This window comes from Streptomyces sp. (genome assembly GCF_035644915.1).
Taxonomy (GTDB): Bacteria; Actinomycetota; Actinomycetes; order Streptomycetales; family Streptomycetaceae; genus Streptomyces.
Genome location: NZ_DASQNP010000085.1, coordinates 1 through 57,030, shown reverse-complemented (window position 1 = coordinate 57,030; position 57,030 = coordinate 1). Strand labels below are relative to the sequence as shown.

Below are 57,030 nucleotides of genomic sequence, written 5' to 3'. Positions count from 1 at the left end.
CCAGCGCCTGCCAGCCGCGCAGGCGGGTGCGCCAGGGGCAGACGCAGACGACCCCGTCCACCTCGGCCACGAAGGCGTCCGCGCTCTCGCGCACCGGCACCACGACGGGCGGCACCGGGACCAGGTCGGCCAGCGCCCGGCGCAGTTCGTCCTGGGCGCTGGGCAGGTGCTCGCGCCGGGCGTAGCGGGCCCAGTGCGAGCGCTCCGGCTCGGGGAAGGCGGCCAGCGGTTCGTAGACCCGCAGGTAGGACGCGTACGGGACGACCACCGGAGTAGTGAAGGCCACGGGTTTCTTCCTCCCGGAGCGATTGGCCGAGGGGCGTGCGACGGCAGTTCAATACCCCGATCGTGGCACCGCAACTGCATCCCTGTACTCCCGGGGGCCATCAGGCCATACTCTCGTGCCATCCGGCCCGCCCGTTTCCTCCCGCCACAAGCCGGGGGAGGCTGGGAGGGCATCCTTCCGCGACATACAGGAGTCACCACCGTGACTGACGTACGTCCCGCCGTCAGCGTCGACGGACCGGTCGAGAGCAAGGTCCTGCACACCCTGTTCCACTCCGAGCAGGGAGGTCACGAGCAGGTCGTGCTGTGCCAGGACCGCGAGAGCGGCCTGAAGGCCGTCATCGCCATCCACTCCACCGCACTGGGCCCCGCCCTGGGCGGCACCCGATTCCACGCGTACGCCTCCGAGAAGGACCCCGAGGAGGCCGCCGTCCTGGACGCGCTCAACCTCGCCCGGGGCATGTCGTACAAGAACGCCCTCGCCGGGCTGGAGCACGGCGGCGGCAAGGCAGTGATCATCGGCGATCCCGAGCAGCTCAAGAGCGAGGCGCTGCTGGAGGCCTACGGGCGCTTCGTCGCCTCGCTGGGCGGTCGCTACGTCACCGCGTGCGACGTGGGCACCTACGTCCAGGACATGGACGTCGTCGCGCGCACCTGCCGCTGGGTCACCGGCCGCTCCCCCGAGAACGGCGGCGCGGGCGACTCCTCGGTGCTCACCGCCTTCGGCGTCTACCAGGGCATGCGCGCCAGCGCCAAGCACCTGTGGGGCGAGCCCACGCTGCGCGGCCGCAAGGTGGGCATCGCCGGCGTCGGCAAGGTCGGCCACCACCTGGTGGAGCACCTGCTCGACGACGGGGCCGAGGTCGTGATCACGGACGTGCGGAGCGAGGCGGTGGAGCGCGTCCGCGCCGCGCACCCGGAGGTCACCGCGGTGCCCGACACCGACGCGCTGATCCGGACCGAGGGCCTCGACGTGTACGCGCCCTGCGCGCTCGGCGGCGCCCTCAACGACGAGACCGTCCCCGTCCTCACCGCGAAGGTCGTCTGCGGCGCCGCCAACAACCAGCTCGCCCACCCGGGCGTCGAGAAGGACCTCTCCGACCGGGGCATCCTCTACGCGCCGGACTACGTGGTGAACTCCGGCGGCGTGATCCAGGTGGCGGAGGAGCTCCACGGCTTCGACTTCGCACGCGCGAAGGCAAAGGCGGAGAAGATCTACGACACCACGCTGTCGATCTTCGAGCGCGCCGTGACCGACGGGGTGCCGCCGGCGGTGGCGGCGGACCGCATCGCCGAGCAGCGGATGGCCGACGCCCGACGGGCGGACAGGGGCGACAAGAGCGGCAAGGCCGACCGGGCCGACGCGGCGGACAGGTCCTGACAGAGCCTGACGGGCCCGACAGGACCTGACAGGCCGCACGGGAGCCGACGGCGCCCGATGAACCGGGACGGGCCGGACAGGCCCCGACAGGTCCGGAGGACACCGGCAGACGCCGGCGGACCCGGCAGGTGCGACAGCTCCCGACAGTCCCGGACAGCCCCTGACAGTTCCCGGCGGGGTTCCCTGACCCAGCGTCTCACGTCCGGTCACTCACCGTGACGGGTGGTGAGGGAGACATCCCTCACCACCCCTGGGCGGGTGACCGGACGGACAGAAGGTAAAATCGTCACTGACCAGCAGAGAAATGGTCACCAGGCGGGGTGGGCACCTGCCGTGTCGCGCGGGCGGCGTACCGTACGGCCACGGAAGCAGGTACCGTTGAAGCTCCACGGACGGTCTCTCGATCGCATCGAGGGTCCGCTCCGCATCGTGAACGCGTGTCAAGACTCTGGGGCCGTTGAGCCCCGTCGTTGAGGGGGTCGAGCCATGGGGCGCGGCCGGGCCAAGGCCAAGCAGACAAAGGTCGCCCGCCAGCTGAAGTACAACAGCGGTGGGACTGATCTTGCACGCCTGGCTGAGGAGCTGGGCGCATCGACGTCGAGTCAGCCGCCGAACGGCGAACGGTTCGAGGACGATGAGCTGGACGACCCGTACGCACGGTACGCGGATCTGTACAACGACGACGACGAGGACACGGAGGACGACGAGCAGTCGGCCGGCCCCCGCCAGTCCTCCTCTCCGTCGAACCACCGACGCCGCGCCTGACGCCGTCGTCCACTGAACACAGCGGTCTCATTCCGGGATCTCATACCGATCACCACCCGGTCCGGTCACAGCCGGACCGGGTTTTGGTGCTCTCTTCGGTCCTCTCGGTCCTCCCGCCCGTTCAGCCGGCGTAGTCACCCGTCAGCGTCACCGCCGCGGCGCGGTCGCCGCGCTCGGTGATCTCGCCGGCGACCCAGGCGTCCACACCGCGCTCCTCCAGGGTGGCCAGGGTCGTCGCGACCGACTCCGGCGGGACGACGGCGACCATGCCGACGCCCATGTTGAGGGTCCTCTCCAGCTCCGCCCGCTCGACCCGTCCGAGGGCGCCGACGGTGCCGAAGACCGCGCCCGGGGTCCAGGTGGAGCGGTCCACGGTGGCGTGGAGTTCCCCGGGGACGACCCGGGCGAGGTTGGCCGCGAGCCCACCGCCGGTGATGTGCGAGAAGGCGTGCACCTCGGTGGCGCGGATCAGCGCCAGGCAGTCCAGCGCGTAGATCTTGGTGGGCTCCAGCAGCTCCTCGCCCAGCGTGCGGCCGAACTCCTCGACGTGCCGGTCCAGCGCCCAGCCGGCCCGGTCGAAGAACACGTGCCGCACCAGCGAGTACCCGTTGGAGTGAAGACCGCTGGACCTCATCGCGACGACCACGTCGCCCGCGCGGACGCGGTCCGCGCCCAGGACCTCACCGGCCTCGACGACGCCCGTGCCCGCGCCCGCCACGTCGTACTCGTCGGGACCCAGCAGGCCCGGGTGCTCGGCCGTCTCGCCGCCGACCAGTGCGCAGCCCGCCAGCACGCACCCCTCGGCGATGCCCTTGACGATCGCCGCGACCCGCTCGGGGCGCACCTTGCCCACGCAGATGTAGTCGGTCATGAACAGCGGCTCGGCGCCGCAGACCACCAGGTCGTCCACGACCATGGCCACCAGGTCGTGGCCGATCGTGTCGTGGACGTCCATCTTCTGCGCGACGGCGACCTTGGTGCCCACGCCGTCGGTGGCGGAGGCCAGCAGCGGACGCTCGTAGCGCTTGAGGGCGGAGGCGTCGAAGAGTCCGGCGAAACCGCCGAGGGCGCCGACGCTCTCGGGCCGCCGGGTCTTCTTCACCCACTCCTTCATCAGCTCGACGGCGCGGTCGCCCGCCTCGATGTCCACTCCGGCGGCGGCGTAGCTCGCGCCCGTGCCGGCCGCGTCTGGGTTGGTGGAGGTCATGGTCTTCCTCTGTGACGGACGGTGACTCACGCGGCTCGTCGCGGAGTCGGGTGCGGAGTCAGGGCCTGCGCAGCGCGTCGGCCGCGCCGGCGCCTCCCAGCAGGGTCCGGACCCCGTCGGGGTCCGCACTGGCGGTCTCGGCCGTCTCGGCCTCCAGCAGGTGCTTGCCCAGCAGCCCCGGGTCCGGCAGCTCCATCGGGTACTCCCCGTCGAAGCAGGCCCGGCAGAGGTTCGGCTTGGCGATGGTGGTGGCCTCGACCATCCCCTCCAGGGAGATGTACGCCAGGGAGTCCGCCCCCAGCGAGGTGCCGATCTCCTCGACCGACAGGCCGTTGGCGATCAGCTCGGCGCGGGTGGCGAAGTCGATGCCGAAGAAGCACGGCCACTTGATGGGCGGGGAACTGATCCGCACGTGGACCTCGGCCGCGCCCGCCTCGCGCAGCATCCGCACCAGGGCGCGCTGGGTGTTGCCGCGGACGATCGAGTCGTCGACGACCACCAGGCGCTTGCCGCGGATGACCTCCTTGAGCGGGTTGAGCTTGAGGCGGATGCCGAGCTGGCGGATGGTCTGCGAGGGCTGGATGAAGGTCCGGCCCACGTAGGAGTTCTTGACCAGCCCGCTGCCGTACGGGATGCCGCTGGCCTCGGCGTAGCCGATCGCGGCCGGGGTGCCGGACTCCGGGGTCGCTATGACCAGGTCCGCGTCCACCGGGGCCTCGGCGGCCAGCCGGCGCCCCATCTCCACCCGGGAGAGGTACACGTTGCGGCCCGCGATGTCGGTGTCGGGGCGCGCCAGGTAGACGTACTCGAAGACACAGCCCTTCGGCTTCGCTTCCGCGAAGCGCTGGGAGCGGAGCCCCTCCTCGTCGATGGCGACCAGCTCGCCCGGCTCGATCTCCCGGATGAAGGAGGCGCCGACGATGTCGAGCGCCGCGGTCTCGGAGGCCACCACCCAGCCGCGCTCCAGGCGGCCGAGCACCAGCGGGCGTATCCCCTGCGGGTCGCGGGCGGCGTAGAGGGTGCGCTCGTCCATGAAGACCAGGCTGAACGCGCCCTTGACCTTCGGCAGGACCTCCGGCGCGGCCCGCTCCACGGTGAGCGGCCTGCCCTGGTCGTCCGTCTGGCCCGCCAGCAGCGCGGTGATCAGGTCGGTGTCGTTGGTGGCGGCGACCTGGGTGGCCCGGCCGCCCGTGCTGGGCAGGGCGGCGACCAGCTCGGCCAGCTCGGCGGTGTTGACCAGGTTGCCGTTGTGGCCGAGCGCGATCGAGCCCTGCGCGGTGGCGCGGAAGGTGGGCTGGGCGTTCTCCCACACCGACGCGCCGGTCGTCGAGTAGCGCGCGTGGCCGACCGCGATGTGGCCCTTGAGGGAGCCGAGGGAGGTCTCGTCGAAGACCTGGGAGACCAGACCCATGTCCTTGAAGACGAGGATCTGGGAGCCGTTGCTCACCGCGATGCCCGCGGACTCCTGTCCCCGGTGCTGCAGCGCGTACAGCCCGAAATAGGTGAGCTTGGCGACCTCTTCGCCCGGAGCCCAGACACCGAAGACGCCGCAGGCGTCCTGGGGGCCCTTCTCACCGGGGAGCAGGTCGTGGTTGAGTCGTCCGTCACCACGTGGCACGCCTTTGAGTCTAGGACAGGTCCCGCGGTGGTCAGAACTCGGGAGCGCGCCGCGCGATCGCCCCGTTCGGGGCCATCAGCCCAGTACAGGGAGGTGGTCACGCAGATCCGCGCGCTCACCGCTCGCTGTGAGATGCGCCGCATCGAGCTCTTTCTCCCATGTTGTCCGGCCGGTGGCCAGACGGATCCAGGTGAGCGGATCGGTCTCCACGACGTTGGGCGGGGTGCCGCGAGTGTGCCGGGGCCCCTCGACGCACTGGACGACCGCGAAGGGCGGAATCCTCACCTCCACCGCGCCGCCGGGCGCCTTGGCGGCCAGGGCGTCGGCCAGCAGCCGCACGGTGGCGGCCAGGGCCTGGCGGGCCGGCGGGACGCGGACGCCGGTGGCGCGGGTGAGGTCGTCGCTGTGCACGACCAGCTCCACCAGACGCGTCACCGTGAAGTCCAGGGCGCGCATGGCACCGAAGTCGTGCGGCAGCAGCACGTCGGCCCGGACGGCCTGCTCCAGCACCGGCTCCAGCTCCTCGACGGCGTCGTCGACGGCCGCCGCGGCGCTCCGGTACGCCTGGGCGTGCTTGCGGGTCGCCGCGTCCAGCTCCTCGGCGGCGCCGGCGGTGGACACCGCCCAGGTGTTCAGGTCCGTCTCCGGCGCGGTGGCCCGGGGCGGCGGCTCGGCGAGCAGCCGGGGCACCGCCTCGATCTGCCCGGCGATGTGGGCCACGAGGTGGTGCACGTCCCAGCCCGGCAGCCCGGAGGGCCGGGCCAACTGCTCGGGGGTGAGCTGGTGCACGGCGGTGCGCACGGACTCCACCTGCGCGATGAGCCCGGCCCGCACCAGGGCCGGGTCGTACGTCCTGGGCTTGCGCTTCACCGGAGGCATGGCGTCAGCGTAGAACGCGCATGACCGCGGCAGGCGGTTACCCGCCGGTCGGGTGACCGCGGGGTCACTCCTCCCGCCGGTAGTCCCCCTTCGCGGGCAGGGCGACGTCCGTGCAGCCGCGCCGCCCGGCGACGTCCTCGACGTAGGCGCGGAAGACCGGCTCCAGGTGGCGGGCCGCTCCGTGGGCGTACGGCCAGGAGACGGTGAGGGTGTGCACGGCCGGTCTCCCGCCGCACACGGAGGTGGCCCACAGGGTGTTCCCCTCGGGGTCGTACCCGCCCCGGCCGGCGACGGCCACCCGGTCGTCGTCGACGGGATCGGTCGAGACGCGCTCGGCGGCGTCCCCGAAGAAGCTCTCGGCGCTGATCCACCAGGTCCTGTCGTCCATGGAGGAGTTCTCCCGGAACCGTCGGTACGCCGGATCGTCCGCGTACCGCCGGTACACCGCGCCCCGGGCCTCCCCGGTGACGCTCAGCAGGCAGCGCTCCTCCCACACGCGGTCGCCGGTGCGGGCCTCCAGGACCCGGTCCGGCAGCCAGCCGGAGGCGTTCGCGGGCTTCTCGTCCAGCCTCGCCCGGCCGTACCAGGCGCAGGTGCCCTCGGCCTCGTCGGGGGCGACGGGCTCGGTGTTCAGCGCCGGTATGCCGTTCGGCGGCTCGGGGAGGCGGTCCGGGCAGCCCAGTTCGCCGGCGAGGTTGTTGGCGGTGACGACCGCGATGCCGGCCAGCCGGTCGCGGTCGCCTTGGGTGAGCTGGCCGTCCTCGGAGAACTCCGGCCGCACGGCCGCGTCCAGCTCGGCGGAGGCCCGTACCGCGGTGATCCTCCTGCCCCGGTGCTCGACGCCGGGGCAGGGCAGCCGGACGAAGACGCCGGTGTCGGTGACGTGCCCGGGCACGCCCCCGCCGATCGGCTGGTGCACCCGGGGGATGCCGACGTACGGGTTGCCGGGGTCGAGCGCGTCCTCGAAGCCGTCGTCGACCGGTTCGGACGTCCACCCGGTGGGCTCGGTGGCGATCCGCGCGGAGAAGAAGAAACCGCCCCCTCCCACGCGGCGCTTCCGGGCGGTCTCCTCACTGCGCAGGACGCAGTCCTGCGGCAGCGGGGCGTCGCCCAGCCGGATTCCGTCCGAGACGTTCCGGGCGGGGGTGATCTCGCCCCCGCTCCCGGAGAGGGCCAGCACCTCGCCCGCCGGGACCAGACCGCCGCACGCCTCGTCCACGGTGTGGCGGCGGTCCCACCACTCCCACAGCGTCCAGCCGCTCAGCCCGATGGCGAGGACGGCCACGGTGCACATCAGCCGGTTGAACACCCTCCGCCGTCGCTCGCGTCCCATTCCCCGCCCCCCCGGTGCCGTACGGTCCGTGCGCCCGGCAGCGAACCTACCAGCGCCCTGTGACACGGTGCCCCGCCCCCAGGCGGGGGCGGGGCACGGAAGGCGCGGGTGCGGCCGGGCGGGACGTCAGCCGAAGAGCGCCGGGATCGTGGCCTCGTGGACCTCGCGCAGCTCCGCCAGCGGGATGGTGAACTGCCCCTGGACCTCGATCGCGTCCCCGTCCACGACGCCGATGCGGGTGGCCGGGAGGCCCCGGGCGCCGCACATGTCGGTGAAGCGCAGCTCCTCGCTGCGCGGGACCGAGACGATGGCGCGGCCGGCGGACTCGGAGAAGAGGAAGACGAACGGCTCCAGCCCGTCGGGGACGATCAGCCGCGCGCCCTTCCCGCCCTTGAGGCAGGACTCGGTGAGCGCCTGGATCAGCCCGCCGTCGCTCAGGTCGTGCGCCGCGTCGATCATGCCGTCGCGGGAGGCGGCGATCAGGATCTCGGCGAGCAGCTTCTCCCGCTCCAGGTCCACCTTCGGCGGCAGCCCGCCCAGGTGGTCGTGGATCACCTGGGACCAGGCCGAGCCGCCCAGCTCCTCGCGGGTGTCGCCGAGGAGGTAGATGAGCTGGCCCTCCTCGGTGAACGCCATCGGCGTGCGGCGGGTGACGTCGTCGATCACGCCGAGCACGCCGACCACCGGGGTCGGGTGGATGGCCGTGTCGCCGGTCTGGTTGTACAGGGAGACGTTGCCGCCGGTCACCGGGGTGCCCAGCGCCTGGCAGGCGTCGGCCAGGCCGCGGCACGCCTCGGCGAACTGCCACATCGCGCCCGGGTCCTCCGGGGAGCCGAAGTTCAGGCAGTCGGTGACGGCCAGCGGCCTGGCGCCGGTGGTGGCGACGTTGCGGTACGACTCGGCCAGCGCGAGCTGCGCGCCGGCGTACGGGTCGAGCTTGGCGTAGCGGCCGTTGCCGTCCGTGGCGACGGCGACGCCCAGGCCCGTCTCCTCGTCGATGCGGATCATGCCGCTGTCCTCGGGCTGGGCGAGGACGGTGTTGCCCAGCACGTAGCGGTCGTACTGGTCGGTGATCCACGCCTTGGACGCCTGGTTCGGGGAGCCGACCAGCTTCAGGACCTGTTCGCGCAGCTCCGCGCCGTCCGACGGGCGGGGCAGCTTGTTCGCGTCGTCGGCCTGGAGGGCGTCCTGCCACTCGGGGCGGGCGTAGGGGCGCTGGTAGACCGGGCCCTCGTGGGCGACCGTGCGCGGGGGGACGTCGACGATCTGCTCGCCGTGCCAGTAGATCTCCAGCCGGTCGCCGTCGGTGACCTCGCCGATCACCGTGGCGATGACGTCCCACTTCTCGCAGATCTCCAGGAAGCGGTCCACCTTGTCGGGCTCGACGATGGCGCACATCCGCTCCTGCGACTCGCTCATGAGGATCTCCTCGGGCGAGAGCGTGGAGTCGCGCAGCGGCACGGTGTCCAGGTCGATGCGCATGCCGCCGGAGCCGGCGCTGGCCAGCTCGGAGGTGGCGCACGACAGGCCGGCGCCGCCGAGGTCCTGGATGCCGACGACCAGCTTCTCCCTGAAGATCTCCAGGGTGCACTCGATGAGCAGCTTCTCCTGGAAGGGGTCGCCGACCTGGACGGCCGGGCGCTTGGCGGGACCGGTCTCGTCGAAGGTCTCCGACGCCAGGACGGAGACGCCGCCGATGCCGTCGCCGCCGGTGCGGGCACCGTAGAGGATGACCTTGTTGCCCGCGCCCGAGGCCTTGGCCAGGTGGATGTCCTCGTGCCGCATCACGCCTACGCACAGGGCGTTGACCAGCGGGTTCCCCTGGTAGCAGGGGTCGAAGACGACCTCGCCGCCGATGTTGGGCAGGCCCAGGCAGTTGCCGTAGCCGCCGATGCCGGCGACGACGCCCGGCAGGACGCGCCGGGTGTCGGGGTGGTCGGCGGCGCCGAAGCGCAGCGGGTCCATCACGGCGACCGGGCGGGCGCCCATGGCGAGGATGTCGCGGACGATGCCGCCGATGCCGGTGGCCGCGCCCTGGTAGGGCTCGATGTACGACGGGTGGTTGTGCGACTCGACCTTGAAGGTGACGGCGTAGCCCTGGCCGACGTCCACCACGCCCGCGTTCTCGCCGATGCCCACCAGCAGGGCGTCGGTCTCGGGGGCCTTCTCGCCGAACTGCCTGAGGTGCACCTTGCTGGACTTGTACGAGCAGTGCTCGGACCACATCACGGAGTACATGGCCAGCTCGGCGCCGGTGGGACGGCGGCCGAGGATCTCCCGGATGCGGTCGTACTCGTCCTGCTTGAGGCCGAGCTCGGCCCAGGGCTGCTCGACGTCGGGGGTGTCGCTCGCGTGCTTGACGGTGTCGAGAGTCATGAGGAGGTGACCAGCTTCTTGAGGACCGAGGTGAAGAATCCCAGGCCGTCGGTGGTGGGCCCGGTCAGGGTCTCGACGGCGTGCTCGGGGTGCGGCATGAGGCCGACCACGTTCCCGGCCTCGTTGCAGATGCCGGCGATGTCGCGGCGGGAGCCGTTGGGGTTGACCTCCAGGTAGCGGAAGACCACCCGGCCCTCCGCCTCCAGCTCGTCGAGCGTGCGCTCGTCCGCGACGTAGCCGCCCTCGCCGTTCTTGAGCGGGACGGTGATCTCCTCGCCCTCGGCGTAGTCGGACGTCCAGGGGGTCCGCGCGTTCTCCACGCGCAGTTTCTGGTCGCGGCAGACGAAGTGGAGGTGGTCGTTGCGGGTGAGCGCGCCGGGCAGCAGGTGCGATTCGCACAGCACCTGGAATCCGTTGCAGATGCCGAGCACCGGCATGCCCGCCCGGGCCTGCTCGATGACCGTCTCCATCACCGGCGAGAAGCGGGCGATGGCGCCGCAGCGCAGGTAGTCGCCGTAGGAGAAGCCGCCGGGCAGCACGACGGCGTCCACCTGGTGGAGGTTCTTGTCGCGGTGCCAGAGGGCGACCGGTTCGCCGCCCGCGAGGCGGATGGCGCGCCGGGCGTCCACGTCGTCGAGGGAGCCGGGGAAGGTGACGACTCCGATGCGGGTCGTCATGCCGTGGTCACCTCTTCGCTCTCCTCGACGCGGACCGTGAAGTCCTCGATGACGGTGTTGGCGAGGAACGTCTCGGCCAACTGGTGAATGCGGGCGAGGACGGCGTCGTCGACCGGTCCCTCCACCTCGAGTTCGAAGCGCTTGCCCTGGCGGACGTCGGTGATGCCCTCGTAGCCCAGCCGGGGCAGCGCCCGCTGAACCGCCTGGCCCTGGGGGTCGAGGATCTCCGGCTTGAGCATGACGTCGACTACGACGCGAGCCACAGGTACTCCCGGTGGGTGTTGGTGCTGGAGGCTGCTGCTTCAGCGTACCGGGCGGAAAATTCTACTCGCGTAGATACGGGTTGGTTCGGTCACGGTCAGGTATCAGCGTCCCGAAAACCGCCGGGAAGTACTGCGAACGTGGGGGGCGAAAACGTAAAGTCCCGTTCGCAGCATGACACGCGGGCGGGAATTCAACCGCTTCGCCAGACAATGCCTGCCGCTGTACAAAGGAAAAGGCATTGAACCCGATCGACCGCAGCACCGGCATCACCGCACGTCAAACAGTGATTCCACGGTGTTCTGGACGGCGATCCTCCCGAAAGGACCGATATCCGTGGCGCAGCGCGTAGTGGTCACACTCTCCGACGACATCGACGGCGGGGAAGCATCGGAAACGGTCACCTTCGGCCTCGACGGCAAGTCGTACGAGATCGATCTCAACCGCGAGAACGCAAAGAAACTGCGGATGAGCCTCGCCCCCTATGTGCGGGCCGGCCGCAAGCGGTCGAGGTCGGGCAGGACGTACCAGCACACCTCCGTCGCGCCGGACCCGGCGGCGGTGCGGGCGTGGGCCCGGTCCAACGGCTTCGAGGTGCCGCCCCGCGGGCGCATCCCCAAGAAGGTCTACGACGCCTTCAACGAGGCCCACTGAGCCGCCCGTTGGGCCGACTTGCCATCCACCCCGGGTGATCGGCTAAAGTCTGGAGCACACCGCCCGGGGCGGCCGGAAACGGCCGGAGCCGGGGTGGTCACGCGGGTGTAGCTCAGTAGTAGAGCGCCCTCTTTCCAAGAGGGAGGCGCAGTGTGCGATTCCTGTCACCCGCTCCATTCGCTCAGCCGGTCCTCGCGGATCGGGTAGAGTGAAGAGGCGCCACTCGGTGAGAGCCGAGGGGTGGCACGCGGACGTAGCTCAGTTGGTAGAGCGCAACCTTGCCAAGGTTGAGGTCGCGAGTTCGAGCCTCGTCGTCCGCTCGCGAAGAAGGCCCCGATCCCAGCGGATCGGGGCCTTTCCCGTGTGTCCGGCGGGTGTGTCGGACGTCTCCCCCGAACGCCGCTCCGATCGACTGACATTTGTCATATGTGATCGTGACAGCCCGCACTGCCCGGACGCCCGCGCGGGCGGAACCGTGGAAGACATGAACACCGGGGAACAGGTCATCGAGGTGAGCGGGCTGCGGCGGCGCTACGGCCCGGCGAAGGGAGACGGCTTCGAGGCCGTGCGGGGCATCTCGTTCTCCGTGGCGCGCGGCGAGCTGTTCGCGCTGCTGGGGACGAACGGGGCGGGCAAGACCTCCACCGTCGAACTGCTGGAGGGTCTGGCCGAGCCCAGCGGCGGCCGGGTGCGCGTGCTCGGGCACGACCCGTACCGCGAGCGCGCCCGGGTACGGCCCCGGATCGGGGTGATGCTCCAGGAGGGCGGCTTCCCGTCCGACCTGACCGTCGCCGAGACCGCCAGGATGTGGGCCGGCTGCACCAGCAGGACGTGGGGGGCGTCCCCGTCCGCCGCGGGCCGGGGCGCCGTCGCGGAGGCGCTGGAGACGGTGGGGCTCACCGGACGCGCGAACGTACGCGTCAAGCAGCTCTCCGGCGGCGAGAGACGACGGCTGGACCTGGCGACGGCCCTGCTCGGCCGCCCCGAGGTGCTCTTCCTGGACGAGCCGACGACCGGGCTGGACGCCGAGGGCCGGCGGGAGACCTGGCGGCTGGTGCGGGAGCTGCGCGAGAGCGGCACGACCGTGGTGCTGACCACGCACTACCTGGAGGAGGCCGAGCAGTTGGCCGACCGGCTCGCGATCATGCGGGCGGGGCGGATCGTCGTCTCCGGCACCCCCGCCGAGGTCACCGCCACGCGCCCGTCCCGGATCCGCTTCGCCCTGCCCGAGGGGGTGCCTGCGGCGCGGCTCCCGCTGTCGCTGCGGGCCGCCGCCGAGGGCGGCCGGGTGGAGATACGCACCGGGCGGCTGCAGGAGACGCTGACCGAACTGCTGCTGTGGGCACGGCAGGAGGGCGTGGAGCTGGCGGGCCTGGACGCCCGATCGGCGTCCCTGGAGGAGACCTTCCTGGAGATCGCCCACGCGGGCGGCGGGGACGACGGGGACGGCACGGCCACCGGCCGGACCGCGGAGCCGACGGAGACGGGGACACGATGAGCACGACGGACACCGCCCCCACCACGGGCACGGCGACCACCTCGGCCACCTCGGTCACGGCCGCCGTGAAACGGATGCGGTCGCTCGGCCGGGCCGAGCTGACGCTGCTGACCCGCAACCGCACCGCGATGTTCACCGCCCTGCTGATGCCGTTCGCCATGGTGATGTTCATACGGTCCACGGTCAGGCAGGTCCCGCTGGAGGGCACCGGCCTGAACGCCACCGGCGTGGTGATGACGGGCGGGATCGCCATGGTGCTGATCTTCGTCATCTACGCCAACCTCATACCCACCTACGTCTCCCGCCGCGAGGAGCTGGTGCTCAAGCGACTGCGGACCGGGGAGGTGCGCGACGGGGAGATCCTGGTCGGCACCGCGCTGCCGGTGGTCACCGTGGCGCTGGCGCAGTGCGCGCTGCTGGTCGTGGCGGGGGCGACCCTGCTGGAGATGGCCCCGCCCGGACGGCCGGTCCTGCTGGTCCTGGGCGTGCTGCTGGGCATCGTCCTGATGGTGCTGATGTCCGCCGTGACCGCCGTCGTCACCAGGACCGCGGAGAGCGCGCAGATCACCGCCCTGCCGCTGATGATGGCCTCGCTCGTCGGCTCCGGGATCATAGCCCCGCTGGAGATCATGCCGGACCGGGTGGCCGACGTGCTGCGGGTGCTGCCGATGTCCCCGGTGACCGACCTGGTGCGGTACGGCTGGCTCGGCGGCGGCGAACCGGGCGAGGTGCTGCGGGCGGTGGGGATCGCGGTGGCCTGGGCGGTGGCGTCGGTGTTTGCTGTACGGCGGTGGTTCCGCTGGGAGCCGCGTCGTTGAGCGGGGGGTGACGGAACAGTGGTGGTGCAGATCAGCGCGCCGGGCTGGCTGGAGCGGGTACGACGGGCCAGCGGGCCGGTCCGCTTCCACCAGTACACCCGGTACACGGTCTACAGCTTCGCCCTCTTCGAGTGGCCGGCGCTGCTGGGCTGGACCGCCGCCCACCACGACCGGCTGGGCGGCTGGGCGGCGGTCGCGCTCGGAGTGCTGTTCACCGCCCACGTGGTCTGCCACCTGCTGCTGTCCCGGGCCGGGTTGCGGTACTACCTGGGGACGGCCGAGCGGCCGGGCCGGCTGACGGCGGGGTACCTCGCGCTCACGGTCGCCGGGATCGCCGCCGTCATCGTCCTGATCGGCGGTGGCGAACCGTCGCCCGAGGCGCTGCCGCCCATCGCCTGGCTGCTGATGTTCCTCGCCGGGCCGCTGTTCCTCGTCCTGTCCGTCGGGCGGGGTGTCGCCCTGATGGCGGGGCTGCTGGCGGTCTCGGCGCTCGTCTGCGGGGTCCTGGGGACGAGCCCGCCGGGCCTGCTGTTCATGACCGTCGCCACGGTCGCCGGGGTGGTGATCTTCGGTGTCTCCTACCGCTGTTCCGGTTGGACGATGCGGGTCGTCAGCGAGCTGGAGGCCGCCCGGGAGACCCAGGCCCGGCTGGCGGTGGCCGAGGAGCGGCTGCGGTTCGCCCGGGACCTGCACGACGTGCTGGGCCGCAACCTGTCGGTGATCGCCCTCAAGAGCGAGCTGGCCGTCCAGCTCGCGCAGCGCGGCTCGCCCTCGGCGGTGGACCAGATGACCGAGGTGCAGCGCATAGCGCGCGAGTCCCAGCGGGAGATGCGCGAGGTCGTACGCGGTTACCGGAGGGCCGACCTGCACACCGAACTGGTGGGCGCGCGCGGGGTGTTGCGGGCCGCCGGCATCGACTGCCGGATCGAGGACGACGGCAGCGCCGGACTGGCCGAGCCGTTGCAGTCGGCCCTGGGCTGGGTGGTCCGTGAGGGCACCACCAACGTGCTGCGGCACGCCGACGCCGGGTGGTGCGGAATCCGGCTGCGGGTCGGGCCGGGGGCGGGTCCGGCCGTGCTGGTGATGGAGAACGACGGGGCACGGCGGTCCGAAGCCGCCGGGGGCGGTTCGGGGCTGGCCGGGCTCCGCGAACGCCTGGCCGCGCTCGGCGGGACGCTGAGCGCGGAGTGCCGCGCCGGCGGCACCTTCCGGCTGACGGCCCGGGTGCCGACTCAGTCGGACGGTGGCGGCGGTGGTGGTGGCGGCGGTGGCGCCGGTGATGCGGACCGCGGGATCGGCGGTGGTGTCGGCGGTGATGCCGGCAGTGGTGTCGGCGGTGGGCCGGCCGTGAGGGCCGGACGAGTCGGAGGGGAAGGAGAGCGGTGACGGAGCACGACCGGGGGCCCGGGGGCGGCGAGCGTCCCGTACGGGTGCTGCTGGCCGACGACGAGCACCTGATCCGGGGCGCGTTGGCCGCCCTGCTGGCCCTGGAGGACGATCTGCTGGTGGTCGCGGAGGCCGCGTCCGGTCCCGAGGCCCTGGCGATGGCCCGGGCGCACCGGCCCGATGTGGCGGTGCTGGACCTCCAGATGCCGGGCCAGGACGGTGTGACGGTCGCCACGACGCTGCGGACCGAACTCCCCGGCTGCCGCACCATGATCGTGACCGGGCACAGCCGCCCCGGACACCTGAAGCGGGCGCTGGCGGCAGGGGTACGCGGCTTCGTGCCCAAGACGGTCTCGGCGCAGCGGCTGGCCGAGATCATCCGCACGGTGCACGCCGGAAACCGTTACGTCGACCCGGAGTTGGCGGCCGACGCGATAAGCGCCGGGGACTCCCCGCTGACCGCCCGCGAGGCCGAACTGCTGGAACTGGCCGCGGACGGGGCGCCGATCGCGGAGATCGCCGAACGGGCGGCGCTGGCACCGGGGACGGTCCGCAACTACCTCTCCTCGGCCGCCGCGAAGCTCTCGGCGGAGAACCGTCACGCGGCCGTGCGCATCGCCCGCGAGCGGGGTTGGCTATAGTGGTCAGCGCACCGCACGGAACGCACTCCGGAAGGGCGGGCCGTGCACGGCGCACGCGGACGTAGCTCAGTTGGTAGAGCGCAACCTTGCCAAGGTTGAGGTCGCGAGTTCGAGCCTCGTCGTCCGCTCGCGAAGAAGGCCCCGATCCCAACGGATCGGGGCCTTTCCCGTGGGCCCCCGTGCCCCCGTGGCGCCGTCAGCTCCAGCGGGTGCCCGTCAGCAGCTCGTACGCCTCGACGTACCGGGCGCGGGTGCGCTCCACCACCTCGGCCGGCAGCGGAGGCGGCGGCTGCTCGCCGTTGCGGTCCCAGTCGGCCTCCGGAGAGGTCAGCCAGTCCCGGACGATCTGCTTGTCGAACGAGGGCTGGGAGCGGCCCGGCTGCCACTGGTCGGCGGGCCAGAAGCGCGAGGAGTCGGGGGTGAGCACCTCGTCGGCGAGCACCAGCCGCTCCTCCCCCTCCTCGGTGGTCTCGTGGCCGAACTCGAACTTCGTGTCGGCCAGGATGATCCCGCGCTCCCGGGCGATGTCCCGGCCGCGGGAGTAGACGGCCAGGGTGAGCTGGCGCAGTTCGGCGGCGGTGTCGGCGCCGACCCGGCGGGCGACCTCCTCGTACGGGACGTTCTCGTCGTGCTCTCCGACCTCCGCCTTGGTGGCCGGGGTGAAGATCGGTGCGGGCAGCTCGGAGCCGTCCTCCAGCCCCTCGGGCAGGGCGAGGCCGCAGACCGTGCGGGAGGCCCGGTACTCGGCCAGACCCGAGCCGGTCAGGTAGCCCCGGGCCACGCACTCGACCGGGACCATGCGCAGGGAGCGGCAGACCACCGTGCGGCCCTCCCAGTCGGCCGGGGCGCCGGGCGGCAGCTCGGTGGAGATCACATGGCCCGGCACCAGGTCTGCGAGCTGGTCGAACCACCACAGGGAGAGCTGGGTGAGGATGCGGCCCTTGTCGGGGATCTCGGTCGGCAGCACCCAGTCGTAGGCGGACACCCTGTCGCTGGCGACCATCACCAGATCGCCCGCCTCGTTCCGGTACAGGTCGCGCACCTTGCCCGTGTGCACGTGTACCAGGCCCGGCACCCGTACGGGTTCGGGCTTGTCGACGAATCCGGTCACGGCTCCTCCTGTGGCTTGGTCCAGGAGGTCCGATTCTCCCGTACGGCCCCGGTCCCCACCGGCCGGGGTCGGGCGGTCGGGTGGGACGGGCGCACGCGAACGGCCGAACCCGGCCCGGCAGCGCCCGGCGCGGCCCGGGCGGCGGGCCCGCGGGACGGGACGGACGTCAGTCGTGCTTGCAGATGCGGTCCAGGAGGTTGGCCGTGGCGCGCTGGATGCGGGGGTCGGTGTGGCCGGGGCGGTCCAGGGCCGGGGACCAGGCGAAGGTGCCGGCGGCGAAGACCAGGGCCCCGCTGGGCGCCCGGTACAGGGAGGTCTCCTGGTGGCGGCGGGCGCCGCCGGCGTCCTCGTAGGGCGAGTGGGCCAGCAGGACGCGGTCGGTGTGCAGGGGCAGGGCGGTGCGCGGGAAGTAGCGGTCGGCCTCGCCCGCGACCAGGCCGGGCAGCTCGTCCCCCTCGGCCGCCCCGGTGGCCTCCCACAGCCAGTGGCCGGCGTTCCGCACGACCAGCGGGTACGGCCGGGGCACCTGGCCGGCGTACTGGATGCCCAGCACCTGCTGCTCGGGCTCGCCCTGGTCGCGCCAGCGCAGGGAGCGGCCGGGACCGCGGTCCTTGCGGCAGGTCAGCAGCCGGTCGGGGGTGCCGGCGGGCGAGGCGGACAGCTCCACCTGCCAGTACATGGTGTTGGCGGAGAGGAAGACCAGCGAGGTGCCGCTGTCGCGGGCCTTCTCCACGGCGCGGCGCATCGGCACCGACCAGTACTCGTCGTGGCCGGGGAAGATCAGCCCGCGGTAGCGGGTGGGGTCGACGCGGCCCGCGTGCAGGTCGCGGGTGTCGGCGTAGGCGAGGTCGTACCCGTAGCGCTCGGCCCAGCGGATGAAGTCGTAGGCGTGGCCGACGTGCAGGGGCAGGCCCGCGCCCGCGTACGGCCGGTCGAAGGAGACGGTGACGGCCGCGTCCTGCTGGCCGAGCAGCCGGCCCTCCTCGTCCCAGGCGTGGTACAGGCTGGCTCCGGTGCGGCCGTCCTCGGGGAAGAGGTTGTACGCCTGCCAGGTGACGTCCGGGAGCACCAGCAGCAGGTCGCCGGGGCGCTCGTCGCGGACGGTGAACGGGACGTGCGAGCGGTGGCCGTCGGCGGTGGTCAGGACGGCGACGTAGGCGCCGGTGCTCCAGTAGTCGGGGACGGGGAGCCGCCAGGAGAGCCACCAGTGGTGGCAGGAGACGGTGCGGCCGGCGGTGAGCGGCCGGGGCTGGACGATGCCGGGCAGCCGGGGGCTGGTGGTGATCTTGGTGGCGCCCTCGCCGCCGTAGTGGCCGATGCGGTAGATGTCCACGGCGTAGGGCTGGGGCGGGTTGACCGTGATCCGGAAGTCGATGGACTGGCCGGGGGAGACCGCGCCCTCCGAGGTGAAGCCCTTGATCTGGCAGTGCACGTCGTCGGCGGTGCGCGGGACGCCGCCGGCGCGGGCCGGGCCCTCGGCCCCGTCCAGGCTGCTGTGGTCCAGGTACCAGGGGACGACGTGCCCGGTGCCGTCGAAGTAGTGCTCGCTGCACCGCAGCCAGGGCAGGGGGCCCTGGCCGAACGGATCGGTGACCGCGTGTGCGAGAGCCCCCGACTCCCAGCGCCGGACCTGCTCCGTGCCCACCTCGTCTCCCCTCCCTGGTGCCGTCCCGGTGCCCGCGTTCCGTTCCGTGCTGTCAGACACCAGCACATCACACAACGCTAACGTCCGGTCACCCCTCGTTGCGAAATGGCCGGAGTCCGCACCGCGCCCGCTCGGAAACGGCTCGTCGGGGCAGCGGAATGCCGGAAAGGTCGGCGAATGACGGGAAACGCCGGAAGCACGGAGGAGACGGAGGAGCAGGGGTGCGGGCCGGGCCGCCGTGGCCCGCCCGGTCCCGGTGCTGTCCCGATCCGTGCTGTCCCGGCCGGGTCAGACCAGGCGTATGGGCTTGTCGTGCCGTACGCCCACGGCCGTCAGCCAGTCGCGCAGGGGCTCGGGGTCGGCTTCCTCGGCGAGGGCGAGGACCGGCCTGGCCAGGTCCGAGCGGCGCTCGCCGGCCACGAGGAGGGCGGGCCCGTCCAGCCAGTCGAGCCCGGGGGCCGCTCCGGCGGTGTCCACCGCCGCGCAGCACACGGCGGCCGTGATGTGCTCGGCCAGCAGGTCGCGTCCGCCGCGCGGCGCCTGGAGCGGGAAACCGCCACCGGGCGGGAGCAGCGCGCCGTCCGCGCCGGGGAGGGGCGGGGGTACGGCGCCCGCGGCGCGGACGGCGCTCTCACGGGCCGCGTCCTCCCGGGCGAGTACGGCGCCGATCCGGGCCGCGAGCGCCTCGGTGCCGCCGTCGTCCGCGGCGGCCGTGCGCACCAGCCGGTCGATCAGCTCGTCCAGCGTCGGGTTCTCGGTGGCCCGCAGCACCGTGAAGAGGCGGGCGGCCTCGGTGCGCCAGATGCGGTCCACGACCTCCTCCGGGTACTGCGGCCAGTCCACCGGCACCCAGTCGGGGCCGGGCTCGGCCGGACCGTCGTGGAAGAGGCGCGCGGCCAGCAGCGAGACCGCACGGTCCACGGCGCCGGGCTCCTCCAGCAGGTCGCAGGCGGGACGCTCGCCCAGCCTGGTGGCGAAGCCCTCGGCCAGCCGGTCGCGCCGGGACAGCTCGGTGAGCGCGGCGACCACGCCCGCGTCCAGCCGCACGGGCCAGCGGCCGGTGCGCCAGGCGGGCAGCGCGACCCGGGTCAGCAGCCGGTCCCAGCCCGCGTACGCCAGGCCCACCTGCTCCTGGGCGACGACCCGCAGGCCGTAGTCCACCGTCTGCGCCCGGGCGGCGGCGGCCGCGGCGACCATCCGCTCCATCTCGGCGGCGTGGGCGGCCCCGGCGCGCAGCAGCAGCCGGGCGACCCAGCCGACGAAGCCGTGGGCCAGCCGCCGCGGGAGCGGGCCGCCGGCCGCGGCGGCGACCGCGGCGGCGGCGTCCAGGCCGCGGACGAAGCGCCGCGCGGCGGCGATGTCCGGGTGCGCGGACGGTCCCGTCCCGGCGACCACCGGGGCGAGCAGCGCCCGCAGCTCGGCGACGCGCATCCACCACAGGAAGGGGGAGCCGATGACGAGCACGGGCGCGTCGGAGCCGCGCGCCCCGGAGCGGGAGGGGCGCGGGAAGCGGCGGGTACGGGTGATGTGCGCCCGGTCCTCCAGCCAGCTGTCGCAGTCCGGCGTCAGGGCTATGGCCGAGGGCGGTGGCACGTCCAGCCGGTCGGCGAGGTCGCGTATCAGGCGGTACAGGTCGGGGGCGGCCCCCTCCTCGACCTGCACCGTGGGGCTCACCGCCGGACGGGCCCGGGCGATCACCGCCGCCACCGCCGCCGCCCCGGCGAGCACCAGCACGGCGAGGGGGACGGCCGCCCAGCGCACCGCGTCCCACTCGCCGCCGAGGTGGCCGGTGGCCCCTCCGGCGAGCAGGACGACGGCCGCGGCGGCGGGCAGCAGCGCGACGCCCAGCGCGGTGCCGCGCACCCGCAGGACCGCCAGCGCGTGGTCACGCGCCGACCGTGTGCCCGTTTCCGGTACTGCCACGAGTTCGCTCACCCCCTGCTGCCGTCCCCCCGCGCCTGTCACCCCCCACTGTGGCACCGGCAAGCGACATCGCAATGTGCTGTGGGCCACTTGCCGGAGCCGTCCGCGGGAACCCTAGTTGGGCCCCCCACGGACGTCAGTCGGATGATGAAGCGGTCACTCGATGGAATGGCTTTGGGTAAAGCTGGGTGCGCTGCCGCCCGCGCCGGAGGTGTCCGTTACGCGCCGCCCGTCCCGGCCGCCTCTGCCGCCTTGGCCGCGATGTCGGTCCGGTGGTGGGAGCCGGCCAGCCGGATGCGGGACACCGCCCGGTAGGCGCGCTCCCGCGCCTCGGCCAGGTCGGCGCCGGTGGCCGTGACGGACAGCACCCGGCCGCCCGCGCTGACCACCCGTCCCGCCTCGTCCCGCCGCGTGCCGGCGTGGAGGACGTACGCCCGGGGGGCGTCCTCCGCCGCGACCTCCTCCAGCCCCTCGACCGGGTCGCCCGTGCGGGGGGCGGCGGGGTAGCCCTGGGAGGCGACGACGACGGTGACGGCCGCGTCCTCGCTCCAGCGCAGCGGCGGGAACTCGGCCAGCCGCCCGGTGGCCGCCGCGTACAGCAGCCCCGACAGCGGGGTCTTCAGCCGGGCCAGGACGACCTGGGTCTCCGGGTCGCCGAAGCGGGCGTTGAACTCCACCACGCGCACCCCGCGCGAGGTGAGCGCGAGCCCGGCGTAGAGCAGCCCGGAGAACGGCGTGCCGCGGCGGCGCATCTCGTCCACGGTGGGCTGCAGGACGGTGGCCAGCACCTCGTCGGTCAGCCGGGGGTCGGCCCAGGGCAGCGGCGAGTACGCGCCCATGCCGCCGGTGTTCGGGCCCTCGTCGCCGTCGTGGGCGCGCTTGAAGTCCTGGGCGGGCCGCAGCGGTACGACGCACTCGCCGTCGGTCACGGCGAAGAGGGAGACCTCGGGGCCGTCGAGGTACTCCTCGATCACCACCCGGCCGGTTCCCTCGGCGATGCCGCAGGCCAGGGCGTGTTCGCGGGCGGCGGCGAGGTCGGCGGTGACGACGACGCCCTTGCCCGCGGCGAGGCCGTCGTCCTTGACGACGTACGGGGGGCCGAAGGCGTCGAGCGCGTCGTCGACCTCCTCGGCGGTGGTGCACACGTACGACCGCGCCGTGGGCACCCCGGCCGCGGCCATGACCTCCTTGGCGAACGCCTTGGAGCCCTCCAGCCGGGCGGCCTCGGCCGACGGGCCGAAGACGGCGATGCCGCGTGCGCGCACGGCGTCGGCGACCCCGGCGACGAGCGGGGCCTCCGGGCCCACGACGACGAGGTCGGCCCGCAGCCCGGCCGCCAGGTCGGCGACGGCCGCGCCGTCGAGCGCGTCGACGGCGTGGAGGGTCGCCACCTCCGCGATGCCGGCGTTGCCGGGCGCGCAGTGCAGCGAGGTGACGTCGGGGTCGAGGGACAGGGAGCGGCACAGGGCGTGTTCGCGGGCGCCGCTGCCGATGACGAGGACCTTCACGCCTGCACCCTATCCGCCCTCCCGGCGGCCTCCTCAGGCCCCGCCGACCCGGGCGCCGGGCGGGCACCGGGCGGCGGCGGGGCCGCGGCGCTCACCCGTTCGGGTTAAGGAAGCGGGCCTTGTATACCCGATCAGGAGCCACGTATGGGCGGAAATACCGCGAAGGCGGCAGCGCCTCCCACTTTTGGGGGTAGGAAAGGGCTTCGAGCGGTCCTTAAGTGATCCGAGCGAGGGCTTTGTTGGGAGTGGCGGGTGAGTCAGCCGGAGATGCGGCCCGAGGCAGGCGGCGGCACGGGGCGGGGCGGACGCAGGGACTTGCGGAGGGATCTGCTCGGGCGGCCGTTCCCCCTGGGGGACTGGGGTGAGCCCGCCGAGCGGCTGGACGAGCTGTACCGGTGGGCCGAGGAGGGGGCGCTGGAGATCGCGGAGTGGTACCTGGCCGACCGGGTGTGGAAGCGCCGGGGCGCCCGGGCGCTGCGGGCGGGGACGGCCGCGGGGGTGGCCGCCGGGGCCGCGCTGCCGCTGCTGGAGCTGACCGGCACGGTGCGGGGGGCGGCCGTGTGGTCCTTCCTGGCGCTGCTGGCGGCCGCCGTGTGCGCGGGGTGCGACCGCTGGTTCGGGCTGACCTCCGGCTGGATGCGGGACGTCGCCACCGCGCAGGCCGTGCAGCGGCGGCTGGAGGTGCTCCAGTACGACTGGGCGTCGGAGTGCGTGCGGGAGGTGCTGGGGCCCACCGAGGGGACGGCGAGCGAGGCCGCCGAGCGGTGCCTGGGGGTGCTGCGGCGGTTCACGGAGGACGTGACCGAGCTGGTGCGGGGCGAGACGGCCTCCTGGATGGTGGAGTTCCGCTCCGGCCCGGCGCCCCTGGGCACCCAGTCGCTGACGGCGGCCGGCTGGGGCTCGCGCGCCCGGGACGCCGCCGCTCCGCAGCCGGCGGGCCGCTTCCCGCTCCCGCCGGGCGTACGGCCGAGCATGCCGCGGCAGCGGCCCCCGGAGGGGCCGCGCTGATCCGGGCTGATCCGGGCCGGCCCGCTCCGGTCCGGGCCGGCCCGGCGGTCCCCGGGGCGCCCCGCTAGCTGAAGACGATCATGGAGCCCTGCGCCAGGCTCCGGGTGGCCGCGGCGTGCAGGCCCAGCCAGACGTGGCGCTCCCGCGCGAAGGGACCGCCGTCGTACGCGATGGCGGCCGCGGGCTCCTCCAGCTCCGTGGGGCGGACCGGCGGCGCCGGGGCGGGCGGCGGGTTGGCGGGGTCGATGCCCAGGTACGGCGCCACCGCCTCCAGTTCGCGCAGCAGCCCGTGGCTGGAGCCCAACGGGCCGCCGCCGGCGAGGAGTTCGTCGTCGTAGAGCGGATGGGCGAAGTCGACCGGCACGTACGCGCCCGCGTGGTCGTAGTGCCAGACCAGGTGCGACTGCTGAGCCGTGGGGGCGAACATCTCCAGCAACTGCTGGTAGTCCCCGCCGAGCTCGTCGACCGGGGTGACCTCCAGGCCGCAGAGCTGGAGCAGGTAGGCGCGGCGCAGGAAGTGCAGCGCCTCGTAGTCGAAGCCCGCGACGGGGGCCACGTCGCCGGAGAGGCCGGGCATGTAGCCGTAGACGGGGACCGGCGGCAGGCCAGCGGCGCCCAACGCCCTGTCGTACGCCGCCAGTTCCTCGGCGAAGGGGTTGTCGGGGCTGTGGCACAGCACGTCGACGAGAGGCACCAGCCAGAGGTCACAGGCCAAGGAGTGCTCCAATGCGGCGGACGGGCACGGCGGACGGCGCTGCGCGGCCCGGCCGCCGGTGCACCGGTCGGAACGGTTCGTTCACAGGGTGCGGAACAGCGTAGTGCCGTTCACCCGAGCTTTTCGACGAGTGCGAGGGAGTGTTCGTCGGACGCGGCGATGATGCGTTCGACCGCGGCGGTGTCCCGGCGCTCCACGGCGTCGACCAGTTCGCAGTAGTCCGCCCACAACGAGCCCCGCAGGCCGGGCTGTTCGCGCAGGTGGGGCACCGCGAAGACCCAGCACTGCACGCGCAGCCGGTCGAGGAAGTCGGAGATGTAGGGGTTGCCGACCAGCTCGCCCAACTCCCGCCAGAAGCGCAGGTCGTAGCCGATGAGCACGTCCAGGTCCCCGGCGAGCGCGGCCCGTTCGGCCGCCTCGGCGCGGCGGCGCACGGAGGCGAGTTCCTCGCTGCCGCGACCGGGCGGGACGAGGGCCGCCGAGCGGCGGAAGACGCCCTCGATGACGAGGGTGCGCGCCTCCACCATGGCCCGGTAGTCGTCGGGGGTGAACACGTGGACGCGGAAGCCGCGGTGCTGCTCCACGTCCAGCAGGCCCTGTGCGGACAGATCGACGAGCGCCTCGCGCACGGGGGTGGCGGAGACCCCGTACTGTTCGGCGATCTCCTTGACGGTGAACCCCTTCCCCGCCGGGAGCCGCCCGGCGAGCACCTCGTCGCGCAGCGCGTCCGCGATCTGCGCGCGCAGCGTGCTGCGCTGGATCACGGGCGCCTCCTCGTGGGTCGGGACGTCCGGGTGCCGACGCCGTCGCTCGTCCGCACCTCGCATTTCGATTTTCTCAAGAGGTCAGCCTAACCCCCGAACATTGACAGCATGCTGTCGAAATGACAGGATGTTGTCATACCGACCGGGAATCCGGTCCGAGGAGGAGCCATGGAACGCAAGACCGTGCACGTCGCCGTCTACGACACCCTGGCCGACTGGGAGATCGGTCACGCGACCGCTCACCTGACGGGCGCCGGGCACCACGTGGTGTACGTGGGCGAGAGCGGCGAACCGGTGATCACCATGGGCGGCATGCAGGTGGTGCCCAACCTGTCCATCGTCGACCTGCACCCCGACGACAGCGCGCTGCTGATCGTGCCGGGCGCCGGCGCGTGGGAGAAGGTCATCCCGCCCTTCGCCTCCGCCGCCCGCGGCTTCCTCGACGCGGGGGTGCCGGTCGCGGCGATCTGCGGGGGCGTGACGGCGCTGGCCAAGGAGGGGCTGCTCGACGACCGCGACCACACGGGCGCGGCGCCCGAGGTGCTGGCCGCGACCGGCTACCGGGGCGGCGACCGCTACCGCGAGGCCGACGCGTACACCGACGGCGACCTGATCACCGCCGGACCCACCGAGCCGGTCGCCTTCGCCCGGGAGATCCTCGCCCGGCTGGAGGTCTTCCCGCCCGACGTCCTCGACGCCTGGTTCCGGCTGTTCCGGCACTCGGAGGCGGACGCGTACGCGGTGCTGGCGGCCTACGAGAACGCGAGCGGCACGGATGCCGTGAGCGAGGCGCACAGCGCGCACGGCGAGAGCGGGACGGCATGAGCGCTCCCGAGCTGCTGTCGGACACGGCGCTGGCCGTCTTCCGGCTGAACGGCCAGTTCCTCGCCGTCGCCGAGCGGCTGGCCCGGCCCGCCGGGCTGACCGCCACCTGGTGGCAGGTGCTCGGCGCGGTGCTGCGCGAGCCGCTGCCGGTGGCCGGGATAGCCCGGGTGATGGGCATCACCCGGCAGAGCGTGCAGCGCGTCGCCGACCTGCTGGTCGAACGCGGCCTCGCGACGTACGAGCCCAACCCCGCGCACCGCCGCGCCAAGCTGCTCGCCCCGACCGACGAGGGGCGCGCGGCCGTCGAGCGGATCGCGCCGGGCCACGCGGAGTTCGCCGCGCGGCTGGACGAGGCGCTGGGCGGCGAGGAGGGCTTCGCCGAGGTGCGCGACGCGCTGGAGCGGCTGTCGAAGGCGCTGGACACCCTGGCGGTGCCGGAGCGGTGAGACGCCTCCGGCGGTCGGTGGACGGAACGGGTGGGGGCGCGCCGTATGGAACGGCGCGCCCCCGCCCGGTGGCGCCCGGTGGCCCGTGGGCCGGCCGGTGGATCAGAGGAACGAGTTGATCTGGATCGTCTCGTCGCGGCCCGGACCGACCCCGATGGCGGAGATCGGCGCGCCCGACATCTCCTCCAGGGCCTTCACGTAGTTCTGCGCGTTCTTCGGCAGGTCCTCGAAGGTCTTGGCCTTGGAGATGTCCTCCGACCAGCCCGGCAGCATCTCGTAGACCGGCTTGGCGTGGTGGAAGTCGGTCTGGCTGTACGGCATCTCCTCCACCCGCCGGCCGTCGATCTCGTACGCGACGCACACCGGGATCCGCTCCCAGCCGGTGAGCACGTCCAGCTTGGTGAGGAAGAAGTCGGTGAGCCCGTTGACGCGGGTGGCGTACCGGGCGATCACCGCGTCGAACCAGCCGCAGCGCCGGTCGCGGCCGGTGGTGACGCCCCGCTCGCCGCCGATCCGGCGCAGCCTCTCCCCGTCCTCGTCGAACAGCTCGGTCGGGAACGGACCGGCGCCCACCCGCGTGGTGTAGGCCTTGAGGATGCCGATCACCCTGTTGATCCTCGTCGGACCGACGCCCGAGCCGGTGCAGGCACCGCCGGCCGTCGGGTTGGAGGAGGTCACGAACGGATAGGTGCCGTGGTCCACGTCGAGCAGCGTGCCCTGGCCGCCCTCGAAGAGGACGACCTTGCCCTCGTCCAGGGCGTTGTTGAGGACCAGCGTGGTGTCGCAGACGTAGTCCCCGATCCGCTCCGCGTAACCGAGCAGCTCCTCGACGACCTGTTCGGCGACGATGGCGCGGCGGTTGTAGAGCTTGGCGAGGACCTGGTTCTTGTAGTCCAGCGCCGCCTCGACCTTCTGCGTCAGGATCGACTCGTCGAACAGGTCCTGGACGCGGATGCCCACCCGGTTGATCTTGTCGGCGTACGTGGGGCCGATGCCGCGGCCGGTGGTACCGATCCTCCGCTTCCCCAGGAAGCGCTCGGTCACCTTGTCGAGGGTCGTGTGGTACGGCGTGATCAGGTGCGCGTTGCCGCTGATGAGCAGCTTGGATGTGTCGACGCCACGCTCGGCGAGTCCGTCCAGCTCGGAGAACAGGACCGCCGGGTCCACGACGACGCCGTTGCCGATGACCGGGGTACACCCCGGGGAGAGGATGCCGGAGGGGAGCAGGTGCAGCGCGTACTTCTGGTCGCCGACGACGACGGTGTGGCCGGCGTTGTTGCCGCCCTGGTAGCGCACCACGTAGTCCACTGAGCCACCGAGCAGGTCGGTGGCCTTTCCCTTGCCTTCATCACCCCACTGAGCGCCGAGCAGCACAAGTGCGGGCACAGGCGTACACCCCTTCCCGTCGGGGCATGTCCAACGTGCGTGTCGGCCACGCGCCGTCCAAGAGCCGTCGGACCGGTGCCCCGAATCGACGAAGCCCCTGGCGCAACAGCGACAGGGGCTCTTGCACCGAGAGATTACCGGACTCCTCCGACGGGAGGCGAACGCGACAGTTCCGGCCGCACCCCCGTCGTTCCCCCCGTTCCCCGCCCCTCCCGCCGACCCCCGTCCAACTCCCGTCGAGATCCAGCCAGTTCCCTGCCAGCTCCCTGCCAGCTCCCGTCGGCTCCCACCGTGGACGCCCCTGAGGAAGGACCGAGGTGCCGGTTCCGCATCCGCTGCTCGTGCTCATCGACCCCCTCGCCCGCCGCGCGGACGGGGAATCCGTACGGATAGCCAAGGACGTGCTGTGCGCGGGCGCGCCCGGGGTGAAGGTGTCCCTGCCGGACGGGCCCGAGGAGCTCGCCCGGGCCCTCGCCCGCCGGGGCCGCCGGCATCCGGTGGTCATCGGTGACGACCGGTCCCTGCTGCGGGCGGTGCGGCTGCTGCACCTGGAGCGCGAGCTGCCCCACTGCGGCCTGTCGGTGGTGCCGGTGGGGCGGCCGGGGGCGGTCGCGCTGGCCGCCTCGCTGGGCGTGCCGCTGGACGCGGTGCGGGCGGCGCGGGCCGTGCTGGAGGGCGTGGAACAGCGCTTCGACCTGCTGATAGACGACAGCGGCGGGGTGGTGCTCGGAGCCTTGCGCATCCCGCCGGTGCGGGAGAGACCGGAGCGCGCCGCGCGCGGGGCGCTGGACCGCTGCCGCTCCCTGGTGCGCACCCTGGCCCTGCCCGCGCCGGGGGCGGAGGCGCCGCGGCTGCGCGTGGAGGCGGACGGGGTGCTGCTGGCCGACCTCGACCACCCGGTGGAGCGGGTCTCCCTCGCGCCGGGCGGCGGCCTCGCGGACGTCGTCGTACGGCAGCGGTCGGTGCCCGAGCCGGTGCGGGTGCGGGCCCGGACGGTCACGGTGTCCGGGCCGCACTTCCGCTACCGCGCCGACGCGGTGGTCTCCGGCCCGGTCCACACCCGCACCTGGACGGCGCACCCCTCCGCCCTGCGGCTGACCGTCCCGTCCCCGCGCTCCCTCTCTCCGACGTCCTGACGCCCGCCGTCCCGGGCTCCAAACGGCCCGAAAGGCCCGGCGTGCGCCCGGGGCGCTCAGCGGGAGGGCACGGAACCGGCGGTGCCCTCCTCCTCGCCGGACCGCAAGGCCTCGCGGTGGGCGTACCAGCGGTCCATCATCCGGGACAGCTCGCTCCGCAGAAACGCGAAGAACTCCGCCGTCTCCGCGAGGCGGCGGCCCGCCGGGGAGTCGGGACCGACGGCCTTGACGCCCCGCTCGAAGGTGGCGATCCAGCGCCCCAGCAGCGCGTCGCGGTCGGCGACCGCCGCGTACCAGGTGTCCGCGTGCGCGCGGTAGCGCTCGCGGCGCGAGCCGGGCTCACGCTCACGGGTGATCAGGTGCACCTGGGAGAGGTAGCGGACGGCGCCGGAGACGGCTGCCGGGCTGACCCGGAGGCGTTCGGAGAGTTCCGCGGAGCCGAGCGCGCCGGAGGGCTCGACCAGCAGGCAGGCGAAGACCCGCGAGGCCATGCGCTGCATGCCCGCCTCGGTCAGCTCCGCCGCGAAGCGCTCGACGAAGTCGGCGACCTCGGCGCCGTAGGGCTGCGTCGTGTTCGGCTTGTCCGGCTTCTCGTTCTCCACCACGGGTTCATCCTCCCAGGCCGCGGAGACCGGGTCACCCTGGATTTTTTTAACTTCACATTCTTCTGAAGTAAGCGTAGCTTCGTAATCATGACCAAGGCGACCACAGCCATCTCGGTGTCCGGTCTCGTCAAGACCTTCGGCCGGACCCGCGCCCTCGACGGCCTCGACCTGGAGGTCCGCACCGGTGAGGTGCACGGCTTCCTCGGGCCCAACGGATCGGGGAAGTCCACCACCATCCGGGTCCTGCTGGGCCTGCTGCGCGCCGACGGGGGCACCGCCCGACTGCTGGACGGCGATCCCTGGCGCGACGCCGTCGACCTGCACCGGCGCGTGGCGTACGTGCCCGGCGACGTCACCCTGTGGCGCAACCTCTCCGGCGGCGAGGTGATCGACCTCTACGGCCGGCTGCGCGGCGGGCTGGACCGGCGGCGCCGCGACGAGCTGCTGGAGCGCTTCGAGCTGGACCCGACCAAGAAGGGGCGGACGTACTCCAAGGGCAATCGGCAGAAGGTCGCCCTGGTCGCCGCCCTCGCCTCCGACGTGGAGCTGCTGATCCTGGACGAGCCGACCTCCGGGCTCGACCCGCTGATGGAGGGCGTCTTCCGGGACTGCGTCGCCGAGGAGCGCGAGCGGGGGCGGACGGTGCTGCTGTCCAGCCACATCCTCAGCGAGGTCGAGGCGCTGTGCGACCGGGTCAGCATCATCCGCAAGGGCGTCACCGTCGAGAGCGGCACGCTCGCCGACCTGCGGCACCTGACCCGTACGTCCGTCAGCGCCGAACTGGCGAGCGAGCCGGGCGGACTCTCCGGCCTGCCCGGTGTGCACGACCTGTCCGTACAGGGCACGCGGGTGCGGTTCCAGGTGGACACCGACAAGCTGGACGCCGTGCTGCGGCGGCTCTCCGAATCCGGCATCCGCAGCCTGACCAGCACCCCGCCCACCCTGGAGGAGCTGTTCCTGCGGCACTACCAGGACGAGGCCGCCCCGGACGGCGCGGAGGCCGGCACCCGCGGCGCCGGCGAGGACGAGAAGGCGATCGCGTCGTGACCACCCTGACCCACGAGACCCCCCGGGCGTCCGCCGCCGACCGCGGCTCCCGCCGCGACCTGGCCGGGACGGGCACGCTGCTGCGGCTCGCACTGCGCCGCGACCGCGTGATGATCCCGGCGTGGGTGCTCCTGCTCTCCCTGGCGGTCGTGCAGACCGCCACCGCGCTCGACCAGTTCTACGACTCCGCCGCCGACCGCGCCGGGCTGGCCCGGTCGATGAACGGCAACGGCTCGATGCGCGCCCTGTACGGCCCGGTGTTCGGCGACTCGCTCGGCGCCCTGACCGCGTGGCGCATGCTGGCCTTCGGAACGGCGCTCACCGCCATCATGAGCCTGACCATCGTGGTGCGGCACACCCGTGAGGAGGAGGAGACCGGCCGCCAGGAGCTGCTCTCCTCGGCGATGGTCGGCCGCCGGGCCCCGCTCACCGCCGCCCTGCTCGCCGCCGGGATCGCCAACGCGGCGGTCGCCGCCCTCACCGCCCTCGGCCTGGTCGCCGTCGGACTGCCCGGGACGGGCTCGCTCACGATGGGACTCGCGCTCGGCTGCACCGGCCTCGCCTTCGCCGCCGTCGCCGCCATCGCCGCGCAGCTCACCGAGAGCGCCCGGCTCGCCAAGGGGCTGACCGGTGCCGTGCTCGGTGCCGCGTTCATCCTGCGCGCGGCCGGGGACGCCCGGCAGTCCGCCGCGCAGGAGGGCTCCTCGGCGCTGACCTGGCTCTCGCCGCTGGGCTGGGCGGAGAACCTCCGGCCGTTCGCGGACGAGCGCTTCGCCGCACTGCTGTCGACGCTCGCCCTGTGCGCGGCGGCAACCGCCGCCGCGTACGGGCTGGCCGGGCGGCGCGACGTCGGCGCGAGCTTCCTGGCCACCCGGCCCGGCCCGGCCGCCGGCCGGATCGGCGGCCCCTACGGGCTGGCCTGGCGGCTCCAGCGGGGCTCGCTGTTCGGCTGGGCCGCCGGCTTCGCCCTGGCCGGCCTCGTCTTCGGCGGCGTGGCCGAGGGCGCGGCCGACCTGGTCGGCGACAACGAGCAGGCCCGCGAGGTCTTCGAGCGGATGGGCGGGGCACGGGGCCTCACCGACGCCTTCCTCGCCGCCCTGGCGGGGCTGTTCGGCATGGTGGCCGCGGTCTACTCGGCCGGCGCCGTGCTGCGGATGCGCGGCGAGGAGACCTCCGAGCGCGCCGAGCCGGTCCTCGCCGGTGCCGTGCCGCGGCTGAGCTGGACGGCCGGCCACCTGCTCTTCGCCTTCGCCGGGGCGGCCGTCCTGCTCGGTGCCAGCGGCCTGACCATGGGCCTGAGCTACGGTCTGGCCGCCGGCGACCCGGGCGCGGTGTGGCGGGTGACCGGCGCGGTCCTGGCGCAGGCACCCGCCGTGTGGGTGCTCACCGGGGTGACGGTGCTGCTCTTCGGCGCCCTTCCCGCGGCGAGCGCGACGGCGTGGGGACTGGTCGGCGCCGCCCTCGCCCTCGGCTGGCTCGGCCCGGCGCTGGACCTGCCGCAGGAGGTCATGAACCTCACCCCGTTCAGCCACCTGCCCAAGCTGCCGGGCGGGGAGGCGACCGCGGGGCCGTACCTGTGGATGCTGCTGCTCGCGGCCGGGCTGACGGCGGCCGGGCTCGCCGCGTTCCGCCGCCGCGACATCGGCTGAGGCACCGGCCAGGCGGGCACCGGTGGCACCGGCCGGTGCCGCCTGGCCGGTCAGCGCCGCGCGGTGATGCGGTCCTCCTGGAGGGAGGTCAGCCGCAGCACCACCAGGATCGCCAGGACCGTGGACGGGACGGCCAGCAGGTCCAGGAGGATGGCCAGGGCCACGGTGCCCTCCGCGTCCTCGACGCTGGTCGCCTCGTACCAGTTCTCCCAGGAGAACAGCAGCCCGCCGACCATGCCGATCAGCCACAGCGTCCACCAGCCGTTGAGCAGGCCGCGGTTGCTGCTCTGCCGGGGCCCGTACCAGCCCGCCGGGGACGCGCCCGGATCGCTGCGGTCGCAGATGTCGTTGATGATCTGCTTGGGCATGAAGAACCAGACCACCGGGACGAGCCAGGAGAGGATCGCCCACGCAGGGTCGTACCGGACGCCTCCGGGGGCGAACGCCTCGGCGTTCATCCGGACCCGCCAGAACCACACCAGCCACAGCACGACCACCGGCAGGGAGAACAGCGTGGTGAGGGCGGCCATCACGTCGGAGGTCGTCTTCAGCGACTCGTAGTCGAAGTCCCCGCCGTAGCTGTAGAAGCTGCTCACCGACAGCGCCTCCAGCTCGTTGTAGAGGCGGACGTCGAGCCCGAACTGCACCAGCGTGCACAGCAGCAGCGCGCTCAGCGCCGCGCACAGCCACAGGGACAGCCCGCGCGCCGACCGCGCGGCACCGGGGCGGGCCGCCCCGTGCGCCGGGTAGGAGGAGGTGGCGTTCGGCGGGGGCGTGGAGTGCCACGGCCGGCCGGCCGTCGGCCCGTACCCGCCGGCGGCCGGCCCGGTGGCCGGCGCCGAGGGGTACGAGGGCGGGGGCGGGGTGCTCAGCGGGCCGGGCCCGGGGAACCCCGCGGTCGGCGGGACGGTCGGTGCGGGCGGCGGGGTGGCCGAGGCCGTGGCCGTGGCGGCGGGACGCGCGAACGCGCCGGCCGCGGTGGCGTCCGGGTCCTCGCTGTCCAGCAGCCGGACGGCGTGGCGGCCGAGCTGGGCCAGCACCTCACCGGGCAGCCAGGGGCCGCCCGCCGGCGCGTGCTCCCCGACACGGGCGGCGAGGTCGTCCAGCGTGGGCCGGGCCGCGGCGTCCTTGGCCAGGCAGTCCTCCACCAGCCGGCGCAGCGGACCGGACAGCCCGCCCAGGTCCGGCGGCTCCTCGGCGATGCGGAACATCAGCGCGTGGAATCCGCTGTCGGCCGTGCCGAACGGCAGCCGGCCGGTCGCGGCGTAGGCGAGCACCGAGCCCAGGCAGAAGACGTCGCTGGCCGGGGTGACCCGCTCGCCCCGCACCTGCTCGGGCGACATGAAGCCCGGGGAGCCGATGACCGCGCCGGTCTGGGTCAGCCCGCTCTCGGTGACCGAGTCCAGCGCGCGGGCGATACCGAAGTCGATCACCTTCGGTCCGTCGATGGTGACCAGTACGTTCGACGGCTTCAGGTCGCGGTGGACCAGCCCGGCGCCGTGGATCGCCCGCAGCGCCTCGATCAGTCCGGCGGCCAGCGCGTACACCGAGTGCTCCGGCAGCGGGCCGTAGTCCTCGTCCACCACCGCCTGCAGGGACGGCCCGGCGATGTAGCCGGTGGCCACCCACGGCGTCGCGGCGTCGGTGTCGGCGTCCAGCACCGGCGCCGTCCACTCGCCCCCGACCCGCCGGGCGGCGACGACCTCCTTGGCGAAGCGCTCCCGGAAGGCGGGCTGGCGGGCCAGCTCCTCCTGGACGACCTTCACCGCGACCGTACGGCCGCGCTCGGAGCGGGCCAGGTAGACCCGTCCCATTCCGCCGGCACCCAGCCGGCCCAGCAGTCGGTACGCGCCCACCCAGCGCGGGTCCCCGTCCCCCAGTGGTTCCATCGCGCGCGGCTCCTCCCCGTTCACCTCGTGCGTTGAGGATAGAGGTGCGAGGCACCCCGGTGGCCTCGGCGTAGCCGACGGCAACCGATCCGTGATCGGCCCCGCCGCCTCCGGCGCCTCCGGACCACTGAGGCGACCGCCCCGGGGGTGCCCCCGGGGGTGCCCTCAGCCGCCGGGGGTGATGAGCCCCGACTCGTACGCGAAGACGGCCGCCTGGGTGCGGTCGCGCAGCCCCAGCTTGACCAGCACCCGGCTGACGTGGGTCTTCACCGTGGACTCGGCGACGACGAGCCGGTCGGCGATCTCGGTGTTGGACAGGCCCTGGGCGACGAGCGCGAGGACCTGCGTCTCGCGCTCGGTGAGCGCCCCGACGCGCTCCCTGAGCGGGGCGCGCGGCCCCGCGGCCGCGGCCAGCCGGGAGAACTCCTCGATCAGCCGCCGGGTGACCGTCGGCGCGAGCAGCGCGTTGCCGTCCGCCACCGTCCGCACGCCGTCGGCGAGCTGGCGGGCGGAGGCGTCCTTGAGCAGGAAGCCGCTCGCCCCTGCGCGCAGCGCCTGGTAGACGTACTCGTCCAGGTCGTAGGTGGTCAGGATCAGCACCCGGGTCGCGGCGCCCGAGGCGCAGATCTCGCGGGTGGCCTCCAGGCCGTTGAGCACGGGCATCCGGATGTCCATCAGCACCACGTCCGGGGCCAGTTCGGCGACCTTCTCCACGGCCTGGCGCCCGTCGACCGCCTCCCCGACGACCTCGATGTCCGGCTGGGCGTTCAGCAGGACGGAGAAGCCCTCGCGGACCATCATCTGGTCGTCGGTGATCACCACGCGCACCGGGGTGCGGGGGCCCTCCGCCGCCGGGGTCAGCACACCGTCCCCCCGCCGGCCGCGGCGACCGCCGCCTCCGCTCCCGCCCCGGGCTCCGGCTCCACCGGCAGGAACGCCTCCACCACGAAGCCGCCGTCGTCCGTGGCCTCCGCGGTCAGCCCGCCACCGAGCATCGCCGCCCGTTCCCGCATCCCCAGCAGACCGTGCCCGGTGCCCCGGGAGGCCCGGGACGCCCGGGCCGCTTCCGCCGGCGGGCCGTTGACGATCCGCAGGCCCAGCCCCACCGGCACGTAGCCCAGCTCGACACGGGCGCTCGCGCCGGGCGCGTGCCGCAGGGCGTTGCTCAGCGCCTCCTGCACGATGCGGTACGCGGACAGCTCCACGCCCTGCGGCAGCGTCCGCACGCTCCCGGTCGTCACCGATTCCACCTCCAGCCCGGCCCGGCGCACGTTGGCCAGCAGGTCGTCCAGCTCGGCGAGGGTGGGCTGCGGGGCCTCCGGGCCCCAGCCGTCCAGGTCGGCGGGCAGGTCGGCCCGCACCACGCCCAGGACGCGGCGCAGCTCGGTCAGGGCCGTGACGGCGTTCTCCCGGATGGTGGCCAGGGCCGCCACCAGCTCCTCGGGAGGGTCCTGCACCCGGTAGGGGGCCGCCTCCGCCTGGATGGCGACGACGGACATGTGGTGGGCGACCACGTCGTGCAGCTCGCGGGCGATCGTGGTGCGCTCCTCCAGCAGCGTGCGCCGGGAGCGCTCCTCCTCCACCACCGCCACCTGCTCGACGACCTGCCGCCGCGACTCGCGCCAGCCGCGCACGGCCAGCAGCAGGGTGAGCGCGACCCCGGAGACGTACGCCATGTCGGCGACACCCGATTCCTGCCCGCGCACGTTCAGGTCGATGAACCCGCCGACCAGCACGGTCAGCAGCCACAGACAGGCCGCGACCCGGGGCCGGAAGCGGGCGGCGACGACCAGCAGCACCACCAGGTACGAGATGAACGCGGACCCCGTCCAGGGCCAGGAGCCCCCGGGACTCTCGTACGCCAGCGCCATCACGGGCACCCCGGCCAGCGACAGCCAGAAGGCGCCGACCGGCCGGAAGAGCAGCATGACCAGCGGCGCCCCGAGGAGCAGCGCGCGGACGAAGGCCGCGTCACCGTCGTAGGAGACATCGATCTCGACGGTCATCAGCAGCAGCGCCAGGGCCCCGAGGACCAGGTGCGGCAGCCAGCGGACGCGGTCGCGCACGGCCGCGGGCAGCCGGCGCAGGAAGGGGGCGTCCTCCGGCAACGGGAGGAGCGGCCGGAACGCGAAGGCCCCGGTCAGCAGGTCCTCGCGCAGGCCGCGCAGGACGTCGCGGGCCGCTCCCGGCTCGGTGTGCGGCGCGGGGGGCGGGGCGGTGGGCGGGATCGTCTTCGTCGTCTCGGTCACGCCGACGACCCTATGGACCGCGGCCGTCCCGGTCGTCCGCCCGCGGTCGCATCCGCGGAGGTCCGTCTCAGGTACTACGCCGGTCCTTCCGCGGTGCCTCCGCCGGTCCTGCGGCCCCTGCCGCCGGCTCCGTCTCCGGCCCCGCCGCAGCCCCTGCCACCAGCTCCGACACCAGCCGTCCGAAGGCGGCCGTGCCCGGGGTGACGGGCGCGTAGTGGCCGGTGCCGGGCAGCTCGGTCAGCCGGGCGCCGGTGGCGGCGGCGTAGCGGCGGGACAGTTCCACGGGGACGTCCGCGTCCTCGGTGCCGTGGAGCAGCGTCACGGCGACCGCGGCGGGATCCGGCGGCGGCAGCAGCATCGGGTCGGCCTCGGGCAACCGGTCCGCGACCCGATCCGCCCCGCCCAGCAGTTCGGCGACCGCGCCCCCGCTCAGTCCCAGCTCGTGGGCGCGGGCGAGGTCGGCGACCGGGGCGACGGCGACGACCGTCCCCGTGACCAGTCCGCGGGCCGCCGCCCACAGCACGAGGTGACCGCCCGCCGAGTGGCCGACCAACGCCCGTACCTCCCCGGACCCGGCAAGGTGTGCCAAGGCGTGCTCGACGTCCTCGAAGGTCCCCGGCCAGCCGCCGCCTCCGCCGACGCGCCGGTACTCCACCAGCGCCACCCGCAGCCCGTGCCCGTCCGCCAGCACGGCGGCCAGCGGGGAGAGGTGGACGCGGTCGTACGCCTCGCGCCAGAAGCCGCCGTGCAGGACGGCCACCAGGGGCGCGTCCCCGGGGCCGTACAGGTCGATCACCTGCGAGGGGTGGGGGCCGTACCGCTCGGAGACGGGCGGCGCCACCGGAGCCAGGCCCAGCAGCGCCGCCTCCTCCGCATCGTTGACGGACCCGTCGACGGTCGCCACGGTCAGGCGGCGCGTCCGGCCAGCACCTCGCCCAGCACGCGGGCGGCGCGCTCGGCGTCGGCGAAGGACGTGTACAGCGGGGTGAAGCCGAAGCGCAGCACGTCCGGGCGGCGGAAGTCGCCCACCACCCCGCGCCTGATCAACTCCTCCATCACCGCGCCCGCGTCCGCGCAGCGCAGCGCGATCTGGCTGCCGCGCCGGGCGTGCTCGACCGGGGTGACGCACTCCACGCGCCCGGCCGGCACGTAGCTCCCCACGCAGCGCAGGAAGAAGTCCGTCAGCGCCAAGCTCTTGGCGCGTACGGCCCCGATGTCCACGCCGTCCCAGACCGTCAGCGCCTCCTCCAGCGCCAGCATGGACAGGATGTCCGGCGTCCCGACCCGGCCCCGGAGCGCCCCGTCGGCGGGTTCGTACTCGTGGCTCATGCCGAACGGGTCGGCGTGCGAGTTCCAGCCGGGCAGCGGCGAGTCGAAGCGCGGCTGGAGGTCGCGGCGGACGTAGAGGTACGCGGGGGCGCCGGGGCCGCCGTTGAGGTACTTGTACGTGCAGCCGACCGCGAGGTCCACGCCGTGCTCGTCGAGCCCGACCGGGAGGGCGCCCGCGCTGTGGCACAGGTCCCACACCGCGTACGCCCCCGCCTCGTGGACGGCGGCGGTGATGCCGGGCAGGTCGTGCAGCTCGCCGGTGCGGTAGTCCACGTGGTTCACCAGGACCGCTGCGGTGCGGGGGCCGACGGAGCCGGGGATGCCGTCGGCGGGCAGCGCGCGGACCGCCGCGCCGGTCAGCCGGGCGGCGGAGGCGGCGATGTAGCCGTCGGTGGGGAAGGTCGTGGCGTCGACCAGCAGATCGGTGCGGGCCGGGTTGTCCTCGCGGGCGAGGCGGAGTGCGGCGACGACCGCCTTGAGCACGTTGACGCTGGTGGAGTCGCCGACCACGATCTGGCCGGGCGCGGCACCGACGAGCGGGGCGATCCGGTCGCCGATCCGCTCGGGCGCGGTCCACCAGCCGGACTCGGTCCACGAGCGGATGCGCAGCCGCCCCCACTCGCGCTCCACCACCTCCGCGACGCGGGCGGGCACGGTACGGGGCAGCGCCCCGAGGGAGTTGCCGTCGAGGTAGACGACGCGCTCGCCGTTCTCGTCGTCGAGGACGAAGCCCTCGCGCCTGTCCCTCAGCTCGTCGGCGGCGTCCAGCTTGGCCGCCTCCTCGCGCAGGACGGCCGCCGGGCCCCCGGGCAGATCGGGCTCAGACATGGCTACGGGCCGTCCACAGCTCGGGGAAGACGTTCTTGCGGGCGCGCTTCTCCAGCCAGGCCACGCCCGCGGAGCCGCCGGTGCCCTGCTTGGCGCCCATCGCGCGGCGGGTGGCCACCAGGTGGTCGTTGCGCCAGCGCCAGACCAGCTCGGCGACCTCGGTCAGCGCCTCGCCCAGGCGCAGCAGGTCGCTGTCGGGATCGCCGGAGTAGATCCGCGCCCAGACCTCCTCGACCTGCGGGTCGGGCTCGTAGCGCAGGGAGACGTCCCGGTTCAGCACGGACTCGGGGACCGCCTCGCCGCGGCGGGCGAGGTAGCGCAGCACCTCGTCGTACAGGCTCGGCTCGTGCAGCGCCTTCTCCAGCTCGGCGTACGCCCGGGGGGCGCCGCGGTGCGGGACGAGCATGGACGCGGACTTCTCGCCGAGCAGGAACTCCATCCGCCGGTACATCGCGGACTGGAAGCCGGATCCCTCGCCGAGGGCGGCCCGGTAGGAGTTGAACTCCGCCGGGGTCAGGTGGGCCAGCGGCTCCCAGGAGGCGTTGAGCGAGGTCAGCTCGTACGTGGAGCGCTTGAGCGCCGCCAGCGCCGTGCGCAGGTCGTCCTCGCGCAGCGCCTGGGCGGCGGTGTGCCACTCGTGGACGATGACGGTGAACCACAGCTCCATGACCTGCGTGGTCACCAGGAAGGCCATCTCTCCGGGGTCGTCGGAGAGGGGGTGCTGGAGGTGGGTGAGGACGTCCGCCTTCACGTAGTCCTCGTACGGTGTGGTGCCCGCGAAGTCGAGGTTCGGAGCCTCCGGACCGAGGTCGCTCCCCGTCTCGGGCGGTGGTGACGACTGCGACGTTTGTGACGACTGTGACGCCATGGGACTGCTCTCCTCGCACGCTCGCCCGGGGTCGCCGGGCCTTACCCGCAGATCATCGGGTCAGGGCCCGGCGACGGCAAGAGCCGGTCGGAAACCGATCAGGACACCGGTCAGTACACCGATCAGGACAGCGTGGCCGCCGCGGTGGGCGAGCTCTCCTTCAGGAAGGTGGTGCAGCGCTCGTACTCCTCCTGCTCGCCGATGGCCTGGGCGGCGCGGGCGAGGGCGTGCAGGGCGCGCAGGAAGCCCCGGTTGGGCTCGTGCTCGAACGGGATCGGGCCGTGTCCCTTCCAGCCGTTGCGGCGCAGGGCGTCCAGGCCGCGGTGGTAGCCGGTGCGGGCGTAGGCGTACGACTCGACCATGCGCCCGGCGGTGTAGGCGTCGTCCGCGAGCTGCGCCCAGGCCAGGGAGGAGGCCGGGTGCTTCGCGGCGACCTCGGCGGGCGGGGTGCCCGCGGCGAGCAGCTCGCGCGGCTCGGGGTCGTCGGGAAGGCGGGTCGGGGGCGGTCCCCCGAGCAGGTTCTCGTGAATGGCCATGGTCCCCAGTCTGCCCGGTCCCCGGCCGGAGCGCGGCGAGCCCGGCACCGCCGGGTGCCGGGCTCGCCGTATGCCGCTCCACCGTTTCCACCGTTCCGCCGCCGTCCGGGTCCGGTCGGGCCCGGGTGGCGGCGGTGTCACTCCGGGGTCACTTCAGGCGGGTGCCCGTGGAGCGCAGGTGCTCACACGCCTTGACCACACGCGCGGCCATGCCCGCCTCGGCGAGCTTGCCCCAGCTACGCGGGTCGTAGGTCTTCTTGTTGCCGACCTCGCCGTCCACCTTCAGCACACCGTCGTAGTTGCGGAACATGTGGTCCACGACCGGACGGGTGAACGCGTACTGGGTGTCGGTGTCGATGTTCATCTTCACCACACCGTTGTCCAGGGCGGTGGCGATCTCCTCCTCGGTGGAGCCGGAGCCGCCGTGGAAGACGAAGTCGAACGGGTTCTGCTTGCCGAACTTGGCGGCCACACCCTCCTGGAGGTCCTTCAGCAGCTCGGGGCGGAGCACGACGTTGCCCGGCTTGTAGACGCCGTGGACGTTGCCGAAGGAGGCGGCCAGCAGGTAGCGGCCCTTCTCGCCCAGACCCAGCGCCTCGGCGGTGCGGATCGCGTCCTCGACGGTGGTGTACAGCTCGTCGTTGATCTCGTGGCTGATGCCGTCCTCCTCGCCGCCGGTCGGGGTGATCTCGACCTCGAGGATGATCTTCGCGGCCTGCGCGGCGGCCAGCAGCTCCTGGGCGATCTCCAGGTTGTCGGCCAGGGTCTCGGCCGAACCGTCCCACATGTGGGACTGGAAGAGCGGGTTGCGGCCCTCCTCCACGCGCTTGCGGGAGATCTCCAGCAGCGGGCGGACGTAGCCGTCCAGCTTGTCCTTGGGGCAGTGGTCGGTGTGCAGGGCGATGTTGACCGGGTACTTCTCGGCGACGATGTGCGCGAACTCGGCCAGCGCGACCGCGCCGGTCACCATGTCCTTGTTGTACTGACCGCCCAGGAACTCGGCGCCGCCCGTGGAGATCTGGATGATGCCGTCGCTCTCCGCCTCGGCGAAGCCGCGCAGTGCGGCGTGGAGCGTCTGCGACGAGGTCACGTTGATGGCGGGGTAGGCGAACTTGCCGGCCTTCGCCCGGTCGAGCATCTCGTTGTAGACCTCGGGGGTTGCGATGGGCATCTGTCCGCTCCTTGATGGTGTGCGAAAACTGTTCGGCTCTGGCTGGGTCAACGGAACGACGTCATCGTCGTCCCCATCCTCCCAGACGGGTGCGAATGATCCACCCCCTGGATCCCGGGGAGGGCGGCGCGACCGCCCGCCGCCAGCCGGGGAGGGCCGTGCGGGTCACTGTTTCACGTGAAACGGTGACGCTCTGTGGTCCGGCTGGGGGTGCGGAGGCCGTCTCCTGCGGTTGTGGGCTCGCAGAGTGGTGACGCTCCGTGTTCCGGCGGAGGCGCGGAGCCGCTCCCGGCGGTGGCACAGCGGGCGGGGCAGCGCCCCGCCCGCCCTCTCCGCGGCTCCCTCCACGGTTCTCCCCGCCGCCCTCCCCGGCCGTCGGTGCGTACCGGGCTCCGTACCGGGTCAGGACAGGCCCAGGTCCTCCAGCCCGTACGCCTGGTAGTACGGCAGGCCCGCCTTCTCGATCGCCGGGGCCGCGCCGCGTTCGACGATCACGGCCACACCCACGACCTCCGCGCCGGCCTCCCGCAGCGCCTCGACCGCCGTGAGCACCGAGCCGCCCGTGGTGGAGGTGTCCTCGACCGCCAGCACGCGGCGGCCCGCCACGTCCGGGCCCTCGATCCGGCGCTGGAGACCGTGGGTCTTGCCCTGCTTCCGGACGACGAAGGCGTCCAGCTTCCGCCCGCGCGCGGCGGCGGCGTGCAGCATCGCGGTGGCCACCGGGTCGGCGCCGAGGGTCAGGCCGCCCACCGCGTCGTACTCCAGGTCGGCGGTCAGGTCGAGCAGCACCTGTCCGACCAGTGGCGCGGCCTCGGCGTCCAGGGTGATCCGGCGCAGGTCGATGTAGTAGTCGGCCTCCTTGCCGGAGGAGAGGGTCACCCTGCCGTGGACCACGGCCTTGTCCTTGATCTGCTGCAGCAGCTTCTCGCGCGCGTCGCTCATGGCGACGAGCCTAAGCCAGCGAACGCCAGGTCCAGGTCGTGGTGGCCTCCAGCGGATCGATGGGCGTGACCAGGCGGGGATGGGTGTTGAGCCCGTTGGGCGGTCCGGTCTGCGGTTCGACGCAGACGGCCTCGGCCTGCTGGTCGTAGACCACCACCCACTCGGAGCGGCTGGTGACCCTCAACTCCAGTTCACCGGGCCAGGTCAGCGTCACGTCCACCCCGTCCGGCATGCCGAAGCAGTCGTCCCAGGGGCCGGGCCGCGGCTCGATGCGGCGGCCGGTGGGGATGTGGTCCTCGCCGCGCTCCTCCTGCCAGGCGGGGTCGAAGTCCAGGACGACGTCCTGCCCGCCCCGGCCGAGGTTGCGCAGGAACCAGGGATGCCAGCCCACCTGCGCCGGGAAGGAGTTCTCGAACGTCTCCACGCCCAGGGTGAGGGTGAGCCCCCCGCCGTCCTCCGCCAGCTCCACGAGCTGGGTGACCCGGCCCGGCCAGGGCCAGGGGTCGGTGAGGTCGCAGAAGAACGACGCGGTCCGCCCGTCGCTGCGGGCCGTGCGCCAGGCGCGGCCGCGCACGGTGCCGTGGATGGCGTGCCGGCCGGCGTCCACGGGCAGTTGGTACGGCTCACCGCCGTTGCGGAACCGCCCCTCCCTGGTCCGGCCGCACCAGGGCGCCATCACGAACGAGCCGTACCGCTCGCCCTGCCGCAGCACCTCCGTACCGCCGATGCGCAGCGAGGCGATCCGGCATCCGCGTTCCGGCTCGACGATCACCTCGGCGTCGCCGGCCCGCAGGCGTACTCCGCTCTCTGTGTCATGGACAGTCACACCCATGACCCTAAACCGCGTCGGTCAGCGGCGCCGCTTCAGCACACGCCCGACGACGACCGCCGAGGCCAGCACCAGCGCCGCCGCCGGGGCGGCCCAGCGCAGCACGGCGGCGGTGGAGGAGGCGCTCTCGGGTGGGGGGACGGGAGCGTAGCGACCGCGCGGCGGCGCGTGGTCCACCTCCTCGGCGCTGCGCCCGATCATCGTCCGGCGGGCGTGGGCCGCCTCGGCGGTGGCGGGCGACGGCTCCTCGTCCAGGTCGTCGCCGAACCCGCCGAGACCGTCGTCGGCCTCGGCGCCGAACTCCTCGGCCGGCCCGTCGCCCAGCCCGCCGCCGAGCTTCTCGTCCAGCTCCTCGTCGGTGAGGTCGTCGCCGAACGCCTCGTCGAGCCCGTCGTCGAGTCCGTCGTCGAGCCCGTCGTCGAAGACGTCGTCGCTCTCCGGGTCGAGCGACGGCGGCGGGATCTCGACCTCGAAGATCCCCTCGACCCGCGGCTCCCCCTCCTGCTCCCGCGCTTCCCGCGGTTCCTCCGGCTCCCCGGTGTCCCGGGTCCGCGCCGTGCTTCCGCCCTCGGCGGCTGCGGCCGCCACCGTGTCCCCGGCGTCCGTGGTGTCCCCGGCAGCCGTGCCGGCCGTGCCTGCCGCGTCCGCCGGGGCGACCGGATCGGCCGTCATGCTCTCGGCCAGTTCGCCGGCGAAGCGGTCCAGCAGGCGGCGGCCCGCGGTGTGCCGCTGCCTCTCCTCGAACTCCGTGATCCGGCCCGCGCCGCGCAGTTCGGCGGTGCAGGCCAGCGTGGTGCCCTCGCCGTCCCCGGCCGGGCGCGCCACGACCGTCAGGGTCAGCTCCACCGAGCCGTCGCCCCGTGCCTCGGTGCCCTCGCCGCGGACCGTGTACCGCTCGTCCCCGGTCCCGTCGGTCCCGTCGGCCGTCTCGTCCGCCCCGTCGCCCGTACCGCGCCGCTCGTGCGTCAGGCGCAGACGGCCGCGGTACGTGATGCTGGAGCCGCCGATCCGCACCCGCAGCCGCCCCCGAAGATCCACGCCGTCCCCGGACACCGTCTCCGACGCGTCGGGCTGGAGCCCCGGGATACAGCGCGCGACACGCTCCGGTTCGGCGAGCGCCGCCCGCACGGCTCCGACGGCGAACGGGACGTACACCTCATGCTCCATGGGGCGGAGCCTACCCAGAACACCCCCCACCAGTGCCCGGTCCGCACGGACTTCGGCACGTCGCGCCGCCACCGCGCCGCCCCGGCGCACTGCCCCCGCCGCGCCGCCGGACCGGCCGGCCACCGGGCTCATTCCCGGTAGTACGGGTGCATCAGGGTGGAGGCGGGCAGCCCGGTGATGCGGCCGTTCTCCGCGCGCGCGGCGGACCGGCGCAGGTCCGCCCGGTCGAAGGCGAGGAGGCCGGGTCCTCCCGGATCGAGGGTGAGCGGCGGCCTCGCGGCGGGCGCCGCCAGGACGAATCCCCAGTCGCCGGACCGTCCGTGCCCCGTCCGTCCCTGCCGCTGCGCGCGGTCGGGGCCGGCCGTGAAGCCGGTCAGCCGCCCGTCCACCACGTAGGGGGCCGTGCGCAGGCCCACCGTCCGCACCGTGGCCTCCACCGTCCAGTACGCGCGGGGGCGCTCGCCGGCCGGCCCGGCGTGCACCGCCAGCCGCCCCTGCCCGGCGAGCGCCCGGCCCGCCAGCCCGAAGAACTCCTGGGAGTACAGCCGGGTGTTCGCCGAGATGCCCGGATCGGGCAGGTCGGAGAGGATCACGTCGTACGGCCGCTGCCCGGAGCGCGTCCAGGTGCGCAGCCAGTCGAAGGCGTCGCCGGTCTCGACCCGCGTCCGCGGGTCGTCGAACGCCCGGCGGTTGAGGCGGCTGAGCACCGGGTCGGTGCGGGCCACCTCGACGACGCCGGGGTCGAGCTCCACCACGGTCACCGAGTCGACGTCGGGGTAGCGCAGCACCTCGCGCAGCGCGAGGCCGTCGCCGCCGCCCAGGATCAGCACCCTGCCGCGCGGGCCCGCCGCCATCGCGGGGTGCACCAGTGCCTCGTGGTAGCGCCGCTCGTCCTCGCTGTGCACCCGCAGCCGGCCGTCGAGGAACATCCCGAACGCCTCCGGCCCGGCCCGCCCCGAGAAGGGATCGCCCCCGGTGAGCACGATCTCGTGGATGTCGGTGCTCAGCACCGTCCGCACCTCGCTGCCGTACACCGCCTGGCGCGCGGCCCGCTCGAAGGGGCCGACGACGGTGGTGGCGGTGACCAGCAGCACCGCCACCAGGACGTTGACGGCCACCAGGGTGCGGCGGGCCCGCCGGGACAGATCGCTGCGGAACAGCCACAGCACCAGCGTGCCGCCCGCGACGGCGTTCACCGTCCCGACCAGCAGGGCCCCCGAGAGCTGGCCGAGCAGCGGCAGCAGCAGGAAGGGGAAGGCGAGCCCGCCGACGAGGGCGCCCACGTAGTCCGCGGCGAACAGGTCGGCGACGGCGCCTCCCGCGTCCTGTTCCCGGATCCGCTGGATGAGCGTCATCAGCAGCGGCATCTCGGCTCCGATGAGCACCCCGATGACCAGTGAGAAGCCGATCAGCACGGCCTGGCAGTCGCCGATCCAGGCGAAGTACGCGTACAGCGCCATCGCCGAGCAGCCGCCGACCAGGGCCAGCAGCGCCTCGATGATCCCGAACCCGGCCGCCGCGCGGGTGCGCAGCCGTTTGGCGAGCAGCGAGCCCAGCCCCATGGCGAAGACCATCACCGACAGCACGACGGAGGTCTGGGTGACGGAGTCGCCGGCCAGGTAGGAGCCGAGGGCGACGAGTTCGAGTTCGTAGACCAGCCCGCAGGCGGCGCAGACGAAGACCCCGGTGAGGACGAGGAACCGGCCGACCCCGGCCGGCACGGGCAGCCGGGCCGGGGCGTGGTGCGGCGCCGGTTCGGGCGGTCCCGCCGGTGCGGAAGCGGGCGTTTCGATCATGTCCGTAACGCTACGTGGCCCCAAACGCGCCTCCTGTCACCCACACGGGTGCAATACGAGGCACAAATAACCGCACTGGCGTTTCGGTCACCCTTGCGTACGGCGCGCACGGCGCACATCGGGCTCACACGCCCGCGCACTCCGGTTCCCGGACCCTCGCCCCCACTCTCGTGTGCGTCACCACCAGCCGTCTCTCCTGCGGATAGGCGTGCCAGGTCCGCCAGTGCACCTGGCCGCCGCACCGCTGCACCAGCAGGGCGGTGAAGGCGTGCGGGCTGCCGGGGAAGGTCCCGGCCAGACCATGGGGGTGGTCCGCGACGAGCGCGAGCAGTTCCTGGGCGCGCCCCGCGAAGGAGCCGCCGGAGAGCGTCTCGACGCGCGCCGCGAACGCGTACTCCCAGTCGTCGATCCGCTTGGACACGCCCAGCGGCAGCGGCGTCCTGCTGCCGGGCATGCACGCCACGGTCTCCGAGCAGAAGGTGCCGTCCGGGTCGTCGAGCAGCACCTGGTGCGAGGCGCCGAGCAGCCTCAACTGCACGCGGACGCCGGAGAGTTCGATGTCCAGCTTCGCCAGGGCGGGCAGGGGGTCGCGTCCCAGCGCCCAGGCGAGGTCACCGGCACGGGTGTCGGTGTACGAGGTCTTGAGGGTGGTGAGCATGGATCGGCTCCGCAAGCACGCAGTGAAAGTGGGCCGGCCCGCCCCTCGAACGTGGACCGGAAGGGACCAGAGGGAACGTCTGTTCACCGGTTCGTGCCCACGTGGGGTCCGGGTTGCAACACTCACCGAATCACGGAACGCGCGGCGCCCACCGGCTTTTTACCCACCTTCGTCGGTTTTCCATACCAGCGGGGGCCTAACAGATCAGATGTTCTAGTTGCTCGTTCGGCAACCGCCGTACGGGTGAAAGAGTCTCAACTGCCGCCGCAGCCACCCCCGCCACCGCAGCCACCCCCGCCACCACACGACGCGCCGCCGCCACCGCACGACGCGCCGCCGCCGTCACCGCCGGCCCACCACGTGGTACCGGACGCGGCGTCGCCGTGGCTCCTGCGCGCGGGGCGGCGCTCCCTCCGGTTGGTCGCGGCCCAGGAGACCAGCACCACGAGCACGATCAGAAACAGACTGGCGATGACGAAGAACGTCATGATGCCCCCCTCGTCCACACACATCCCCCGTGTGGGGCTTGTGAACACGATGCCCCGCGGCCGTCCGCGGCAAAGCGGAGTTGAGGAAGTCCAGAGGTTGGGCGGAGGATGTCCGCCATGACCTCCACCGGACGACCGCCGCTCAACCGCCGCCTGGCCGCATTCGGCACCACGGTCTTCGCCGAGATGTCGGCCCTGGCCGCCCGTACGGGAGCGATCAACCTGGGCCAGGGCTTCCCCGACACCGACGGCCCGGAGGAGGTCCGGGAGGCGGCCGTACGGGCGCTGCGCGAGGGCCGCGGCAACCAGTACCCGCCCGGCCCCGGCGTCCCCGAGCTGCGCGCGGCCGTCGCCGAGCACCAGCGGCGCTTCTACGGCCTGTCCGTCGACCCCGACACCGAGGTGCTGGTCACCGCCGGGGCCACCGAGGCCATCGCCGCCGCGCTGCTGGCGCTGCTGGAGCCCGGCGACGAGGTGATCGCCTTCGAGCCGTACTACGACTCCTACGCCGCCTGCATCGCGATGGCGGGCGCGGTGCGCGTCCCCCTCACCCTCCGCGCCCCCCGCTTCCGCCCCGACCTGGACGCCCTGCGGGACGCCGTCACCCCCCGCACCCGCCTGCTCCTGCTGAACACCCCGCACAACCCCACGGGCACGGTCCTCACCCGGGAGGAACTCGCCGCCATCGCCGAGCTGGCGGTGGAGCGCGACCTGCTCGTGGTGACCGACGAGGTCTACGAACACCTGGTCTTCGACGGCGAGCACGTCCCGCTCGCCTCCCTGCCCGGCATGCGGGAGCGCACGGTCTCCATCTCCTCGGCGGGCAAGACCTTCTCCTTCACCGGCTGGAAGGTCGGCTGGGTCACGGCGCCCGCCCCCCTGGTCACGGCCGTGCGCACCGCCAAGCAGTACCTGACCTACGTCAGCGCGGGCCCGTTCCAGTACGCCGTCGCGGAGGCGCTGCGCCTGCCGGACGCGTACTTCACCGCCTTCCGCGCCGACCTGCGCGCCAAGCGCGACCTGCTCGCCGACGGGCTCGCCGAGGCGGGCTTCGCGGTCCACCGGCCGCAGGGCACGTACTTCATCACCACCGACATCGCCCCGCTCGGCGAGAAGGACGGCCTCGCCTTCTGCCGGAGCCTGCCGGAGCGGTGCGGCGTGGTCGCCGTCCCCAACGCCGTCTTCTACGACGACCCGGAGGCCGGGCGCAGCCAGGTCCGCTTCGCGTTCTGCAAGCGCGAGGACGTCCTGCGGGAGGCCGTGTCGCGCCTCCGGCGGCTGTGATCCGGCGCCCGCCGCACCCCCGGGGGCCGGACCTCCCCCGGAACCGCCGGGACGGCACGGCCCCGGGCACATGACCGGTGCGTCCGGTGTGCCCGGGGCCGCCGGGGCTCCCGCCGCGGGTGGGGGTCAGTCCTCGTCGTCGCCGGACTCCACGTCCTTGGCCAGGCCGAGCTGCTCCACGAGCCACCGGTCGAACTCGATCGAGGCGCGCACCCAGCTCACCGTGCTGGACACGAAGTGCTCCAGCGAGACCCCGATGCCGATCAGCATCTGCGCCTCGCCGATCAGCCGGACCGTGCCGTCGTCGTGCGTGTGGCTGTAGACCTTCGGCCACAGCGTGCGGCGGTTCCAGTCGTCGATCAGCTCCAGGAGGCGGGGCTTGTCCTCGATGGAGTGCGGGCGGTCGTAGAACGTCCGGACGGAGAAGATCTGCTGCTCCTTCTCCCCCCGGAACATGAAGTAGGTGCGGAACTCCTCCCACGGCGCCGCGAGGTCACCCTCGTCGTCGACGACGTACTTCAGCTCCATCTGGTCGAGGAGCTGCTTGACCAGGTCCTGGTCGGGGACGACAGGCCCGGCAGGCCCTGTCGGCTGCTGTTCGGGCTGCTGGCCCCCGAAGTTCGGAATCGAGGACGGGTCGATAGTCACCGTGGATTTCCCTTCATACGATGTCCTGCCATCCTCCCTCACCCCGGCCCGGTCGTGGCAAGCCCAGCCGCCCCCCGGCATCGGCCGTCGGGCTGACGGGCCGGCGTCCGCGGCCCGCGGACGGACGCGGGCGGCGCGGGGGCGGGGCCCCGTGCCGCCCGCCGGGCGTGCGCTCCACGGTGCCGGTACGACACCGGTACGGCGTCAGCCGCGCACCGGCTCGATGGCCAGCCCCTCCTGCTCGAGGTCCACGTCCACCCGGACCGTGTCGCCGTCGCGGACCTCGCCGGCCAGGATCTTCCGGGCGAGCTGGTCGCCGATCGCCGTCTGGACCAGGCGGCGCAGCGGGCGGGCGCCGTAGGCCGGGTCGTTGCCCTCCACCGCCAGCCAGTCCAGCGCGGCATCGGTGACGTCGAGGCTGAGCCGCCGGTCGGCCAGGCGCCGGGCGAGGCCGTCGATCTGGAGCCGGGCGATGCGGCGCAGCTCCTCGCCGCTGAGCGCGGAGAAGATCACCAGGTCGTCCAGCCGGTTGAGGAACTCCGGGCGGAAGGAGGAGCGGACGGTCGCCATGACCTTCTCCTTCTTCTCCTCCTCCTTGGCCAGCGGGTCCATCAGGAACTGGCTGCCGAGGTTGGAGGTCAGGATGAGGATGGTGTTGCGGAAGTCCACCGTCCGGCCCTGCCCGTCGGTCAGCCGTCCGTCGTCCAGCACCTGGAGCAGGATGTCGAAGACCTCGTGGTGCGCCTTCTCCACCTCGTCCAGCAGCACCACGCTGTACGGGCGCCGCCGCACCGCCTCGGTGAGCTGGCCCCCCTCCTCGTAGCCGACGTAGCCGGGAGGCGCGCCGACCAGCCGGGCGACCGAGTGCTTCTCGCTGTACTCGCTCATGTCGATCCGGACCATCGCCCGCTCGTCGTCGAAGAGGAAGTCGGCGAGCGCCTTGGCCAGCTCGGTCTTCCCGACGCCGGTCGGGCCGAGGAACATGAACGATCCCGTCGGCCGGTCGGGGTCGGAGACCCCGGCGCGGGACCGGCGCACGGCGTCGGAGACGGCCCGCACGGCCTCGGTCTGGCCGATCAGCCGCTTGCCCAGCTCCTCCTCCATGCGCAGCAGCTTCTGGGTCTCGCCCTCCAGCAGCCGCCCGGCCGGGATGCCGGTCCAGGAGGCGACGACGTCGGCGATGTCGTCCGCGCCGACCTCCTCCTTGACCATCGTGTCCTTGCTGGCCTCCTGCTCGGCGGCGGACGCCTCCTCCAGCTCGCGCTCCAGGGCCGGGATCTCGCCGTAGAGCAGCTTGGAGGCGGCCTCGAAGTCGCCGTCGCGCTGGGCGCGCTCGGCCCGGCCGCGCAGCTCGTCGAGCTTCTCCTTCAGCTCACCGACGCGGTTGAGGCCCTGCTTCTCCTTCTCCCAGCGGGCGGTGAGGCCGCGCAGCTCCTCCTCGCGGTCGGCCAGTTCGCGGCGCAGCCGCTCCAGCCGCTCCCGGGAACTGGCGTCGCTCTCGCCCGCCAGCGCCAGCTCCTCCATCTTCAGCCGGTCCACGGCCCGCTGGAGCTCGTCGATCTCCACGGGCGAGGAGTCGATCTCCATGCGCAGCCGGGAGGCGGCCTCGTCCACCAGGTCGATGGCCTTGTCGGGCAGGAAGCGGGAGGTGATGTAGCGGTCGGAGAGGGCGGCGGCGGCCACCAGCGCGCCGTCGGCGATCTGCACCTTGTGGTGCGCCTCGTAGCGCCCCTTGAGGCCGCGCAGGATCGCGATGGTGTCCTCCACGGTCGGCTCGGCGACCAGCACCTGCTGGAAGCGGCGCTCCAGGGCCGGGTCCTTCTCGATCCGCTCGCGGTACTCGTCCAGCGTCGTGGCGCCGACCATGCGCAGCTCGCCGCGGGCCAGCATCGGCTTGAGCATGTTGCCCGCGTCCATCGCCGAGTCGCCGCCGGCGCCCGCGCCGACGACTGTGTGCAGCTCGTCGATGAAGGTGATGATCCGGCCGTCGCTGGACTTGATCTCGGCCAGGACGGCCTTGAGCCGCTCCTCGAACTCGCCGCGGTACTTCGCCCCGGCCACCATCGCGCCCAGGTCGAGGGCGACCAGGCGCTTGTTCTTCAGCGACTCGGGGACGTCGCCCTTGACGATCCGCTGCGCCAGGCCCTCCACGACGGCGGTCTTGCCGACCCCGGGCTCGCCGATGAGCACGGGGTTGTTCTTGGTGCGCCGCGAGAGCACCTGCACCACGCGCCGGATCTCCTGGTCGCGGCCGATGACGGGGTCGAGCCTGCCCTCGCGCGCGGCGGCGGTGAGGTCGGTGCCGAACTTCTCCAGGGCCTTGTACGTGCCCTCGGGGTCGGGTGTGGTGACGCGCTGGCCGCCGCGGCTGCGCTCGAAGGCGTCGAGCAGCCTGGCGTCGGTGGCGCCCTGCTGGGCCAGCAGCTTGCCCGCCTGGCCGCCCTTGGCTGCCAGGCCGATGAGGAGGTGCTCGGTGGAGACGTAGGCGTCGCCCAGCTCCTTGGCCCGCTGGGCGGCGTCGGCGAGGACGGCCAGCAGCTCGCGGTCGGGCTGCGGCCGGGCCACGGTGGAGCCCTGCACGCTGGGCAGGGCGGTCAGCAGCCGCTCGGCGCCGGAGCGCAGGGCCGCCTGGTCGGCGTCGACGGCCGCCAGCAGGTCCTGGATGTTCTCGTTGTCCCGGCCCTCCAGCAGGGCCAGCAGCAGGTGTGCCGGGGTGATGTCCGGGTGTCCGCCGGTGAGGGCGCGGTTGTCGGCCGCGCTGATCGCGTCCCGGCTCCTGTTGGTCAGCTCGGCATCCACGGGGCGTGCTCCTCCTCCATTCGCCAACTCTGCATGCGTCAACATGCATTAAGTTGAGTCTATTCCACTCAAGGCGTGGACGGGAGGAGAACCGGCGATAGTTTCTGCTCCATGGCCACAGATTCCCGGCGGGACCCCCGGCATCCGGACGACGCCTACCTCGCCTTCTGGCGCGAGCGCCATCTGTGCACCCTGACCACCCTCCGGCCCGACGGAACGCCCCATGTGGTGCCGGTCGGCGTCACCTACGACCCCGAGGCGGGCCTGGCCCGGGTCATCACCCGGCGCGGCAGCACCAAGGTCGCCAACATCCTGGCGGCCGCCGACCGCCCCGGGGGCGCCCGGGTCGCCGTCTGCCAGGTGGACCGCAGGCGCTGGGCCACCCTGGAGGGCGTCGCGACCGTACGCACCGACGCCGGGGCGATCGCGGACGCCGTGGCCCGGTACGCCGAGCGCTACCAGCGCACCCCGGCGCCCAATCCGGAGCGGGTGCTGATCGAGATCGCCCTGGACCGGGCGATGGGCTCGGTCTGAGGAGTCCGGCCCAGGAGGCCGGGCCGGGCTCAGTCGCCGAGGACCCCGCCCGCCGCCTCCAGCAGCCGCCGCGCCCCGTCCGGAAGGGGACGGCCGAGCACCCGGCCCCGGTCGTCACCGACCGACATCACGGCGACGACCGTGCCGGACTGGCTCGCCGCGTCGTAGTCCTGGAGCCACGGCCCGCCGCTGGACCCCTGGGTCAGGTCGCAGGACTGCAGCAGCAGCCCGCCCACGTTGGGCTGCTGGGTGTCCCGGCCGGTCAGCAGGGTGGGCGTGCCCGCGCAGTGGGCGAGCGCCTCGCCGTCGTAGGGCCTGGTGGCCGGGTAGCCGAGGGCGACGGTCGGCTTGGCGGGGTCGACGGGCTCGAAGTCGATCCGGTTGGCCCCGACGCGTTCCTGGATCGTCCGCCCGTCCTTCCGCTCGACGGTCAGGAAGGCGTAGTCGTACGGCAGGGCCTGCGGCAGTCGCCCGTTCCGCCAGGCGTCCTCCAGGTGCGCGGACGTCACGCGCCAGCCGACCCGGGCGGCGTTCGCGGTGCCGTGGCGGTGGTAGGCGGGGACGAACCAGGCCTGCTGCCAGCGGGGCTCGCCGGGGTTGTGGACGCAGTGCGCGGCCGTGACGACGACGCTCCCGTTGGGGGCGTCCACGACGGCCCCGGAACAGGTGAGGAGCTGCCCGTCGGCGTAGGTCCCGACGAGTTTCCCGACGGTCCTGACGGTGCCGAGGGGCCAGGGCGCCTGGGCGGCGCCGGCCGCGGGAGCGGCTGCCGGGCCGGGCGCGGGAACGTTCAGCGGCGCGGCTCCCAGCAGCGCGGCGGAGGTCGCGACGGTGACGACAGCGGCTATGACGGCGCGTATCTTGTCCATGCCCTCACGCTGCGCCCCGCCGGCGCGTCCCAGCCATCCGCGCACCGCCGGCCGGGTGACGGACGGCGTCCGTCCGGGGGACGTGCGGATTCACCCCGGAGGACCCGTCCCGATCGGCCGTCCGGCCGACCCGCCGCGGCCGGCCGGGAGCGGCCGGACCGCCACGGGTGACGCGGTCGTGGGCGGCCCAGTCGCGGTCGGCGCGGTCGTGGGCGACCCGTCGCGGTCAGTCCCTGGCGCGCTGGGGACGCCAGACCACCAGCGCGCTGGACTGCTGCACGTCCTGGTAGGGGACCAGGTCGCGGCGGTACGACGCGTGCACCTGCGCCTCGCGCTGGCGCATGGCCACCGCCGCGCTCTCCAGCGCCTGCTGGAGCTCGGCCACCTGCGCTTGGAGAGCCGCGACCTGGTTCTCCAGTTCGATGATGCGCTTGATGCCCGCGAGGTTGATGCCCTCGTCCTGCGACAGCCGCTGCACCTGGCGCAGGAGCTGGATGTCGCGCGCCGAATAGCGGCGACCGCGGCCGGCCGTGCGGTCGGGGGAGACGAGCCCGAGCCGGTCGTACTGCCGCAGCGTCTGCGGATGGAGCCCGGAGAGCTGGGCGGCGACCGAGATGACGTAGACCGGCGAGTCGTCCGTCAGCTCATAGGGATTGTTGCGTCCGCGTCCCTGGCTCTGTCGTCCGCGGCCGTGGCCGTCCATCTTTCGTCAGTCTCCCTTCGCGGCCTCGAACAGCGCCGCCCGCGGATCCTCGCCCGCGGTCGCGTCGCGGTAGGACTCCAGCAGGTCCCGGGCCTTGTCGCTCAGATCCTTCGGAACCGTCACCTCTATGGTGACCAACAGGTCTCCCCGGGTGCCATCCTTGCGCACCGCTCCCTTGCCGCGGGCGCGCATCGTCCGCCCGCTGGGCGTGCCCGGCGGAAGCCGGAGGGTGACCGGCGGTCCGCCCAGGGTCGGCACCCTGATCTCACCGCCGAGCGCCGCCTCCGGGAAGGTGACGGGCACGGTGATCGTCAGGTTGTCGCCCTTGCGGCCGAACACCGGGTGCGGCTCGACGTGCACCACGACGTAGAGGTCTCCGTTCGGTCCGCCGCGCTCGCCCGGCGCGCCCTTGCCCCGCAGCCTGATCCGCTGGCCGTCCGCGACCCCGGCGGGGATGCGGACCTGCATCGTGCGCGAGCTGGTCGCCCGGCCGCTGCCCTTGCAGACCTCGCACGGGTCCTGGGCGATCAGGCCGCGGCCCCGGCAGTCCACGCACGGGTCGGTGAGCGAGAAGCCGCCCCCGCCGCCGCGGCTGACCTGCCCGGTGCCGACGCAGGTCGGGCAGACCCGGGGGGTGCCGTTCTTGTCACCGGTGCCCGAGCAGGCCTTGCACGCCGCCGAGCTGGACATCCGCAGCGGGACCGTGGCCCCGTCCACCGCCTCGGTGAAGCTGAGCGTCACCTCGGACTCGATGTCCTGGCCGCGGCGCGGCTGGGTGCGCGCCCCGGCACCGCCACGGCCGAACAGTCCGCCGAAGACGTCCCCGAGGCCGCCGCCGAAGCCGCCCGCGCCGCCCTGGGCGCCCCCGAAGAGGTCGCTCAGGTCGAAGTTGAAGCCGCCGGCGCCGCCCGCTCCCGGCCCGGCGCGGAAACCGCCGGCGCCGAAGAGCGCGCGTGCCTCGTCGTACTCCTTGCGGCGCTTGGGGTCGCCCAGGACGTCGTGCGCCTCGGAGATCTCCTTGAAGCGCTCCTCCGCCTGGCGGTCGCCCTTGTTGGCGTCCGGGTGGTACTCGCGGGCGAGCTTCCGGTACGCCTTCTTGATCTCCGCCTCGGTGGCGTCCTTCGGGACGCCGAGGACCTTGTAGTAGTCCTTCTCCACGAAGTCCTTGGTACTCATCCCCGGCGTCCCTCCTCCCGGTCTCTTCCGCTGTCCGCGGCGTCAGCCCTGCTCCGGGCCACCGCTCTCCTCATCCGATGCCGCTTCACCCTGCTGTGCCTCACCCTTGGACGGCTGCGCGCCCGGCTGCGGCTCGGCGACCCCGACCCTCGCGGGACGGATCGTGCGCTCGCCGATGCGATACCCGGGCTGGAGGATCTGCACGCACGTCGTCTCGGTGACGTCGGGAGAGTACGAGTGCATCAGGGCCTCGTGCACGGTCGGGTCGAAGGGCTCGCCCTCCTTGCCGAACTGCTGCAGGCCCATCTTCGCCACGACGGTCTCCAGCGATTCGGCCACCGACTTGAAGCCGCCGACCAGCTCGCCGTGGTCCCGGGCGCGGCCGATGTCGTCCAGTACCGGCAGCAGCTCGGTCAGCACGTTGGCGACCGCGATCTCCCGGACCGCGATCCGGTCCCGCTCGACCCTGCGGCGGTAGTTGGCGAACTCCGCCTGGAGCCGCTGCAGGTCCTGCGTGCGCTCGTTCAGCGCGGTGCGGGCCTGGTCGAGCTGGGCGGTCAGCGCCGCCACCGTGCCGTCCCCGGGCAGGTCCTCCGGACCCGCCTCCTCGGCGGGGCCGGAGGTCTGCGCCGCGGTGTCTCCGGGCTGCTCGGGCTGCCCGCCGCCCGGGGCGGGCTGCCCGTTCAGGTCGTGCTGACCCGCCTGCCGGGCCGCCGGGTCGGTAGGGACGTCGGGTTCCTGCTCAAAACCCGGAGTCTCCTCCGTCACGCTGCACCACCCTTGGACTTGTCGTCGTCGACGATCTCGGCGTCCACCACGTCGTCGTCGCCGTCGGCCTTGGCACCGCCGGCGGCGCCCGTGGCCTGCTGGGCCTGGGCGTCGGCGTACAGCGCCTGGCCGAGCTTCTGGCTGGTGGAGGCGACCTTCTCGGACGCCTCGCGGATGGCGGCGGTGTCCTCGCCCTTCAGCTTCTCCTTCAGGTCGGCCACCGCGGCCTCGACCTCGGACTTCACATCACCGGGCACCTTGTCCTCATTGTCCTTGAGGAACTTCTCGGTGGTGTAGACGAGCTGCTCGGCCTGGTTGCGCGTCTCGGCGGCCTCGCGGCGGCGCTGGTCCTCCTCCGCGTACTGCTCGGCCTCGCGCATCATGCGCTCGATGTCGTCCTTGGGGAGCGCCGAGCCGCCGGTGACGGTCATCCGCTGCTCCTTGCCGGTGCCGAGGTCCTTGGCGGAGACGTGCATGATGCCGTTGGCGTCGATGTCGAAGGTGACCTCGATCTGCGGCACGCCGCGAGGCGCCGGCGGCAGGCCGGTCAGCTCGAACATGCCCAGCTTCTTGTTGTACGCCGCGATCTCCCGCTCGCCCTGGTAGACCTGGATCTGCACCGACGGCTGGTTGTCCTCGGCCGTGGTGAAGATCTCCGAGCGCTTGGTCGGGATCGTGGTGTTGCGCTCGATCAGATTGGTCATGATGCCGCCCTTGGTCTCGATGCCGAGGGACAGCGGGGTGACGTCGAGCAGCAGGACGTCCTTCACCTCGCCCTTGAGGACACCGGCCTGGAGCGAGGCGCCGATGGCGACGACCTCGTCCGGGTTGACGCCCTTGTTGGCCTCCTTGCCGCCGGTCAGCTCCTTGACGAGCTCGGCGACGGCGGGCATACGGGTGGAGCCGCCGACCAGGACGACGTGGTCGATCTCGTTGATCGAGATGCCGGCGTCCTTGATGACGTTGTGGAACGGCGTCTTGCAGCGCTCCAGCAGGTCCGCGGTCAGCTGCTGGAACTGGGCGCGGGTCAGCTTCTCGTCGAGGTGCAGGGGGCCCTCGGCGGACGCGGTGATGTACGGCAGGTTGATCGAGGTCTCGGTGGACGAGGACAGCTCGATCTTCGCCTTCTCGGCGGCCTCGCGCAGCCGCTGCAGCGCCATCTTGTCCTTGGACAGGTCCACGCCGTGCCCGGACTGGAACTGCTTGACCAGGTAGTCGACGACGCGCTGGTCCCAGTCGTCACCACCGAGGTGGTTGTCACCGTTGGTGGCCTTCACCTCGACGACGCCGTCGCCGATCTCCAGCAGCGAGACGTCGAACGTACCGCCACCGAGGTCGAAGACGAGGATGGTCTGGTCGTCCTTGTCGAGGCCGTACGCCAGGGCGGCGGCCGTCGGCTCGTTGACGATGCGCAGCACGTTCAGACCGGCGATCTCGCCGGCCTCCTTGGTGGCCTGGCGCTCGGCGTCGTTGAAGTACGCCGGGACGGTGATGACCGCGTCGGTCACCTTCTCGCCCAGGTAGGCCTCGGCGTCCCTCTTCAGCTTCTGGAGCACGAAGGCGCTGATCTGCTGGGGGTTGAAGTCCTTGCCGTCCAGGCCGATCTTCCAGTCGGTGCCCATGTGGCGCTTGACCGACCGGATGGTCCTGTCGACGTTGGTGACGGCCTGGCGCTTGGCCACCTCGCCGACCAGCACCTCGCCGTTCTTGGCGAAGGCGACGACGGACGGCGTGGTCCTGGCACCCTCGGCGTTGGTGATGACGGTGGGCTCGCCGCCCTCCAGGACGCTGACGCAGCTGTTGGTGGTGCCGAGGTCGATGCCGACCGCTCGTGCCATGGGTGAGTGCCTTCCTGTTCGGACTTGAGTGCCTGGGGCTCAGGGTACGTCGAGCCTGACACCCGTCAAGTGGGGTTGAGCCCTGCAGGCTCAGGTCCTGTGAGGCGGATCACG

52 protein-coding genes and 3 tRNA genes (1 of these 55 only partly in view) are annotated in these 57,030 nt (G+C 73.3%); 18 read left to right on the top strand and 37 right to left on the bottom strand.

Features of this window, described 5'->3' with window-relative positions; all coding sequences use genetic code 11:
- Positions 1–286, bottom strand: partial view of a hypothetical protein gene (locus tag VE546_RS10670; RefSeq protein WP_324920977.1) — the beginning only. It extends 578 nt beyond the left edge of the window; 286 of the gene's 864 nt are visible here — the first part of the coding sequence; it begins with the start codon at positions 284–286; its stop codon lies off the left edge, out of view.
- 201 nt (positions 287–487) lie between these two features.
- Here VE546_RS10670 and VE546_RS10665 point away from each other — a divergent pair, with 201 nt between their 5' ends.
- Both VE546_RS10665 and VE546_RS10660 read left to right on the top strand, forming a co-directional pair.
- Positions 488–1,666, top strand: coding sequence for a Leu/Phe/Val dehydrogenase (locus VE546_RS10665; protein ID WP_324920976.1), 1,179 nt, complete (start codon positions 488–490; stop codon positions 1,664–1,666).
- A 486-nt stretch (positions 1,667–2,152) separates the two neighbouring features.
- Positions 2,153–2,431 carry a DUF3073 domain-containing protein gene (locus VE546_RS10660; protein ID WP_324920974.1) on the top strand — a complete coding sequence of 93 codons (279 nt, stop codon included), beginning with the start codon at positions 2,153–2,155 and terminating at the stop codon, positions 2,429–2,431.
- 121 nt (positions 2,432–2,552) lie between these two features.
- Here VE546_RS10660 and purM read toward each other — a convergent pair whose 3' ends face one another.
- From purM to purS, 7 genes are all read right to left on the bottom strand, one after another.
- Complete coding sequence (gene purM / locus VE546_RS10655) at positions 2,553–3,638, bottom strand: phosphoribosylformylglycinamidine cyclo-ligase (RefSeq protein WP_324920972.1); 1,086 nt, start codon at positions 3,636–3,638, stop codon at positions 2,553–2,555.
- Between the two features lie 58 nt (positions 3,639–3,696).
- Positions 3,697–5,256: an amidophosphoribosyltransferase gene (purF, locus tag VE546_RS10650; RefSeq protein ID WP_324920971.1), complete on the bottom strand. Its 1,560-nt coding sequence runs from the start codon at positions 5,254–5,256 to the stop codon at positions 3,697–3,699.
- A 75-nt stretch (positions 5,257–5,331) separates the two neighbouring features.
- The gene (locus tag VE546_RS10645) at positions 5,332–6,135 is read right to left on the bottom strand and encodes a maleylpyruvate isomerase family mycothiol-dependent enzyme (protein ID WP_324920969.1); all 804 of its coding nucleotides are present in this window, start codon (positions 6,133–6,135) and stop codon (positions 5,332–5,334) included.
- Between the two features lie 64 nt (positions 6,136–6,199).
- Positions 6,200–7,468 (bottom strand): hypothetical protein, encoded by a 1,269-nt coding sequence (locus VE546_RS10640; RefSeq protein WP_324920967.1) that lies wholly within the window; start codon positions 7,466–7,468, stop codon positions 6,200–6,202.
- Between the two features lie 126 nt (positions 7,469–7,594).
- Complete coding sequence (gene purL / locus VE546_RS10635) at positions 7,595–9,844, bottom strand: phosphoribosylformylglycinamidine synthase subunit PurL (protein WP_324920966.1); 2,250 nt, start codon at positions 9,842–9,844, stop codon at positions 7,595–7,597.
- Positions 9,841–10,521, bottom strand: coding sequence for a phosphoribosylformylglycinamidine synthase subunit PurQ (gene purQ / locus VE546_RS10630; RefSeq protein ID WP_324920964.1), 681 nt, complete (start codon positions 10,519–10,521; stop codon positions 9,841–9,843). Before purQ ends, purL begins: the two co-directional genes overlap by 4 nt.
- The gene (purS, locus tag VE546_RS10625) at positions 10,518–10,784 is read right to left on the bottom strand and encodes a phosphoribosylformylglycinamidine synthase subunit PurS (protein ID WP_324920962.1); all 267 of its coding nucleotides are present in this window, start codon (positions 10,782–10,784) and stop codon (positions 10,518–10,520) included. Before purS ends, purQ begins: the two co-directional genes overlap by 4 nt.
- A gap of 334 nt (positions 10,785–11,118) precedes the next feature.
- Here purS and VE546_RS10620 point away from each other — a divergent pair, with 334 nt between their 5' ends.
- From VE546_RS10620 to VE546_RS10585, 8 genes are all read left to right on the top strand, one after another.
- Positions 11,119–11,436, top strand: coding sequence for an Lsr2 family protein (locus VE546_RS10620; protein ID WP_324920960.1), 318 nt, complete (start codon positions 11,119–11,121; stop codon positions 11,434–11,436).
- Between the two features lie 101 nt (positions 11,437–11,537).
- Positions 11,538–11,612: transfer RNA gene (locus VE546_RS10615), tRNA-Gly, on the top strand.
- Positions 11,613–11,683: 71 nt separating this feature from the next.
- Positions 11,684–11,756, top strand: a tRNA-Gly gene (locus VE546_RS10610).
- Positions 11,757–11,920: 164 nt separating this feature from the next.
- Positions 11,921–12,934, top strand: coding sequence for an ABC transporter ATP-binding protein (locus VE546_RS10605; RefSeq protein WP_324920958.1), 1,014 nt, complete (start codon positions 11,921–11,923; stop codon positions 12,932–12,934).
- Entirely contained in the window at positions 12,931–13,752 is an 822-nt protein-coding gene (locus VE546_RS10600; RefSeq protein ID WP_324920956.1) for an ABC transporter permease, read from the top strand. The genes VE546_RS10605 and VE546_RS10600 overlap by 4 nt, the downstream gene beginning before the upstream one ends.
- Before the next feature lie 21 nt (positions 13,753–13,773).
- Positions 13,774–15,138: a histidine kinase gene (locus VE546_RS10595; protein ID WP_324920955.1), complete on the top strand. Its 1,365-nt coding sequence runs from the start codon at positions 13,774–13,776 to the stop codon at positions 15,136–15,138.
- On the top strand, positions 15,135–15,779 hold the full coding sequence (locus tag VE546_RS10590) for a response regulator transcription factor (RefSeq protein WP_324920953.1): 645 nt from the start codon (positions 15,135–15,137) through the stop codon (positions 15,777–15,779). Before VE546_RS10595 ends, VE546_RS10590 begins: the two co-directional genes overlap by 4 nt.
- A 55-nt stretch (positions 15,780–15,834) precedes the next feature.
- Positions 15,835–15,907 (top strand) — tRNA-Gly (locus VE546_RS10585).
- A 68-nt stretch (positions 15,908–15,975) separates the two neighbouring features.
- Here the strand turns inward: VE546_RS10585 and VE546_RS10580 are convergent.
- From VE546_RS10580 to purD, 4 genes are all read right to left on the bottom strand, one after another.
- On the bottom strand, positions 15,976–16,890 hold the full coding sequence (locus VE546_RS10580) for a phosphoribosylaminoimidazolesuccinocarboxamide synthase (protein ID WP_324920952.1): 915 nt from the start codon (positions 16,888–16,890) through the stop codon (positions 15,976–15,978).
- 166 nt (positions 16,891–17,056) lie between these two features.
- Positions 17,057–18,535, bottom strand: a complete 1,479-nt coding sequence (locus tag VE546_RS10575) for a N,N-dimethylformamidase beta subunit family domain-containing protein (RefSeq protein WP_324920950.1) — start codon at positions 18,533–18,535, stop codon at positions 17,057–17,059.
- A gap of 288 nt (positions 18,536–18,823) precedes the next feature.
- A complete protein-coding gene (locus tag VE546_RS10570; RefSeq protein WP_414720443.1) occupies positions 18,824–20,470 on the bottom strand; it encodes a hypothetical protein in 1,647 nt (548 codons plus the stop codon).
- Positions 20,471–20,676: 206 nt separating this feature from the next.
- Positions 20,677–21,966 carry a phosphoribosylamine--glycine ligase gene (purD, locus tag VE546_RS10565; protein ID WP_324920946.1) on the bottom strand — a complete coding sequence of 430 codons (1,290 nt, stop codon included), beginning with the start codon at positions 21,964–21,966 and terminating at the stop codon, positions 20,677–20,679.
- A 252-nt stretch (positions 21,967–22,218) separates the two neighbouring features.
- Here purD and VE546_RS10560 point away from each other — a divergent pair, with 252 nt between their 5' ends.
- On the top strand, positions 22,219–22,974 hold the full coding sequence (locus VE546_RS10560) for an SLATT domain-containing protein (RefSeq protein WP_414720442.1): 756 nt from the start codon (positions 22,219–22,221) through the stop codon (positions 22,972–22,974).
- A 64-nt stretch (positions 22,975–23,038) separates the two neighbouring features.
- On the opposite strand, the gene VE546_RS10555 is transcribed toward VE546_RS10560, so the two are convergent.
- Both VE546_RS10555 and VE546_RS10550 read right to left on the bottom strand, forming a co-directional pair.
- The gene (locus VE546_RS10555; protein WP_324920945.1) at positions 23,039–23,689 is read right to left on the bottom strand and encodes a hypothetical protein; all 651 of its coding nucleotides are present in this window, start codon (positions 23,687–23,689) and stop codon (positions 23,039–23,041) included.
- 110 nt (positions 23,690–23,799) lie between these two features.
- Positions 23,800–24,516 (bottom strand): GntR family transcriptional regulator, encoded by a 717-nt coding sequence (locus VE546_RS10550; RefSeq protein WP_324920943.1) that lies wholly within the window; start codon positions 24,514–24,516, stop codon positions 23,800–23,802.
- 105 nt (positions 24,517–24,621) lie between these two features.
- Here VE546_RS10550 and VE546_RS10545 point away from each other — a divergent pair, with 105 nt between their 5' ends.
- A complete protein-coding gene (locus VE546_RS10545) occupies positions 24,622–25,278 on the top strand; it encodes a DJ-1/PfpI family protein (RefSeq protein ID WP_324920942.1) in 657 nt (218 codons plus the stop codon).
- Positions 25,275–25,724 (top strand): MarR family winged helix-turn-helix transcriptional regulator, encoded by a 450-nt coding sequence (locus VE546_RS10540; protein WP_324920941.1) that lies wholly within the window; start codon positions 25,275–25,277, stop codon positions 25,722–25,724. Before VE546_RS10545 ends, VE546_RS10540 begins: the two co-directional genes overlap by 4 nt.
- Before the next feature lie 102 nt (positions 25,725–25,826).
- On the opposite strand, the gene VE546_RS10535 is transcribed toward VE546_RS10540, so the two are convergent.
- Positions 25,827–27,110: an adenylosuccinate synthase gene (locus tag VE546_RS10535; protein WP_324920939.1), complete on the bottom strand. Its 1,284-nt coding sequence runs from the start codon at positions 27,108–27,110 to the stop codon at positions 25,827–25,829.
- A gap of 317 nt (positions 27,111–27,427) precedes the next feature.
- On the opposite strand from VE546_RS10535, the gene VE546_RS10530 reads away from it, so the two are divergent.
- Entirely contained in the window at positions 27,428–28,246 is an 819-nt protein-coding gene (locus VE546_RS10530) for a diacylglycerol kinase (protein ID WP_324920937.1), read from the top strand.
- 56 nt (positions 28,247–28,302) lie between these two features.
- Here the strand turns inward: VE546_RS10530 and VE546_RS10525 are convergent, their stop codons facing one another.
- A complete protein-coding gene (locus VE546_RS10525) occupies positions 28,303–28,851 on the bottom strand; it encodes a GbsR/MarR family transcriptional regulator (protein ID WP_324920935.1) in 549 nt (182 codons plus the stop codon).
- Between the two features lie 87 nt (positions 28,852–28,938).
- On the opposite strand from VE546_RS10525, the gene VE546_RS10520 reads away from it, so the two are divergent.
- Together VE546_RS10520 and VE546_RS10515 are read left to right on the top strand one after the other, a co-directional pair.
- A complete protein-coding gene (locus VE546_RS10520; protein ID WP_324920934.1) occupies positions 28,939–29,898 on the top strand; it encodes an ABC transporter ATP-binding protein in 960 nt (319 codons plus the stop codon).
- On the top strand, positions 29,895–31,547 hold the full coding sequence (locus VE546_RS10515; protein WP_414720441.1) for an ABC transporter permease: 1,653 nt from the start codon (positions 29,895–29,897) through the stop codon (positions 31,545–31,547). The genes VE546_RS10520 and VE546_RS10515 overlap by 4 nt, the downstream gene beginning before the upstream one ends.
- Before the next feature lie 50 nt (positions 31,548–31,597).
- Here the strand turns inward: VE546_RS10515 and VE546_RS10510 are convergent, their stop codons facing one another.
- The 14 genes from VE546_RS10510 to VE546_RS10445 form a co-directional block, all read right to left on the bottom strand.
- Positions 31,598–33,436, bottom strand: a complete 1,839-nt coding sequence (locus VE546_RS10510) for a protein kinase domain-containing protein (RefSeq protein WP_324920933.1) — start codon at positions 33,434–33,436, stop codon at positions 31,598–31,600.
- A gap of 165 nt (positions 33,437–33,601) precedes the next feature.
- Positions 33,602–34,297, bottom strand: a complete 696-nt coding sequence (locus tag VE546_RS10505; protein WP_324920988.1) for a response regulator transcription factor — start codon at positions 34,295–34,297, stop codon at positions 33,602–33,604.
- Positions 34,294–35,685 carry a sensor histidine kinase gene (locus VE546_RS10500; protein ID WP_324920931.1) on the bottom strand — a complete coding sequence of 464 codons (1,392 nt, stop codon included), beginning with the start codon at positions 35,683–35,685 and terminating at the stop codon, positions 34,294–34,296. Before VE546_RS10500 ends, VE546_RS10505 begins: the two co-directional genes overlap by 4 nt.
- Before the next feature lie 67 nt (positions 35,686–35,752).
- Positions 35,753–36,589 carry an alpha/beta hydrolase gene (locus VE546_RS10495; protein WP_324920929.1) on the bottom strand — a complete coding sequence of 279 codons (837 nt, stop codon included), beginning with the start codon at positions 36,587–36,589 and terminating at the stop codon, positions 35,753–35,755.
- 2 nt (positions 36,590–36,591) lie between these two features.
- Positions 36,592–37,842: a kynureninase gene (kynU, locus tag VE546_RS10490; RefSeq protein WP_324920927.1), complete on the bottom strand. Its 1,251-nt coding sequence runs from the start codon at positions 37,840–37,842 to the stop codon at positions 36,592–36,594.
- Positions 37,835–38,710, bottom strand: coding sequence for a tryptophan 2,3-dioxygenase family protein (locus tag VE546_RS10485; RefSeq protein WP_324920925.1), 876 nt, complete (start codon positions 38,708–38,710; stop codon positions 37,835–37,837). Before VE546_RS10485 ends, kynU begins: the two co-directional genes overlap by 8 nt.
- A 122-nt stretch (positions 38,711–38,832) precedes the next feature.
- Positions 38,833–39,246: a DUF3151 domain-containing protein gene (locus tag VE546_RS10480; RefSeq protein ID WP_324920923.1), complete on the bottom strand. Its 414-nt coding sequence runs from the start codon at positions 39,244–39,246 to the stop codon at positions 38,833–38,835.
- Positions 39,247–39,394: 148 nt separating this feature from the next.
- Entirely contained in the window at positions 39,395–40,417 is a 1,023-nt protein-coding gene (gene fbaA / locus VE546_RS10475) for a class II fructose-bisphosphate aldolase (RefSeq protein ID WP_324920921.1), read from the bottom strand.
- A 402-nt stretch (positions 40,418–40,819) separates the two neighbouring features.
- Complete coding sequence (gene pyrE / locus VE546_RS10470) at positions 40,820–41,359, bottom strand: orotate phosphoribosyltransferase (protein WP_324920919.1); 540 nt, start codon at positions 41,357–41,359, stop codon at positions 40,820–40,822.
- Positions 41,360–41,369: 10 nt separating this feature from the next.
- Positions 41,370–42,185 carry an aldose 1-epimerase gene (locus tag VE546_RS10465; RefSeq protein ID WP_324920918.1) on the bottom strand — a complete coding sequence of 272 codons (816 nt, stop codon included), beginning with the start codon at positions 42,183–42,185 and terminating at the stop codon, positions 41,370–41,372.
- A gap of 24 nt (positions 42,186–42,209) precedes the next feature.
- The gene (locus VE546_RS10460) at positions 42,210–43,355 is read right to left on the bottom strand and encodes a hypothetical protein (RefSeq protein ID WP_324920917.1); all 1,146 of its coding nucleotides are present in this window, start codon (positions 43,353–43,355) and stop codon (positions 42,210–42,212) included.
- Positions 43,356–43,483: 128 nt separating this feature from the next.
- Positions 43,484–45,151: a polyamine aminopropyltransferase gene (locus VE546_RS10455; RefSeq protein WP_324920916.1), complete on the bottom strand. Its 1,668-nt coding sequence runs from the start codon at positions 45,149–45,151 to the stop codon at positions 43,484–43,486.
- 124 nt (positions 45,152–45,275) lie between these two features.
- On the bottom strand, positions 45,276–45,809 hold the full coding sequence (locus VE546_RS10450) for a DUF2617 family protein (RefSeq protein ID WP_324920915.1): 534 nt from the start codon (positions 45,807–45,809) through the stop codon (positions 45,276–45,278).
- 254 nt (positions 45,810–46,063) lie between these two features.
- Complete coding sequence (locus VE546_RS10445) at positions 46,064–46,297, bottom strand: hypothetical protein (RefSeq protein WP_324920914.1); 234 nt, start codon at positions 46,295–46,297, stop codon at positions 46,064–46,066.
- A 108-nt stretch (positions 46,298–46,405) separates the two neighbouring features.
- On the opposite strand from VE546_RS10445, the gene VE546_RS10440 reads away from it, so the two are divergent.
- Entirely contained in the window at positions 46,406–47,581 is a 1,176-nt protein-coding gene (locus tag VE546_RS10440) for a pyridoxal phosphate-dependent aminotransferase (protein WP_324920913.1), read from the top strand.
- 126 nt (positions 47,582–47,707) lie between these two features.
- Here the strand turns inward: VE546_RS10440 and VE546_RS10435 are convergent, their stop codons facing one another.
- Positions 47,708–48,229 (bottom strand): YbjN domain-containing protein, encoded by a 522-nt coding sequence (locus tag VE546_RS10435; protein WP_324920912.1) that lies wholly within the window; start codon positions 48,227–48,229, stop codon positions 47,708–47,710.
- A 204-nt stretch (positions 48,230–48,433) separates the two neighbouring features.
- The gene (gene clpB, locus VE546_RS10430; RefSeq protein ID WP_324920911.1) at positions 48,434–51,028 is read right to left on the bottom strand and encodes an ATP-dependent chaperone ClpB; all 2,595 of its coding nucleotides are present in this window, start codon (positions 51,026–51,028) and stop codon (positions 48,434–48,436) included.
- Positions 51,029–51,139: 111 nt separating this feature from the next.
- On the opposite strand from clpB, the gene VE546_RS10425 reads away from it, so the two are divergent.
- Positions 51,140–51,562 (top strand): pyridoxamine 5'-phosphate oxidase family protein, encoded by a 423-nt coding sequence (locus VE546_RS10425; protein WP_324920910.1) that lies wholly within the window; start codon positions 51,140–51,142, stop codon positions 51,560–51,562.
- Between the two features lie 29 nt (positions 51,563–51,591).
- On the opposite strand, the gene VE546_RS10420 is transcribed toward VE546_RS10425, so the two are convergent.
- The 5 genes from VE546_RS10420 to dnaK all read right to left on the bottom strand — a co-directional run bounded on the left by VE546_RS10420 (position 51,592) and on the right by dnaK (position 56,916).
- Positions 51,592–52,431 (bottom strand): trypsin-like serine peptidase, encoded by an 840-nt coding sequence (locus VE546_RS10420; protein WP_324920909.1) that lies wholly within the window; start codon positions 52,429–52,431, stop codon positions 51,592–51,594.
- A 226-nt stretch (positions 52,432–52,657) separates the two neighbouring features.
- Complete coding sequence (locus VE546_RS10415) at positions 52,658–53,134, bottom strand: heat shock protein transcriptional repressor HspR (RefSeq protein ID WP_324920908.1); 477 nt, start codon at positions 53,132–53,134, stop codon at positions 52,658–52,660.
- Positions 53,135–53,140: 6 nt separating this feature from the next.
- A complete protein-coding gene (dnaJ, locus tag VE546_RS10410) occupies positions 53,141–54,310 on the bottom strand; it encodes a molecular chaperone DnaJ (RefSeq protein WP_324920907.1) in 1,170 nt (389 codons plus the stop codon).
- A 42-nt stretch (positions 54,311–54,352) separates the two neighbouring features.
- On the bottom strand, positions 54,353–55,078 hold the full coding sequence (gene grpE / locus VE546_RS10405) for a nucleotide exchange factor GrpE (protein ID WP_324920906.1): 726 nt from the start codon (positions 55,076–55,078) through the stop codon (positions 54,353–54,355).
- A complete protein-coding gene (gene dnaK, locus VE546_RS10400; RefSeq protein WP_324920905.1) occupies positions 55,075–56,916 on the bottom strand; it encodes a molecular chaperone DnaK in 1,842 nt (613 codons plus the stop codon). The genes grpE and dnaK overlap by 4 nt, the downstream gene beginning before the upstream one ends.
- Positions 56,917–57,030: the final 114 nt, after the last annotated feature.

Bases quoted from the DNA above. Each gene is read 5' to 3' on its own strand.
- VE546_RS10660 (WP_324920974.1), top strand. From the start codon at position 2,153: ATGGGGCGCGGCCGGGCCAAGGCCAAGCAGACAAAGGTCGCCCGCCAG.
- purM (WP_324920972.1), bottom strand. From the start codon at position 3,638: ATGACCTCCACCAACCCAGACGCGGCCGGCACGGGCGCGAGCTACGCC.
- VE546_RS10645 (WP_324920969.1), bottom strand. From the start codon at position 6,135: ATGCCTCCGGTGAAGCGCAAGCCCAGGACGTACGACCCGGCCCTGGTG.
- VE546_RS10640 (WP_324920967.1), bottom strand. From the start codon at position 7,468: ATGGGACGCGAGCGACGGCGGAGGGTGTTCAACCGGCTGATGTGCACC.
- purL (WP_324920966.1), bottom strand. From the start codon at position 9,844: ATGACTCTCGACACCGTCAAGCACGCGAGCGACACCCCCGACGTCGAG.
- purQ (WP_324920964.1), bottom strand. From the start codon at position 10,521: ATGACGACCCGCATCGGAGTCGTCACCTTCCCCGGCTCCCTCGACGAC.
- VE546_RS10605 (WP_324920958.1), top strand. From the start codon at position 11,921: ATGAACACCGGGGAACAGGTCATCGAGGTGAGCGGGCTGCGGCGGCGC.
- VE546_RS10600 (WP_324920956.1), top strand. From the start codon at position 12,931: ATGAGCACGACGGACACCGCCCCCACCACGGGCACGGCGACCACCTCG.
- VE546_RS10550 (WP_324920943.1), bottom strand. From the start codon at position 24,516: ATGCGAGGTGCGGACGAGCGACGGCGTCGGCACCCGGACGTCCCGACC.
- VE546_RS10545 (WP_324920942.1), top strand. From the start codon at position 24,622: ATGGAACGCAAGACCGTGCACGTCGCCGTCTACGACACCCTGGCCGAC.
- VE546_RS10540 (WP_324920941.1), top strand. From the start codon at position 25,275: ATGAGCGCTCCCGAGCTGCTGTCGGACACGGCGCTGGCCGTCTTCCGG.
- VE546_RS10520 (WP_324920934.1), top strand. From the start codon at position 28,939: ATGACCAAGGCGACCACAGCCATCTCGGTGTCCGGTCTCGTCAAGACC.
- VE546_RS10510 (WP_324920933.1), bottom strand. From the start codon at position 33,436: ATGGAACCACTGGGGGACGGGGACCCGCGCTGGGTGGGCGCGTACCGA.
- kynU (WP_324920927.1), bottom strand. From the start codon at position 37,842: ATGTCTGAGCCCGATCTGCCCGGGGGCCCGGCGGCCGTCCTGCGCGAG.
- VE546_RS10485 (WP_324920925.1), bottom strand. From the start codon at position 38,710: ATGGCGTCACAGTCGTCACAAACGTCGCAGTCGTCACCACCGCCCGAG.
- VE546_RS10480 (WP_324920923.1), bottom strand. From the start codon at position 39,246: ATGGCCATTCACGAGAACCTGCTCGGGGGACCGCCCCCGACCCGCCTT.
- fbaA (WP_324920921.1), bottom strand. From the start codon at position 40,417: ATGCCCATCGCAACCCCCGAGGTCTACAACGAGATGCTCGACCGGGCG.
- pyrE (WP_324920919.1), bottom strand. From the start codon at position 41,359: ATGAGCGACGCGCGCGAGAAGCTGCTGCAGCAGATCAAGGACAAGGCC.
- VE546_RS10460 (WP_324920917.1), bottom strand. From the start codon at position 43,355: ATGGAGCATGAGGTGTACGTCCCGTTCGCCGTCGGAGCCGTGCGGGCG.
- VE546_RS10455 (WP_324920916.1), bottom strand. From the start codon at position 45,151: ATGATCGAAACGCCCGCTTCCGCACCGGCGGGACCGCCCGAACCGGCG.
- VE546_RS10450 (WP_324920915.1), bottom strand. From the start codon at position 45,809: ATGCTCACCACCCTCAAGACCTCGTACACCGACACCCGTGCCGGTGAC.
- VE546_RS10445 (WP_324920914.1), bottom strand. From the start codon at position 46,297: ATGACGTTCTTCGTCATCGCCAGTCTGTTTCTGATCGTGCTCGTGGTG.
- VE546_RS10440 (WP_324920913.1), top strand. From the start codon at position 46,406: ATGTCCGCCATGACCTCCACCGGACGACCGCCGCTCAACCGCCGCCTG.
- VE546_RS10425 (WP_324920910.1), top strand. From the start codon at position 51,140: ATGGCCACAGATTCCCGGCGGGACCCCCGGCATCCGGACGACGCCTAC.
- VE546_RS10420 (WP_324920909.1), bottom strand. From the start codon at position 52,431: ATGGACAAGATACGCGCCGTCATAGCCGCTGTCGTCACCGTCGCGACC.
- VE546_RS10415 (WP_324920908.1), bottom strand. From the start codon at position 53,134: ATGGACGGCCACGGCCGCGGACGACAGAGCCAGGGACGCGGACGCAAC.
- dnaJ (WP_324920907.1), bottom strand. From the start codon at position 54,310: ATGAGTACCAAGGACTTCGTGGAGAAGGACTACTACAAGGTCCTCGGC.
- dnaK (WP_324920905.1), bottom strand. From the start codon at position 56,916: ATGGCACGAGCGGTCGGCATCGACCTCGGCACCACCAACAGCTGCGTC.